This is a genomic window from Pseudoalteromonas sp. AS71, assembly GCF_038900275.1.
Lineage (GTDB): Bacteria > Pseudomonadota > Gammaproteobacteria > Enterobacterales > Alteromonadaceae > Pseudoalteromonas.
This window is the reverse complement of record NZ_JBBMQZ010000029.1, coordinates 1-53,217: the sequence shown is the minus strand read 5'-3', so window position 1 is coordinate 53,217 and position 53,217 is coordinate 1. Positions and strand designations below refer to the sequence as shown.

43 protein-coding genes and 2 tRNA genes are annotated in these 53,217 nt (G+C 38.5%); 13 read left to right on the top strand and 32 right to left on the bottom strand.

What is annotated here, in order from left to right; translation table 11 throughout:
• The 12 genes from WNY98_RS18360 to WNY98_RS18305 form a co-directional block, all read right to left on the bottom strand.
• Nucleotides 1-72 (bottom strand) — tRNA-Lys (locus WNY98_RS18360).
• 216 nt (nt 73-288) lie between these two features.
• Nucleotides 289-1,035, bottom strand: coding sequence for a tol-pal system protein YbgF (gene ybgF, locus WNY98_RS18355; RefSeq protein WP_076923802.1), 747 nt, complete (start codon nt 1,033-1,035; stop codon nt 289-291).
• 13 nt (nt 1,036-1,048) lie between these two features.
• Nucleotides 1,049-1,591 (bottom strand): peptidoglycan-associated lipoprotein Pal, encoded by a 543-nt coding sequence (gene pal, locus WNY98_RS18350; protein WP_024597677.1) that lies wholly within the window; start codon nt 1,589-1,591, stop codon nt 1,049-1,051.
• 34 nt (nt 1,592-1,625) lie between these two features.
• Nucleotides 1,626-2,984, bottom strand: a complete 1,359-nt coding sequence (gene tolB, locus WNY98_RS18345; protein ID WP_342878605.1) for a Tol-Pal system beta propeller repeat protein TolB — start codon at nt 2,982-2,984, stop codon at nt 1,626-1,628.
• A 9-nt stretch (nt 2,985-2,993) separates the two neighbouring features.
• Complete coding sequence (gene tolA, locus WNY98_RS18340; protein WP_076923801.1) at nt 2,994-3,920, bottom strand: cell envelope integrity protein TolA; 927 nt, start codon at nt 3,918-3,920, stop codon at nt 2,994-2,996.
• Between the two features lie 4 nt (nt 3,921-3,924).
• Entirely contained in the window at nt 3,925-4,353 is a 429-nt protein-coding gene (gene tolR, locus WNY98_RS18335) for a protein TolR (RefSeq protein WP_007580386.1), read from the bottom strand.
• Entirely contained in the window at nt 4,340-5,044 is a 705-nt protein-coding gene (tolQ, locus tag WNY98_RS18330) for a protein TolQ (protein WP_007580384.1), read from the bottom strand. The genes tolR and tolQ overlap by 14 nt, the downstream gene beginning before the upstream one ends.
• 977 nt (nt 5,045-6,021) lie before the next feature.
• Nucleotides 6,022-7,029: a Holliday junction branch migration DNA helicase RuvB gene (ruvB, locus tag WNY98_RS18325; RefSeq protein WP_007580382.1), complete on the bottom strand. Its 1,008-nt coding sequence runs from the start codon at nt 7,027-7,029 to the stop codon at nt 6,022-6,024.
• 7 nt (nt 7,030-7,036) lie between these two features.
• Nucleotides 7,037-7,654, bottom strand: a complete 618-nt coding sequence (gene ruvA, locus WNY98_RS18320) for a Holliday junction branch migration protein RuvA (RefSeq protein ID WP_002960647.1) — start codon at nt 7,652-7,654, stop codon at nt 7,037-7,039.
• 2 nt (nt 7,655-7,656) lie between these two features.
• Complete coding sequence (gene ruvC / locus WNY98_RS18315) at nt 7,657-8,181, bottom strand: crossover junction endodeoxyribonuclease RuvC (protein WP_002960649.1); 525 nt, start codon at nt 8,179-8,181, stop codon at nt 7,657-7,659.
• 144 nt (nt 8,182-8,325) lie between these two features.
• The gene (locus tag WNY98_RS18310; protein WP_342878604.1) at nt 8,326-10,827 is read right to left on the bottom strand and encodes an FtsX-like permease family protein; all 2,502 of its coding nucleotides are present in this window, start codon (nt 10,825-10,827) and stop codon (nt 8,326-8,328) included.
• The gene (locus WNY98_RS18305) at nt 10,817-11,530 is read right to left on the bottom strand and encodes an ABC transporter ATP-binding protein (RefSeq protein ID WP_024596837.1); all 714 of its coding nucleotides are present in this window, start codon (nt 11,528-11,530) and stop codon (nt 10,817-10,819) included. The genes WNY98_RS18310 and WNY98_RS18305 overlap by 11 nt, the downstream gene beginning before the upstream one ends.
• Here WNY98_RS18305 and WNY98_RS18300 point away from each other — a divergent pair, their 5' ends adjacent.
• The gene (locus tag WNY98_RS18300) at nt 11,531-12,154 is read left to right on the top strand and encodes an arylesterase (RefSeq protein ID WP_342878603.1); all 624 of its coding nucleotides are present in this window, start codon (nt 11,531-11,533) and stop codon (nt 12,152-12,154) included.
• Between the two features lie 111 nt (nt 12,155-12,265).
• Nucleotides 12,266-12,342 (top strand) — tRNA-Pro (locus WNY98_RS18295).
• A 434-nt stretch (nt 12,343-12,776) separates the two neighbouring features.
• On the opposite strand, the gene WNY98_RS18290 is transcribed toward WNY98_RS18295, so the two are convergent.
• On the bottom strand, nt 12,777-14,849 hold the full coding sequence (locus WNY98_RS18290) for a pentapeptide repeat-containing protein (protein WP_342878602.1): 2,073 nt from the start codon (nt 14,847-14,849) through the stop codon (nt 12,777-12,779).
• Nucleotides 14,850-15,749: 900 nt separating this feature from the next.
• Between WNY98_RS18290 and WNY98_RS18285 the strand changes: the two genes are divergently transcribed.
• The 3 genes from WNY98_RS18285 (at nt 15,750) to WNY98_RS18275 (ending at nt 20,334) form a co-directional block, all read left to right on the top strand.
• Nucleotides 15,750-17,408 (top strand): Hsp70 family protein, encoded by a 1,659-nt coding sequence (locus WNY98_RS18285; protein ID WP_342878601.1) that lies wholly within the window; start codon nt 15,750-15,752, stop codon nt 17,406-17,408.
• Nucleotides 17,409-17,483: 75 nt separating this feature from the next.
• Nucleotides 17,484-19,595, top strand: coding sequence for a CDC27 family protein (locus WNY98_RS18280; protein ID WP_342878600.1), 2,112 nt, complete (start codon nt 17,484-17,486; stop codon nt 19,593-19,595).
• Entirely contained in the window at nt 19,579-20,334 is a 756-nt protein-coding gene (locus WNY98_RS18275; protein ID WP_342878599.1) for a DUF1266 domain-containing protein, read from the top strand. The genes WNY98_RS18280 and WNY98_RS18275 overlap by 17 nt, the downstream gene beginning before the upstream one ends.
• A gap of 73 nt (nt 20,335-20,407) precedes the next feature.
• On the opposite strand, the gene WNY98_RS18270 is transcribed toward WNY98_RS18275, so the two are convergent.
• Nucleotides 20,408-20,656, bottom strand: coding sequence for a hypothetical protein (locus tag WNY98_RS18270; protein WP_342878598.1), 249 nt, complete (start codon nt 20,654-20,656; stop codon nt 20,408-20,410).
• 92 nt (nt 20,657-20,748) lie between these two features.
• Nucleotides 20,749-22,386, bottom strand: coding sequence for a cyanophycinase (locus WNY98_RS18265; protein ID WP_342878597.1), 1,638 nt, complete (start codon nt 22,384-22,386; stop codon nt 20,749-20,751).
• Nucleotides 22,387-22,647: 261 nt separating this feature from the next.
• Here WNY98_RS18265 and WNY98_RS18260 point away from each other — a divergent pair, with 261 nt between their 5' ends.
• The 3 genes from WNY98_RS18260 (at nt 22,648) to WNY98_RS18250 (ending at nt 24,646) form a co-directional block, all read left to right on the top strand.
• The gene (locus WNY98_RS18260) at nt 22,648-23,235 is read left to right on the top strand and encodes a hypothetical protein (protein ID WP_294114653.1); all 588 of its coding nucleotides are present in this window, start codon (nt 22,648-22,650) and stop codon (nt 23,233-23,235) included.
• 96 nt (nt 23,236-23,331) lie between these two features.
• Nucleotides 23,332-24,246 carry a zinc dependent phospholipase C family protein gene (locus WNY98_RS18255; protein WP_342878596.1) on the top strand — a complete coding sequence of 305 codons (915 nt, stop codon included), beginning with the start codon at nt 23,332-23,334 and terminating at the stop codon, nt 24,244-24,246.
• A 1-nt stretch (nt 24,247) separates the two neighbouring features.
• Nucleotides 24,248-24,646: a hypothetical protein gene (locus WNY98_RS18250; RefSeq protein ID WP_294114648.1), complete on the top strand. Its 399-nt coding sequence runs from the start codon at nt 24,248-24,250 to the stop codon at nt 24,644-24,646.
• Between the two features lie 26 nt (nt 24,647-24,672).
• Here WNY98_RS18250 and WNY98_RS18245 read toward each other — a convergent pair whose 3' ends face one another.
• Nucleotides 24,673-25,866, bottom strand: a complete 1,194-nt coding sequence (locus tag WNY98_RS18245; protein WP_342878595.1) for an MFS transporter — start codon at nt 25,864-25,866, stop codon at nt 24,673-24,675.
• 103 nt (nt 25,867-25,969) lie between these two features.
• Here WNY98_RS18245 and WNY98_RS18240 point away from each other — a divergent pair, with 103 nt between their 5' ends.
• Nucleotides 25,970-26,872 carry an AraC family transcriptional regulator gene (locus WNY98_RS18240; protein ID WP_342878594.1) on the top strand — a complete coding sequence of 301 codons (903 nt, stop codon included), beginning with the start codon at nt 25,970-25,972 and terminating at the stop codon, nt 26,870-26,872.
• 6 nt (nt 26,873-26,878) lie between these two features.
• On the opposite strand, the gene WNY98_RS18235 is transcribed toward WNY98_RS18240, so the two are convergent.
• Nucleotides 26,879-29,740: a UvrD-helicase domain-containing protein gene (locus tag WNY98_RS18235; protein ID WP_342878593.1), complete on the bottom strand. Its 2,862-nt coding sequence runs from the start codon at nt 29,738-29,740 to the stop codon at nt 26,879-26,881.
• Between the two features lie 282 nt (nt 29,741-30,022).
• Here WNY98_RS18235 and WNY98_RS18230 point away from each other — a divergent pair, with 282 nt between their 5' ends.
• The 3 genes from WNY98_RS18230 (at nt 30,023) to WNY98_RS18220 (ending at nt 32,362) form a co-directional block, all read left to right on the top strand.
• Entirely contained in the window at nt 30,023-30,760 is a 738-nt protein-coding gene (locus WNY98_RS18230; protein ID WP_165722347.1) for a hypothetical protein, read from the top strand.
• Nucleotides 30,761-30,874: 114 nt separating this feature from the next.
• Nucleotides 30,875-31,798 carry a M14 family metallocarboxypeptidase gene (locus WNY98_RS18225; protein WP_342878592.1) on the top strand — a complete coding sequence of 308 codons (924 nt, stop codon included), beginning with the start codon at nt 30,875-30,877 and terminating at the stop codon, nt 31,796-31,798.
• Between the two features lie 144 nt (nt 31,799-31,942).
• Nucleotides 31,943-32,362: a hypothetical protein gene (locus WNY98_RS18220; RefSeq protein WP_024600461.1), complete on the top strand. Its 420-nt coding sequence runs from the start codon at nt 31,943-31,945 to the stop codon at nt 32,360-32,362.
• A gap of 26 nt (nt 32,363-32,388) precedes the next feature.
• Here the strand turns inward: WNY98_RS18220 and ccoG are convergent, their stop codons facing one another.
• The 10 genes from ccoG to WNY98_RS18170 form a co-directional block, all read right to left on the bottom strand.
• Nucleotides 32,389-33,771: a cytochrome c oxidase accessory protein CcoG gene (ccoG, locus tag WNY98_RS18215; RefSeq protein WP_342878591.1), complete on the bottom strand. Its 1,383-nt coding sequence runs from the start codon at nt 33,769-33,771 to the stop codon at nt 32,389-32,391.
• Between the two features lie 145 nt (nt 33,772-33,916).
• Nucleotides 33,917-35,335, bottom strand: a complete 1,419-nt coding sequence (locus WNY98_RS18210; RefSeq protein ID WP_342878590.1) for a sigma 54-interacting transcriptional regulator — start codon at nt 35,333-35,335, stop codon at nt 33,917-33,919.
• Nucleotides 35,336-35,428: 93 nt separating this feature from the next.
• Complete coding sequence (locus tag WNY98_RS18205; protein WP_342878589.1) at nt 35,429-36,733, bottom strand: AarF/ABC1/UbiB kinase family protein; 1,305 nt, start codon at nt 36,731-36,733, stop codon at nt 35,429-35,431.
• Between the two features lie 68 nt (nt 36,734-36,801).
• Nucleotides 36,802-37,356, bottom strand: coding sequence for a DUF1439 domain-containing protein (locus tag WNY98_RS18200; protein ID WP_002960677.1), 555 nt, complete (start codon nt 37,354-37,356; stop codon nt 36,802-36,804).
• 366 nt (nt 37,357-37,722) lie between these two features.
• Nucleotides 37,723-40,404 (bottom strand): DUF349 domain-containing protein, encoded by a 2,682-nt coding sequence (locus WNY98_RS18195; RefSeq protein WP_342878588.1) that lies wholly within the window; start codon nt 40,402-40,404, stop codon nt 37,723-37,725.
• Nucleotides 40,394-40,675, bottom strand: a complete 282-nt coding sequence (locus tag WNY98_RS18190) for a DUF1315 family protein (RefSeq protein ID WP_007378333.1) — start codon at nt 40,673-40,675, stop codon at nt 40,394-40,396. The genes WNY98_RS18195 and WNY98_RS18190 overlap by 11 nt, the downstream gene beginning before the upstream one ends.
• A 1-nt stretch (nt 40,676) precedes the next feature.
• Entirely contained in the window at nt 40,677-41,003 is a 327-nt protein-coding gene (locus tag WNY98_RS18185; protein ID WP_007580349.1) for a hypothetical protein, read from the bottom strand.
• A gap of 139 nt (nt 41,004-41,142) precedes the next feature.
• Nucleotides 41,143-42,645 carry an alanine/glycine:cation symporter family protein gene (locus tag WNY98_RS18180; protein WP_342878587.1) on the bottom strand — a complete coding sequence of 501 codons (1,503 nt, stop codon included), beginning with the start codon at nt 42,643-42,645 and terminating at the stop codon, nt 41,143-41,145.
• A 380-nt stretch (nt 42,646-43,025) separates the two neighbouring features.
• Nucleotides 43,026-44,153: a M14-type cytosolic carboxypeptidase gene (locus WNY98_RS18175; protein ID WP_342878586.1), complete on the bottom strand. Its 1,128-nt coding sequence runs from the start codon at nt 44,151-44,153 to the stop codon at nt 43,026-43,028.
• 183 nt (nt 44,154-44,336) lie between these two features.
• Nucleotides 44,337-45,779 carry a glyceraldehyde-3-phosphate dehydrogenase gene (locus WNY98_RS18170; protein ID WP_024600455.1) on the bottom strand — a complete coding sequence of 481 codons (1,443 nt, stop codon included), beginning with the start codon at nt 45,777-45,779 and terminating at the stop codon, nt 44,337-44,339.
• A gap of 174 nt (nt 45,780-45,953) precedes the next feature.
• Between WNY98_RS18170 and WNY98_RS18165 the strand changes: the two genes are divergently transcribed.
• The gene (locus WNY98_RS18165; RefSeq protein WP_342878585.1) at nt 45,954-46,754 is read left to right on the top strand and encodes a DUF2989 domain-containing protein; all 801 of its coding nucleotides are present in this window, start codon (nt 45,954-45,956) and stop codon (nt 46,752-46,754) included.
• Nucleotides 46,755-46,840: 86 nt separating this feature from the next.
• Here WNY98_RS18165 and ihfA read toward each other — a convergent pair whose 3' ends face one another.
• From ihfA to WNY98_RS18140, 5 genes are all read right to left on the bottom strand, one after another.
• Nucleotides 46,841-47,140, bottom strand: a complete 300-nt coding sequence (gene ihfA, locus WNY98_RS18160; RefSeq protein WP_002960690.1) for an integration host factor subunit alpha — start codon at nt 47,138-47,140, stop codon at nt 46,841-46,843.
• A 2-nt stretch (nt 47,141-47,142) separates the two neighbouring features.
• Nucleotides 47,143-49,530 (bottom strand): phenylalanine--tRNA ligase subunit beta, encoded by a 2,388-nt coding sequence (gene pheT, locus WNY98_RS18155; RefSeq protein WP_007580344.1) that lies wholly within the window; start codon nt 49,528-49,530, stop codon nt 47,143-47,145.
• A gap of 15 nt (nt 49,531-49,545) precedes the next feature.
• Complete coding sequence (gene pheS, locus WNY98_RS18150; protein WP_002960692.1) at nt 49,546-50,526, bottom strand: phenylalanine--tRNA ligase subunit alpha; 981 nt, start codon at nt 50,524-50,526, stop codon at nt 49,546-49,548.
• A gap of 345 nt (nt 50,527-50,871) precedes the next feature.
• On the bottom strand, nt 50,872-51,582 hold the full coding sequence (hda, locus tag WNY98_RS18145) for a DnaA regulatory inactivator Hda (protein ID WP_024600452.1): 711 nt from the start codon (nt 51,580-51,582) through the stop codon (nt 50,872-50,874).
• Nucleotides 51,582-52,637 carry a DUF2066 domain-containing protein gene (locus WNY98_RS18140; protein WP_010554011.1) on the bottom strand — a complete coding sequence of 352 codons (1,056 nt, stop codon included), beginning with the start codon at nt 52,635-52,637 and terminating at the stop codon, nt 51,582-51,584. The genes hda and WNY98_RS18140 overlap by 1 nt, the downstream gene beginning before the upstream one ends.
• Nucleotides 52,638-53,217 lie beyond the last annotated feature (580 nt).

Here is a 53,217-nt window from a genome sequence, read left to right as displayed (position 1 = left end):
GGGTTATGATGGATTTGAACCATCGACCAATTGATTAAAAGTCAACTGCTCTACCAACTGAGCTAATAACCCGCTCTTTTTGTCGCATTTCGAGTGGGGTAACCATTCGTTTGCTGCGGGCGCTTATAATACTTATTTATAAAATGAGTGCAACCGAAATTGTCTCTTTTTTTAAGTTTTTATGTCTAGATGCACAAAATTAAACCGTTTGTGCTCAAACTACATGCAAATCCAAGATTCTTCGAGAGTTTCCATGTAGTTTGCTCGCCTTAACTAAAAATTTAGTCGCTAGTTACCTAAACGATCAGTCGCTAGTTTTGCAGCGGTTGTACTTGGGTATTGATTGATAAGATCACTCAATATTTTTTGTGCTTGCTCCGCCGAACCTTGATCTTGTAAAAGTGTACCTAACTTTAGCATTGCATCTGGACGTTTGTTAGAATTTGGAAATTCGTTAACAACGACTTTAAAGTGCTCTACCGCTTTTACACCATCATTCTTAATTGTAAGCAACTGCCCTAACCAATAATGCGCATTAGATGCATATACAGAGTTTGGGTACGTAGTTAAAAACGTTTGAAATTCAGGGATCGCTTGATCGTAGCGTTTATCTTTCATTATTAACGCAACAGCGCGCTCATACGCTTCGTTTTCAGATAAGTCACTGCTATAGGTCTGTGCGTCGTTTGGCTGTGCCTGATCGGCTACCGGAGCTGCTGGCTGTGTATAAGCTTGGCTCACGCGGTTTTCGATTTCTTGGTACAACTCACGCTGACGCTGCAGTACTTTTTCAAGCTTGTAGCTTTGCTCTTCTGTTACACCTCGAATTTGGCTTACTTCGTCTTGTAATAAGTTGAGCTGTTGTTGTAACTCTACTTGCAAAAAGTTACGCGACTGCATCATATTTTCAAGTGACGCTAATCGCTTCTCAATACTTGATTGTGAACTCGCAGCTTCTGAAACAGGAGCGGGAGCAGCCATTAACTGGGTGCTCCCGCTCAATATCATGGCTGCCAAAATAATTTTCGGCTTCATAATATCTCTTATCTTAGTAAACTAGTACCGCACGGCGGTTTTTAGCGAAAGCTGATTCAGTGCGAGACTTAACCATTGGCTTCTCTTCACCGTAGCTTACCACTGACATTTGGCTAGCTGAAACACCTAAGCTTAATAAGTATTTTTCAACTGCTTGGCCACGGTGCTCACCTAGTGCAATATTGTACTCTGGAGTACCGCGTTCATCTGCGTGGCCTTCAATTAGTACTTTAACTGATGAGTTTTGAACTAAAAACTCAGCATGTGCACGAAGTAAATCAGCGTATTTGCCTTCAACTGTCGCTTTATCAAAATCAAAGTAGATTACTTGCTCTTGGCGAAGTGCTTCGTACTTTTGACGAAGTTGCTCTTCTGCTTGTTGCTCAGGAGAGATTGTAGCTACTTCAACTGTATCAGTGTTAGTTGATTGCTCAACAACGCCTTGATTTGATTGGTTTGCAGCACCTTCATCAATATCTGAAGATGAGCTACAAGCTGCTAATGTCATTACTGGCACAGCAATTAGCAGGCCTTTAAGTATTTTGTTAAGTTGCATTGAGTAGATTCCTATTTTGAGTAAACCAGTAATATTACTGTAAGTATGGCGACCAAGCTGGTGCCTTTACTTGTCCGTCTAGCACAGGTAACCGTGCTTTAAAGCGGCCGTCCATCGATACTAGCGCAAGTACCTGTTTATTATTATGAAGCGTGCTATATATAATCATCGAACCGTTTGGCGCTATGCTCGGTGATTCATCTAGGCGTGTTCTCGTTAATACTTGGAACGCACCTGTAGCCAGCTCTTTCTTAGCAAGATGGTACTGCCCGTTGGTACGGTTAACCATCACTAATTCTTTTCCATCTGGTGTTATAGAACCAGCAAGATTCATATCACCATCAAAGGTGAGTCGTTGTGACCTACCTGTTTTTAAATTTAACTTATAAATCTGAGCATTACCACCCCTTTCAGATGTAAACACAATATCTTGACCATTAGGATGCCAAGATGGTTCAGTATCTATGCTACGGTGATTTGTTAAGCGTGTTTCTTTACGTGTAGCCAGGTCAAGCAAGTAAACTTCTGTTGCACCCGTCTTGTCCTTAGAAAGTACTAATAATAGCTTTTTGCCATCTGGCGAAAACTGCGGTGCGCCATTAATACCTCGGTAGCTTGCGATTATTTCGCGCTTACCCGTGTAAATATCTTGAATATAAATTTGGCTTTGACGGTTTTCAAACGTTACATACGCTAGCTTAGTACCATCTGGTGACCACGCTGGCGACATTAATGGCTCTTTTGAGCGAAGCAATACTTGCTCATTAAATCCATCATAGTCTGCAACAACTAATTGGTAAGGCTTTTCATCATTATCGCGCACTATTACATAAGCAATTTTAGTCAAAAATGCGCCTTTCTCACCAGTCAGTTTTTCATATATAACGTCACTGATTCGATGAGAGTAACGGCGAAAACCGCTTTCACCAATAACACTTTCACGCGCTTCTAAAATATGATCTTGGCTTTTGATTAACTTACCATTACTCATCATTTGTGTGTTGCCACCAGTAATTTGGCCACGAATCACGTCAACTAACTCATAACGCACTAAGTAACGCCCATCAGTTTGCTGCTCAACTTCGCCCACTAATACGGCCTCCACACCTTTATTAACCCAAGATGCGTAATCAATTTCGCTATCTTTGCTCGGCTGTTGTGGCATTTGCGCTACATCTACAGGTTTAAATTTACCACTGCGCATTAAATCGGCAGCAATAACACTGCTTAACTTTTCAGGGATTGGACCAACACCTTGGTATTTAAAAGGCACTATAGCAATAGGCCTTGCACCATCTACACCCTCAGTTATTACAATTTCAAGCGCTGCATTAGCAACACCCACAAACCCAAACAGTAAAACTAAACAGGCTATTTTTATTTTGTTGAACATATCATTCCTTTAAAACTCTGGCTTGATTGTTAAATTAATATTCTTAAGTTGTTCGAATACGTCTTTATCTTTAGATACCGGTAATGTGTCAGCCATGCGCACTGCTCTTAATGCAGCTTCACACACTAACTTATCGCCACCTAATGATTTAACTTGCGTTACTAAACCATTAAAGCCTAAACGAATATTGACTCGGCACTGTTGGTTTTTCATTTTTTCATCAATCAATAAGTTTTGTTGAATACGCGCCATAATTAATGCACGGTACTTATCAACTTCGCTCACCACTTGTTGCTGACGTATTTTACTACGAGCAGCCTGCTCTTTTGCAAGTTGCTCTTGTAGCATTTGCTCTTGCATCGCTTGCTGGCGTTTACGTTCTGCCTCGGCTGCACGCTCTTTTGCCTCGATTTCACGTTTTTTACGTTCAGCTTCTGCTTTTTTAAGTGCGTCTTCTTCGGTTTTACGTTTATCAGCAGCAGCTTTAGCTGCACTTTCAGCTTCTTGCTTTTGTTTTTCAGCTTGCTTAGCTTTAGCGCGCTCTTTTTGCTCAATAGCACGTGCTTTTTTAGCTTGTGCTTGAGCCTCGGCTGTTTCTTTTTCTTTAGCTTTGCGTTCTTGCTCTAGCTTTTTAATATGCCTAGATTCAGATTCGCGTTGCTCACGTGCATTTGCCGCCCTGCGTTCTAAATCGCGAATACGTTTGTCTTCAGCACTTTTTTTATCTTTTTCTTTCTTTTGAAGCTCAGCAATTTTTTGCTCAACTTGCTTTTGATCAACTGTAACAGCCGATACCGCATTATCTGGGGTGGGTATAGCCGAATTAAGCGTTACTTCCATTACCTTAGGCGCGGGTGGGTGAATGTTTGCAGACGCATACAAAAAACCACCTATGCCTAAATGAAGTACTATCGATTTTACTACTGAACTATTCATACAGCTACTTCCCCTCAAAGGATTCAGTCATTAATCCTACTGATGGTACGCCTGCATTTTTCAAAAAATCCATTAGTAATAATACTTCTTGATACGACACCTTACCAGAACCTTTAATCATTACTGGTACGTCAGGGTTTTTCATTAATTGTAATTTTATAACCGCAGCAACATCAAGTGCTTCCATAGGCTCTTCAGGATCAGTACCTACGCTCACATAATATTTACCCTCTGCATCAATTGAAGCAATAATGGGCGGAGTATCTTTAGTATCAACTAAATCAGACTCTTCCATTTTAGGTAAATCAACTTTTACACCATGTGTAATAAGCGGTGCTGTAGCCATAAATATAATAAGTAGTACCAACATTACATCAATGTAAGGTACTACATTAATTTCTGCGACCGGGCGGCGCTTTTTACGCTGATACATTCGCTTGTGCCTCTATTTGTGTAGCTGCTTGACGGTGTAAAATATTAGCAAACTCTTCCATAAAGTTAATATAGTGAGACTCAAGCTTTTCAACACTGTTTGAAAAGCGGTTATAAGCAATAACGGCCGGAATTGCCGCAAATAAACCCATAGCAGTCGCAATAAGTGCCTCTGCAATACCTGGAGCTACCATTTGTAATGTAGCTTGTTTCACTTCACCAAGTGCAATAAAGGCATTCATAATACCCCACACTGTACCAAACAAACCGATGTACGGACTTATAGAACCTACTGTTGCTAAAAACGATAAGCTAGATTCAATTTTTTCAATTTCACGAGAAAGTGCAACACGCATTGAACGGTGCGTACCCTCCATAACAATACTCGCACTTTGAAATGTATTCTTTTTATGGCGAGCAAACTCTTTAAAGCCTGAAGTGAATAGTGCTTCGATACCTTGAGACTGACCGCTGCGTGATGATATTTCGTTATACAATTTGCTTAAATCAATACCAGACCAAAACTTTTGCTCAAATTTCTTAGCATTTGATAGTGCATCTGATATTGCTTTTTTACGCTGAAATATAATTGTCCACGACATTACAGACATGGCAACTAGCCCTAACATTACTAATTGAACAAGCAAACTTGCTTCTAAAATTAGGTCTAAAAAATTAAGCCCTGATCCCACGTTAAACTCCTAAGTAATTTCAAAATACGGCAAATTGATTAATTTGTATAAATATGACCGCTTACAAGGTCAAAAGTTGCATCTAGTGTATCTAGTCCATTTCAAGCTGACAACGGTATTGCTATGAATAGGCAACAAAAAACGTTAAAAAAACAGCTTTAGTTGGCATTTCCCTCTGCCTCAGTATTTTATTTAATCTTTTAACTAAACTTGCTGACTACAAATATGCGTAAATATATAGGTAAAACGTCATAAAATGCGCCGTTTATTCAAAATAAGAGCATAAACACTCAAAACTTATGAGCATGACCTTCACGTAATAGTAAAACTAATACCGAGTCACAACGGAACTCATTACTTAAGTTATAAATTTCATTAACTTATAAATTTAACGATTAATTAACGCACAAGATTCAAACAACAATAAAATTCACCGAATTAGTTTTTCTAATCTGAAAATACAAATTTTCTAGTTTGAACAAAAAAGTAAACTTACGTATTATTCTCCCATACCGAACTAGCGCACTGAATGAGATAGCTTCATTAAGCCAAGTTCTTAGTAATAGGATATTTTATCGTATTACATTGTTTTACTCTTTCTGGATAAAACCAAATTAAGTAAAACGTAGTTCCCTGGATTACTTCCTTCAACTTGTTGTTTGCCCGCATTTTTTGCGGGCTTTTTTTTGCCTGCAATTTGGAGCGCTACATACTTTATTTATAAACTAATAATTGCCCTGCCTATTTTACAATAAGTAATTCGGTTACTAGTTTGAATGGTACGCAGGATAGCTTCGCGAGTCTTAACGCCCTGTGAATTAACAGTTAACTATAAAGCATATAGGTATTTTGAAATAACATTTGCAACAGTGTGTTGAGGTTTTGGGTAAAATACCTGCCGGATAAATATGTCAAAGCAAGGGATAACAAGTCAGTTACCTGCTGCGCAATAAACCACAGCAAGTAATGTGTATAGGCTAGTCTTTTTTAGGAAGTAAACCGAAATGATGGTATGCGCTATCAGAGACTATTCGCCCGCGTGGGGTTCGCTGAATAAATCCTTGCTGGATCAAAAATGGTTCTATCACATCTTCAATTGTTTCACGCTCTTCACCAATAGCAGCCGCTACATTGTCGAGCCCGACAGGGCCGCCCATAAATTTTTCAATTATGGCGAGTAAATATTTGCGATCCATATAGTCAAAACCACTTTTATCTACGTCAATCATGTCAAGCGCTTGCTTAGCTACTTCGGCGTTTACTGTACCGTCAGATTTTACCTGTGTGTAATCACGTACACGGCGCAATAAGCGGTTAGCTATACGTGGTGTACCGCGCGAACGCTGTGCAATTTCGGTTGCGCCATCGTCACACATTTCTAAACCTAGATAATGTGCAGAGCGCCCTACTATGTGCGACAAATCTTCTACAGAATAAAACTCTAATCGCTGCACAATACCAAAACGGTCACGTAGTGGCGATGTAAGCGAGCCTGCTCGGGTGGTTGCTCCAATAAGTGTAAATGCAGGTAGGTCTAATTTAATAGAACGCGCAGCTGGGCCTTCACCAATCATTATATCAAGCTGGTAGTCTTCCATTGCGGGGTAGAGTATTTCTTCAACTTGCGGGCTGAGTCTGTGTATTTCATCAATAAACAGTACATCGCCTTCCTCTAAATTTGTGAGCAGCGCAGCTAAATCGCCTGCTTTTTCAAGTACAGGGCCTGATGTTGTTTTAATACTTACGTGTAATTCGTTGGCGACAATATTTGCAAGCGTGGTTTTACCAAGCCCTGGTGGGCCAAATATTAATAAATGATCGAGCGCTTCACCACGGGTACGAGCAGCTTCAATAAAAATTTCCATTTGCTGCTTAACATGAGGCTGGCCCCTGTAGTCAGCTAAAAGTTTTGGCCTTATAGCACGATCTATAGAGTCTTCATTTGTTTTTTCAGTCGCATCAATTAAGCGATCCGCTTCAATCATGGGTTACTCACAACATAGATTTTAAAGATTCTCTAATAAGAACCTCAGTAGACATATCGGGTTTGCTTATCGATTTTACTGCTTTTTGAGCTTGTGGCAATTTATAACCTAATGCAAGCAGTGCTGATACGGCATCATCGGCTGCGTTATTAGCTATTGTCGCATCGCTCATTGGCTCTATTACTGCGCTGTCGCTAAATGGCGTAAATAAATCATTACCCCAATCTTTTAGTCTGTCTTTCATTTCGAGTACTAAACGCTCGGCTGTTTTTTTACCGACACCCGGTAATTTAACTAGCGACGTTGAGTCTTCGTTATTTACACAACTTACAAATTGCTTTGCAGACATACCCGATAAAATAGCTAAGCCAAGTTTTGGCCCTACGCCATTTGCTTTTAATAGCTCTCTAAACAAGGCACGTTCAACTTTATTATTAAAACCAAATAACAGTTGAGCATCTTCACGCACTACAAAGTGAGTGTAAACAATCGCGTTTTCACCAATCTTTGGTAAATCGTAAAAACAGGTCATTGGCATTTGTACTTCGTAACCTACACCACTTACTTCGAGTAATATCTCTGGTGGCTGTTTTTCGACTAAAATACCATTTAAGCGGCCTATCATAGTTATTTCCTTAGACGTCCTCTAACGGTTTTGCTTGCGCTACCCGCTAGTTTAATTAAATTTTGTTCTGAGTGAGCGTGGCAAATCGCAATAGCGAGTGCATCAGCTGCATCGGCTTGTGGCGTGCCAGGCAACTTTAAAATATTTTTTACCATGTGTTGCACTTGTGTTTTATCAGCGCCGCCGTTACCTACTACTGCTTGCTTAATTTGTCTAGCTGAGTATTCAAATACGGGTAAGTCGGCCATTGCTGCACCCACAATCGCAGCGCCTCTAGCTTGGCCTAGTTTTAGAGCTGAATCAGGATTATGCGCCATAAATACTTTTTCAATGGCAAATGTTTCTGGCGAAAATTGCTCAATAAGTTGTGTAATGCCTTGGTAGATCATTTTAAGTCTAACCGGAAAAGGATGATCGGCTAACTTAATACAGCCACTGCCTAAGTATGTAAATTTAGAACCTTGGTGGGCAACAACGCCATATCCGGTCAAACGTGAACCAGGATCAATCCCTAAAATAATGGCCAAACTGCATTCTCATTATTGTTATTTTTAAATTACGCTAATAATGCCAGAGCACTGTATAAATTACCAGTACAAAGAAAACAAAAATGCCCACGTGTTAGGTGGGCATTTAATACTTAATCCAATACGTGTTAAGTTAGTTTAAGCTTACCCAAGGGCGCGCACTAACCCTTGGGTGTTTTGTTTAAGTGTTCGGGCAATCATTAAATAACCTAAACCCGCTACAAATACACCGCCAGCTACCGGCCCAATAATCCATATGTGCGGGTGTAGCTTACCGGCTAAATCAAACATTTGTTGTTGCACAATTAAAAGCGCTATATCACTAAAAAATGCAGCAACTAAACCAGCTAGACCGCCTAGTAACAAAAACTCATAAAGGGTCGCATTTTTAATTAATCGGCTTTTAGCGCCAAGCGTTCTGAGTATTACTATTTCCTGCATACGCTCACCTAAACTAGCTTGAACTTGCGATATAAGTACAAGCGCGCCACACAGCACAACAATTGCAAGTACAAAGCCAATGGCGAGTGATACTTGCGAAATAGTTGTTTGTATTTGCTTAACAAAGTTATCAATGTCAATTGCTGTAATAGTAGGGTAAGTACGCAATAACTGGCTAAAATCACGCTTTTGCTCTGGGTTTATACGAACCGACGAAATATACGTTGCAGGAAAATCTGCAAGTACATCTGGGCTTAAAATAATAAAAAAGTTAGGTTTAAGCGTGGCCCAATTTACTTTTCGCACACTGGTGATTTTAGCGTCGAACGACTGCGAACCAATTAAGAATGTAAGCGTATCGCCTATCTCAACATCTAAACGCTCAAGCATCGACTCCTCTACTGAGGCTTCAGCCATCGCATTTTCACCAAACCACGTGCCTTGTGTTACTTCATTTTGGTCAGGCACATCTTTAAGCCATGTAAGGTTTAGCTCACGGCCAATACCTGCACGGGCTTCTTCGTCTTTTTTCTCATTGTCTTGCAGCGATACAGAACGTGCTACCAACTCGCCGTTTACCGCATTTACGCGCCCACGAATAGTTGGATAAAACTCTGATACCTGAATATCTTTTTGAGCTAAATATTCATTAATTGGCTCAAGTTCATTTTGCGTAATATTCACTAAAAACGCATTAGGTGCATCGCTTGGTAACTGCGATTGCCAATCAGATATCATGTCGTTTTTAAGTACCACTAAAAACAGCAGTAATTTAATCGCTAACGAAAAACTAATTAACTGTACCGCGTTCACATTTGCACGCTTTTGAATAGACGCAATTGCAAGCGACCAACTGTTACCTGGCTTTAACCCTAGTTTTCGACCACCACCAAATATTAATTTAGATACTAAAAACAGCACACCAATTAGCGCAAGTGTTGAGATAAACAAAATAAGCGTTATTTTTATGTTGTTACTAAATAACCACATTAATAAAAACACGGTTAGCGCACTCATACCTAAATGCACACGGCTCACTGCCAATTTGTCACCTAAGTTACGGCGCAGCACTCTAAGCGGTGGAATATCAAATAAATCAAACAACGGCTTAATAGAAAACATAACGGCACAAATTACGCCAGTGCTAATAGCCACCAGCCAAGGTTTAAAACCACCTAAAGGTAGCTCTGTGCCCATACTTTTTGATAAGTAACTTGTTGCTATTTCTTGCAAGCCGTAACCAATTAACAATCCAATACTTACCGCCATTGCACACACAAGCAATAAATGAAGCATGTATATTTTACGGATCATTGAGCGGCTACCGCCTAGTGTTTTCATCATCGCTACTGGGTCGTATTGGCGTTCACAATAACGTTTTGCTGAAACAGCAATAGCCACTGCTGCCAAAATAATACCCAATAGGCCAGCAAGTAATAAAAAGCTCTCTGCGCGGTTTAAACTGTTTGAAATGGGTGATTGGCGGTCTTTAACGCCATACCATTGTTGGTTTTCTTTTATTTGTGGTTTAAGCCACTCGTAAAAGCTATTTATATCAGCCTCACTACCGGCATAAAGTTGACGGTAATAAACACGACTACCCGGCTGCACAACTTCAGTTTTTGCCACATCGTCAATATTAATAAGTACACGACGGCTGCTTGAAAACACATTAAATGGCGCGTCTGGCTCTTCTACAATAACTTTTGAAACATTGAATAATGCAGCGCCAAGCTCTACTTGCGCGCCTATATCAATATTTAAACTGTAAAATACAGATTCACTTAGCCACACATTACCCGGCGTTGGTCCGCTATTAGCAACCTTAGTTTCACCTGTAAGGGTATCTTTAACTTTTAACTGCCCTTTTAGCGGGTACGCATTAGATGCCGCTTTTACTGAGCTAAACTGCATTTCATCATTAGCAAACAACATAGTGTCGAAGTACACCATCTGCGCCGTTTTTAAATTTTGGCTCTGTGCTTGAGTAATAAAAGCGGTGTTGAGAACATGATCGCTTGCAAGTACACGGTCTGCTGCAATAAAAGCACTGCTTTTTTGCGCAATACTTTGCCCTATTCGCTCAGTAACCATCGACAATGTAAGCACGGTTAAAACTGCAAGCGCGATAGCCGCACTTATAACAGTGAGCTCACCACGACGAAATTCTCGCGAAAATAACTTAAGCGCTAACTTAACCCACATCAGCAACGTCCTCTACTTGGCTTTTTACCAGTAAACCCGCTTCTATTTGAATAATGTGCTCACATTTTTGTGCAAGCCCTTCATCGTGAGTAACCAAAATAAGCGTAGTACCGTGCTGAGTATTTAAATCAAATAATAACGACTCAATCATTTTACCATTTTTACTATCTAAGTTAGCCGAAGGCTCATCAGCAAACAGTATTTTAGGTGTACCAATAAATGCTCGCGCAATAGCAACACGCTGTTGCTCACCGCCAGAAAGTTGCGACGGGTAATGATCAATTCGATGGCTCAAACCTACTTTTTCAAGCAAAGCAATTGCTTGCTCTTTCGCATCACTCTCGCCAGCAAGCTCTGCTGGTAGCATAACGTTTTCAAGTGCCGTTAAGCTTTGTACTAACATGAACGATTGAAACACAAACCCAATTTTAGCGGCGCGCAGTGCAGCGCGCTCTTCTTCATCTAAATTGTGTAATGGTTCACCATCTAAAAATATTTCACCGCTGCTGGCGGTGTCCAGCCCTGCCAATAAACTGAGTAACGTAGATTTACCAGATCCCGATGTGCCAACAATAGCAACAGACTCGCCATGCTTGACATTAAAGCTGATGTCGCTGAGGATGGGCAGCTCACCTTCAAAGGTAGAGACTACTTTAGACAAACCATTAACCTGAATTATATTTAATTGAGAAAGCGCTGACATATGACTCATTCAATCCTTCGTTTAGTATTCATTTTATTTTTAGTTATCAAACCGCTGAGCGCAGCAGCCAACAACACGATTTTAATACTCGGTGACAGTTTAAGCGCAGCCTACGGACTTCAACAAGAAGAGGGCTGGGTAAAATTGTTACAAGATAAATACGATGACGAACAAGCCGACATTGAACTTATCAACGCCAGTATTAGTGGCGAAACATCTGGTGGAGCCCTACGCCGTTTAGATGCATTGCTTGAGCAATACGAACCCACTCATGTACTAATAGAGCTTGGCGCTAACGACGGTTTACGTGGTTTTCCAGTCAAAAAAATGCAAACTAACTTAACGTCTCTTGTTCAAAAAAGCCAAGCAGCTAATGCGATGACCGCCTTAATGGAGATTTACATTCCCCCTAATTACGGTCCGCGTTACAGCAAAATGTTTACAGACACTTTTACACATGTTAGCGAAGAAACCAATGCGCATTTAATGAACTTTTTTATGCTAGATATTGCCAGCCAACCTGAGCTGATGCAAAACGATAGTTTACACCCTAACAAAAAAGCTCAGCCATTAATACGAGATGAGATGTATGACTCGATCAAAAAGTGGTTAAATAAAGACTAGCCAATTAATACACCGCAAGAGTGCTATTTTAGGCCTCTTGCGTAATAAACACCCAAACAAACAATCGCTTATTGATTTTTAAAAAAATACACGTACTATTGCATACAAAGTCGGTATGTGGCGCAGCTTGGTAGCGCACTGTCATGGGGTGGCAGGGGTCGAGAGTTCGAATCTCTCCATACCGACCAATTAATTCCTCTTCATTTCAAACTGTTATAAATTAAACTCTCTTCTTTATCGCACTTAGTGCCAACAACCGTCAACATCAGATCGCACATTTATCGCACCATACTTGTCTTAAGTTATTTTCTCTTTTTTTGATCTGATTGGGTGTTGTTTGGGGGGGATATATAGGAATACAGCTAATGGCACCCTAAATAGTTCAATTTTTACTAACTCATAAAATTAGATTAAATAGCATTTCAATTTGCCGAAAGTGTCTGAGCAGATATTGATGCCGCTCGTATTCTGCGGCATTTGTGAAAACGAAAATATTTACAGGGACTCTTACTACAAACTTAATATTTTTTAAGAGTAAAAAAAGAGGACCCCTACATTCAGCCATTAGGATATGAAATTTGAAAAATCAATTCAATATTTTAATGACCCACTAATTTACAATTTAAGATGTCTCATTGAGCTTTTCATTTCTATACTTTCTAAAAATTGCTACATTCAGTTGACTATTAATTATATTTGCGCCGACTAGACTAGCTTGAGTTAAATCACAGCCCGTCAATTCGGCACCTTCTAGATCTGCATTTGTAAAGTCACAGCCAGTAAAATCGGCATTTGTTAAATTTGCGTTATTGAATTTAGCTTCAACGAAAACTGAATTATTAAAGTCAGCATTGTTCAGGCGAGCTTTGTTAAATTTTGCTCTTGAGAATAAACAAGCGTGGAGTTTGGCGTTCGTTAAACATGCCCCTGTTAAATCGGCCTCATCCAAGTTCGCATTACTCAAGTCGGCATTTGTAAAGCTTGCATTCTTCATACTGACATTCACTTTATGGTTTTTGGCTGAAGTTATAGTCATCAATTTTGCGTTATTTAACTTGGTATAATTCAAATTTGCGTTATCAAGAGAAGCACCATTTAAAATAACTTCTTGTAAATTTGCACCTTGTAAGTTTGCACCTTGTAAGTTTACACCTTGCAAATTAGCTGCCTGAAGATTAACTGTTTCTAAGTTAGCATCTTTCAAATTTACTTCCCGAAGATCGGCTCCATGAAGATTGGCTCCTTCTAAATTAGTATTATTAAGTGAGGCGTTCCTCAAATCACTCTGCTCTAAAGATGCATACTTTAAGTCTAGCTTATCTAATTGATTACTTTGTAAAAGCTTGAACCCCGTTAACAAATACCCATTCTTTTCATTAAAATATAAACCGACTTTATATTGATTCACAGTTTTAATAAACTTAACCATATTATCAGTTTTATGAAACGGGTCCCCTTTATCTACTAAGATGCCAAGTTCAATTCCATAAACAATTAGAAACTCCCGAATACTTAAATGAGAGAATCTAAACTCACCGTATGAGTTACGGTTAAGAAGTGAGTTTGTCCCAATATCAATGTGATCAATGCCTTCTATAACTCTATCGGCAGAATCATCTAGTAAAATAATATGTGAGTCGAAGCTACATAAAAGCTTAAGATGTTTCAAAGCAACTGTATGGGTATTATGACGATGCATCGTTTCAGCCAACCAAATACAGGCTTTGAGTAAATCCTCTTTATTAATATTTTTATTAAGGTGTTTTCTTAATTTAATAACTTCACGGTTGAGCCATGTATCTACTAAACCTTTATACAATTCATACTCTGTCGCACCTTGTCTATGGCTTTCTAATAAAGTCTCTATATGTGAAAGCAAAAACGGGCGAAACTGGAGCGACCCAATGGTCCTTATTGATTGTTTAGCATCGAGTAGTTTGGGGTTAGAAAAGTGATTAAATAGATACTTTAAACGTTTTGGATAACGCTTCTTCAAGTATGCATCAACCTGTTCATCAGTAAACAAGGAAAGGTAAACTAAAGGGCAATCATAATTATTAAATGATATTTTTCCCATTGTATTGAAAGCAGAATCTGCAGTCTCAGGGAAGAACTGTGTACGACATGTTATTATTACTCGATAAAAGCAACTAGTAGCCTCTAGCAATTTTGTTAGTCTATCAATTGTGCCCCCTTGCTTACACTGAGTATCTTCATCCAGTGAGTCTAGTAATAAAACAGTTTGGCTTTTGTTTTCTACCTTGTCGATATCACTTAATGTAGAGGCACCTAATTTCAGTAATTTACATTGATAATTTCTTGGCCAAAAAGCCATTAAATGGCTAAGTTTTACCATCATCAACAAAGATGTTTTCCCCATTCCTGCGTCGGCAAGAATAAACATCTGACTAGCGCCATCTTTACTTACTATATCCCTATTAAAAAATTTATTTATAGTCTCAAAAATTCCAGCTCTAATTGATGATATTGTTTCATCTTCAAGTTCATCCGCAGGATTAACCTGCTGGCAATCAGGTTGAATATAAAACTTAGCTAACTCCTCACAATTACCAAATATATCGTTGATCTTAACTAACTCTGCACTTCGTTTATCAACATTATTTTTTAATACTTTAGTTAAGGCTTTGATTAATTTTGTAGCCACTTTTGTAGAGATAAAGCTAGTTGTTTCCATACGCCACCAACGGTTACTAATAATGAAAGTTGAATAAATTTATAAGTAAGAAGCTTTATCGATTTTGCTACGAATATGCTTCAACAAGTTTATCGAGTGTCATCTACTTCTAAATATTTGTATTTTTTCCTCGCAGATTTCTACCATAGCCGCCAGCTAATTACTAGTCACAGCATTGAATCTAAAAGCATTTTATTTATAAAAACAGGGATAATGGGGTCGCGTCTTGCCTTTTACCACTTCCAGTTTGAATGACAGTTTATGGGACTTTCTGGCCACTCGGCAACATAAACGCGGTAAGTCGTGTTGTTGCTAGCCAATTCATCATGATGGCGTGGCTTCGCCACTTATCCAACCTACGTCAAAAGGCAGGTTGGTTAAGCCGAGGGCGCCACCCAACAGAGTTTCAGATTCACGCCTTGAAGGCCTGCTATTGACACAAAGCAGTCAGGGAAACTAGTCCAAATAGTTCTAAGCTTTATTTCCAAAGTTTCATATTTTTTTGTTTAATTTCAATCTAAGCACCCTGTAACATTATGCTATCCAATATCTTTTAACTGTTCTTAAACTAAGATTTAATGCTGTTTGAAAGTAAGTTACTCTTTAATATTTAATAAACTTACTTCACTAACAGTAAATCTGCACAGTTTCTTAAGTTCTTAAGTAATACCTAGAATGTGGCTGTTCTTCAATTAAGTTTTCCTTATACATTAAATAAACACCCGCTCGTTGACATTTTGAATAAAATAAAGTTAAGCGTATAATTTTCAATCAGATATTAATAATAGGTTTTTAATTAAACTGTATAATGGCATCGATGCAAAACTAAGTTGAATTTAAGGCTCTGTATTAAGTAACTTAGCATAGCGATGATTTAAGTCATTCAGTAAGGGAAATAAAATGAAAATAGGGATAGATCTCGGTACAACTCATAGCGTAGTGGGAATATGGCAAGATAACGCGGTTAAGTTAATTCCAGATATGGAGGGTAATGTGCTCGTTCCTTCAATTGTTGGCTTATCGGAAGACAATTATATTCTTGTAGGTCAAGCAGCGAGGGATAGACTAGCAACCCACCCCGCACACACAATTTGTGAATTTAAACGTTTTATGGGCACTGATAAAACCTTTTCATTGGGCGAGCAAGATTATAGCGCAACTGAACTATCAGCCATTTTATTAAAAAGCCTTAAAGAGCAAGCCGAACATTATTTACAAGAGCCTATTACTGAGGCCGTTATTTCGGTACCTGCCTATTTTAACAATAAACAACGCCAAGCAACGCAACAAGCGGCTTTACTTGCAGGCCTTAAAGTTGAGCGATTACTTAATGAACCCACAGCCGCAGCACTCGCTTATGGGCTCGATAATAAAGACTGTGAGCAAACTTACTTAGTACTGGACCTTGGTGGCGGTACATTTGATGTGTCGGTTATTGAGGTGTTTAACGACATATTTGAAATACACGCCTCATCGGGTGATAACTACTTAGGCGGTAACGACTTTACGAACGTTATTGAAGAAGATCTTTATAAGAAAAACGATTTGTACAAAGGTTTTTTCTCAGATAGTGAACTACGTAATATTTGGTCGTTGTGCGAGCGTTTAAAGTGCCAATTAACTAACGAGTCAACAGCCAGCTTTAATTTCGAATATAAAGAAAAAACGTACTCATATACCCTCACTCAGGAAAATTATCGTACATTGTGTAGCGAGTTAATTGAGCGAATTAAGTTTCCTATTAACCGTGCGATGTCTGACGCTGACTTGACACTTGAAGACGTTGATGGACTTATTCTTGTTGGCGGCGCTACGCGTATGCCTATTTTTCAACAGCAAATTAGCCGTGTGTTTTCACGTATACCGCAAACTCAATATAACCCTGACCATGCTATCGCTACTGGTGCTGCAATTCAGGCAGGTATGAGCGCACGTGCTAAAGAATTGAAAGACGTAATAATGACTGATGTTTGCCCATTCACTTTAGGCGTGGAGGTAAACAACAAACATGGTCAGTCTGAGTTTTTGCCTATTATAGAACGTAACGCGACGATTCCTGTAAGCGAAACTCGTTCTGTTTATTCAGCTCACCCTGAACAAGAAAAAGTACTCATTAAAATTTATCAGGGTGAACATTATCTCCCTAAAGATAATGTGTTTTTAGGCGATTTAGAAATAAACCTTGAGCCGTTAAATATAATACAAGAGTTATATTTAACATATACCTACGATCTTAATGGTGTACTTGAGGTTGAAGTGACTAGTGTTGCAAGTGACAAAAAATATCGCACTTATGTAGGCGAAAATGAAGAAAGCTTAAGTGAAAGTGAGTTACGTGAACGTTTTTCACGACTTAACGCACTTAAGGTTTTGCCTAAAGACAAACTTGTAAATACTGCATTTAAAGCAAAGCTAGAGCGTTTATTCCAAGAAAATCTAGGCGATAAAAGGCGAGAGATTGGCGAGGCGATTGGTCAATTTATGGAAGTGTTAGAAACACACGATAACCACAAAATAGAGCGTATGATCGAAAATATAAAGCGCTATCTTAGCTATTAAAGTTAGTTATTAAAGTTAACTAATAAAAAATAGTTTCAGTTAAAAAATTACATGCATTAAATAAAGAGTGAAGTAATGAACCATTGGAAAATATTAGGCATTGAAGCCACAACAGATAAACGCCTTATTAAACTCGCTTATACAGAGATTCTAAAAAAAACATCGCCAACAGAGTTTCCCGAAGAGTTTAAAGATTTACGAAAAGCATATGAGTTAGCTATTAAAGAGGCTAAACGACCTGCTAAAAATGAAGACACAGCACCCAATCAAGTATTTGAAGATGAGCACGAAAAAAAAGGCGTTGTTGACGAGTCATTTTTTGATGAAGAAGAGCCCTCTCCCGCACCTACAGAAGTTGAAATAGTTAAGCCTCAACCTATCGAGTTAAATTGTGTTCGCTCTATTTCAGAGCTGCAAGCAGCACTCAATGAATTATATTGTAATGTGTTATCTCGCAGCGATGTTGAACAATGGAAGTTATTATTTTCGTCGCCATTATTTTGGGATGTCGATCAAAGTCAGCAAGTCTCATTTACTTTAATTGATTTCTTTTCAGAGAATTACTTTTTATCTGCCACGGTATTTAAATTTTTAGATGAGAGTATGAAAATCTCTAGTGAGTTAGTAACCAATAAAAATAATCACTACCGTGAACTTGCTATTGCACTGCATCATTATATTCAGAGCCTACCACTGCGAATCGATGCCCTATCTAACATTGATCACAATATTAGCTTTGAACAACTGCAGCAGCATCTTCAGTTACGTAACTTAATAGAAGAGCAATGTATATATTCTAAGCTTACAGCTGAGCAGCTAATTACGCTTATGCAGCGAATCAATTTGGCATTTTATAATGACGAATCACTTTATCTTTATGTTGCTAACTATTTATGGACATTGGGTGCATACACAGAAATTAGTAAGTTACTTGCCTCATTGCCAGAGCCTACAGATGCAAGCATAGATCAGCTGCGAGATTTACAAGCACACGCAGAATTTAAGCTTAAAAACTATGATATAGCACTCACTATTTATCTTGCGCAGCGAGAACTTATGAAAAGTTTTTATGCGATGAATATGACTAAAGAGATTGGTCTGTGTTATTTGCACCTTAAAAATTATGAAAAAGCATATACGTATTTAAACTCTTATTTTTATACTAGCCCTGAGGATATAGACCTTCGCTCTGCTTTGATTATCGCCCGTCGATACTACATAAATGATCTTAAAAAAAATGAGGAAAGTAACGCTCTTAAAATAGCGACGTTACAATTTGAAAATGGTCGCTACCAAGATGCCTTAATAACGACTCAAACATACCCTCTAATTTTTCAAGCTGATTGCAATTATTTACAGGCTTTATGCCTTGCTAAGCTAGAACGCTTAGATGAAGCATTTGACGTTTTTATCGCCTTTATGAATCTACATTTACAAAAACAGATAGATCCTTGGCCACTACTGGTTGATTTATTTATATATTGCCCAGACTCAATTGATTTCAATTTGATAATGGAGACTATCGCAAAAAAAATACAACCATCTCCTAACAAGTTTTATAAAACCCCTCGCGTGCTAGGCTCTGTACAAGAGAATATATACTCACAATTAGAACTCAAAACATTAGATCTTCCAGCGACTGATCATGATGGAAAACCCAATAAACCCATGGGTTACGCCCTCTATGCTGATTTAGACTATAAACAGCAATATGCTTGGGCAATGCTACATGCGTTAATGGCTAAATTGGCAAACTTCGAAGATAAAGCGATTGTGAAGCAAATAAAACAAGCCGCTATTTATGCGATTAAGCAAGCTATGCCAAAAATCACACACCAACCAAGTTGGAGCTTAAAGTTTATTCACATAGCTTTTGATATAGATGATTTTGATACCTGTATTAAGCTCGCAAACATCACGATTAGCGAGTTTTCTAATTTACCTCAAACCTACTATTACAAAGGGCGATCGCTAGCTACCTTAGATCAATATGATGCAGCAATACCTATATTAATATTAGCCGCAGATAAATACGGACATCAGAGGCTTGGGATATACTCACTTGAATTTGCAGTGGAGTGTTGTGAAAAGCTCGTTGAACATGGACAACCAATGCATCCTAATTACAATGATATATGCCTAAAACTGCAAACAACAAAGGAGATTGTAGATGCACAATCAAAGTGAAGTACCTTGTGTAATTACGGATGATGCGACCTTAAGTCCAGAACAAAAATTATGGCTTATTAGCCTCTCAGGCCACCTTTCAATGCAAAATGGCTATTCATTGAATACCTTAAAGCATCACAATAAAAACTACACTGACGAGTCAGTTGCTAACGGTAATTTAAGTATTTTAGATAATGCTTATGGCGTTACAACAAAAGAAGAATTAATTGAAACTTTAAATGTTTTTTATAACACATCAAATAGCCAAGTTTTCATGAGTTGTATGGCTGAACTCACCAGAAATGATTTATTAGCAAGATACTACATTGAGAATAAATCTACTGCCTATCAAAATACGCCTATAGGTATTATGTCGGACTGCGCAGGAATACATAAATTCTCACTGGCTCGTTGTGGTATTAGAGCTTTTGATATTGGCCGCTATGCTTTTTTATGTCGTTGTGGTGTTAGCGTTAATTTTTTAACCGAAGAAGAAGCATGGCATTACCTTAAGCCTATTGGAAAACTGGCACAAACCTTATTTATTAGCTGGCAAGAATATGCAACTAGTTATGTAGTTGGTCGGTGTATATGGCAAAAGATTACAACTCAAGAAACGTACAGCGAGCCAAACCCTGACTTTAATTTTAGTCATGATTTATTTGAAAAAATAAATGATACGGCTGCTACATTACAAAGTATATTAGCTGATGACGAGCACCCATGGTGCCAACTAGATTGGGAAATGTACTTTTAATTTCAATATTTTGATTTTATAAATACTTACTGAATAACGCATTTTACAGTGTCGTTATTCAGTAAAGTTAATATTAGTGCTTGCGTCCTACACCATTACGTACCATGTCTTGCCCTGTTTGGAATACGTCTTCTGTAATCATGCGTGCTAAAAGTAGCTTTTGATTACCGTCAAACACAGCAACAAAACGGCTGCCATCTTTGTTATTAGTAGCCATACCAACACCGGCAACACCTTTTAAACCAAAGCCACCGTTTTCGACATCTATTAAAAAGCTTTCTAGTGCGGCTAAAGTATCAATTACGTCATTTTCATTATTCATTTTAAAACTCTTTTAGTAAGGCTTTTAAATCATTATGGTGGCTATTTTATAGAGAAGAGCCAAAAACTTAAACCCTTGGCTCAGGTTAGTCACTAAATCGACTTTATAACTAACTCTAAATTGCTCACCGCACAACCAAACTCTTTTGCATTAACGCGATGATACTGTGTGTCACTCGTTGCTGTAAGGCTAATTATAAACTCATCTTGTTGAGCTACCGCACTTTGCTCTTTGCTTAGGCACATAGCTTGAGTAAGTGAGCGAAGCTTTGAATTTGTTAAAATTGAGCTAAAACGCTGCACAGGCAGTGGAGGTATTTTTATAGTCGGTAACGCTTGCTCTATGGTGCGCTCGCTTAGAGTAAACGTGTTATTGGTAATATCAATTACGCTACTAGCAGGCCAGTACGAATAACGATAGTTATTACTATCAGCTAGAGGCTTACCTTGCTCAGTTAAGTGCACAACACCACTTTTACCTATTACGGTCATTAAACTACCTTGTGGCGATTTAATAACAACCAAAGCTGTATTTTCATCAATACCAAAGCCATGTTGAATCTCTGTTTTAGTATTTTTTACTTCATTTTTATTTAACGCCGCTGCGAGTCTAAATGTACGGTTTTGTTCGCTAAACTGAGTATCTAGTACACCAAAATTAAAGCTAGCAAGTCCACCAGCATTAGCGTTAGTTTCACTTCTACGAAGGGCCTCAAGGCTTGTCGTATTTGTAAGCATGCCCGTTACTTTACTCTGGATTGCAGCGCCCGCTCCTTCCCCTACGATTACTGGGCGAGTTTGCAATGCTTGCGTCCACGGATATGGATTATTGTTTTGATCAAACAATACCTTGTGAGTTAAGGCTGCATTACCGCTATTAAACATCACACCGGTACTCTTTTTAATAAGTGATACAAGTGTGTCAGTGCCACTTTTGCATAAAGCGTATTCGGCCTTTGTGTACTCTGGATAAATTGCTTCCCGGTTATACACATTCATTAATGTATTTCTGAGAGCGGGTAATTCATCGCACGAGTTACTCGTAATCGCTTTAGCAAGTGCTGGGGTTAGTGCTAACCATTGAGTGCTTATATTTGATTGTGCTAAAAGGCTCTGCGCTACATCTGCCGACTCATAAGGGTCGCGGCTCGATGCCGTAATAGCAAGCATAGTGGGTTTTGCGTTATTAACTTTTAAACTGCCCGACACAAATTGTAAAACATTATTAGTCGCGACCTCAATATTAAAATCGGTATTTACTTGCTCTTTTAAGCGCTCATCGTTTTTATTAAGTAGCGGCACTTCTAGCATATCTAATGCAAAATTGTATTCTTGCTGAGTCAAGCTTTCTAATTGCTGGTTATTTATATCGCGCCATAGCCAGAGTAAATCAGTTTTTGAGACGCTATTTGACGATTTACTTTGTATGGCTTTAAGTGTTTTTAATACAGCCGTTTTTGCCTCAATGTTATTATTAGGCCAGTGCTGCGTGATTTTTTTTATTTGAGAGTCGTTAACCGTATATAAATTATGTGACTTACCATCTATAGCTGTCTCTTTTTGGCAATTATTAAACTTTGCGCTTGTACAGATAGTTAGCTCTGAGCCCACTAAAATTAAAGTTTGGCTTTGCTCTTGAGCCACTGCATTTATTGAAAAACCAGCACCAAGCAACGCCACTAACATACCTAGTAATTTAGGCTGTCGGTTACGTAAAAATGCACATATCATAATGTAAACTCTAATATAAATTATAAAACTAATGTGTTGCAGTTTAACAGCTAGCCACTTGAGCCTAAATATATTTTTAAAAGTGTTAAATAATTCAAGCCTCTGAAAAGCGAGAGCGTTAATAATTTATTAAATTAAGTTGTTTAGTTTGCATGCTTGCCTTTATAAATATTTACTAAACAAATTTAAACCGAGCATTTATTGATCAAGCCCATTGTTTAAATTACGGTGGTGCATTGTTTTATATAACCGGGGTGAAATATGGACTTTTCTAATGAAGAGATAAATTTTTTAGCTGAGTTATTCAAACCAAATACAAAGCAGCGCGCTCCCCGTAATCATATGCTTACGATGAAAAGCTCTGTACCCGCGAGTATTGCTCACCTTTTCAGCCATGCTAATTTAACTTTGCTTGCTGAAGTTGCTAATTACCAACTTTGGTTTCCCTTGCAATTAAAAATTGATGAGTTAGGTGTAATTAACCCTACTTTAAGCGCACCAGAAGTAATTGATACAAAGGGCACTCAACGTAGTTGGCGTTGGAGTGAGCTAAATATTAAAAGCCAAGGCTTTAATATCGAATCGATTTCCAGTACGGGCATATTTTTAAAGCCATTAAAAAATGGAAAAAACTTAAAAAAATTACAGCACATGAGCTTTACCTTACCCAACAAAGAAAATGTATCAATAGATGTAGAACCTGTTAGGCAAAGTAGCCTAGGGATTGCAGCAAAAATAACTCAGATTCATAGCGGGCAAGAGCAATTACGCGCCTATTTATTTGAAGAACATAAACGCCAATATGCTAAGCTGTACGAAGGTGGACAACTAATAGAACAGTTAATTTAGTCTCTTTTAAACACTCACATGCACTTCACTTGGCTTTATTTAACCCCCTCTCAATGTTAATCTGTACCCCTATTAATAAATCATAAGGATATGACAATGCCTGGTGCTTTTGCGCACATCACTGCCGTTAATATTGCAACGCAAACCAAATCACTCGCTAAAATGGATATGCCTAAAAAGGCAAAACTTATTTTAAGCCAACGCCAAGCATATCTCGAACTAGGTTGTGTAGCCCCTGATTATCCTTACTTAGCTGTAGCGCAGCCTAGCCAAAATGCATGGGCCGACCTAATGCATTACGAGCACTCAGGCGATTTACTTAAAGCCATGATTGAATACTGTAAAACACTTGAAGATGAAGCATTTGAAAAGTGCTTTGCTTGGTTATGCGGTTATATGGCACATGTAGCTGCAGATATAACGGTACATCCGATTGTAGAGTTAAAAGTTGGCCCCTATGAGCAAAACCAAACAGCGCATCGTACCTGTGAAATGAATCAAGATGCGTTTATTTGGCAACGTTTAAATTTAGGTGAGTTAGGTTATGCTGACCGCGTGCAGCTAAATATTGGATCTTGTACTAACAAAGACGATAGCTTTGATACCGATATTGCACAAATTTGGCAACATGCTTTATTAACAGTCCACCCACACTACGCCGCACAACACGCGCCTAACTTTAATTCGTGGCATAACGGTTTTCAGCTTGTAGTAAATAATGTTGAAGAAAGCTATCGGTTATTTGCCTGTGCACGCCATGTTGCAGCTGATTTAGGTTTGTTTTATCCTCGCCCAAACGAAGTAGACTTCACTTTTATCGAACAACTAAAAACACCGCACAAGCCAATGCATTACAACGATATTTTTGACTTTGCTGTTAGCAACATTCAGCACTATATAACCATTATTGCCAATGCCGTATTTTTAGATACTGATTACAATGAAATTAAAAACTGGAACCTAGATACAGGCTACGATGAGCACAACACAATGACGGTATGGAGCAAATAGCATGAAACACTTACTCTGCATAAGCTTAATTGTATTACTTAGCGGTTGTTACACTTCAAAAAATAACAATCCAGAAATAATGGCCGATTTAGCCTCGCAATTAAAAGATATTGCTACAGCTGTAGACGGCACTTTAAAGTTTAGTGAAACCCCCTATTCAACAACTGATGAGTTATTAAAAGCTGCCGTTAATAACGATTTAAGCAAACTTACGCCCTTTAACGAGTACACGTTTATTGTGGACGTACAAGGTGATAACGCCGTATTACTTTTATGTGATGCTGACACTGCTTTAATTGAAGATGTAGGCTGTACCGCACAATCGGATATACAGCATTGGCAGGCTAAAAAAGCGCAAAAATGCGAGGTTACTGTAAATGCTCAGCAATTTTGTAACTGAGCATTTAAATAATAACAGTAACTAACTTAAGGTCTAGTTAGTTGCTGATCACCTTTTGGAGATACGTGCGTTAGCCTTTCACTTGTAAATATCATTAATAACGAAAAAGTTAATAACATAAATGGCAAAACAATAAACGAAAGTGTTGAAGCCATATACCCCATAAGTGGAGGCATAAATGTACTGCCTAAGTACGCAACCGCCATTGATAAACTTATAACTGCCTGCGAAGCATGCTTACCAAACCGAGTTGGCGTTAAATGTATAGTATTTGGGTATACCGGCGCGCATCCTAAGCCGATTAAAATAAGGCCCAATTTAGCTGATATAACACCAAGAGGTAATATTAATAGCAGTGCACCTAAAAACATTAAGCATACACCTGTACGTATCATTCGTTTTTCAGCGACCTTATCCGCAATAAAACCACAGGTAAACCGCCCAAATGTTATCCCTAAATAATACAGTGCGGTATAAAATGCCGCGTTACTAATAGACACATTATGCTCTGCTATTAAAAAGCTTGCAGCCCAAAGGCCGGTACCTGTTTCTAGAGCGCAATAACAAAAAAATAATAGTAGCTGTAATTTAACGCCTTTAATTTTGAGTGCTTGTGAGTTAGATAAGTGCGCTGTCTTTAAGGGCTCAGCTTGCATTTTGGGCTGTTCAACTTCTTGTGCTTTATTCCACTGCGGTAAAGCTAAAAATAACACAATTACTAATGCAATTTGAACACACGCAATAACGCTATACCCATTGCGCCAACCCTCTTGCTGCATTAAATAAAACGACATGATAAACGGCCCAGCGCTTGCGCCTACCCCCCAGAACGAATGTAAAAAGTTCATGTGCTTTGCTTTGTAATGCGTTGCCACGTAATTATTGAGTGCGGAATCTACAGCACCACCTCCGAGCCCTAATGGAATAGCGAGTATTAATAGCAACCAAATACTATTTGCGATCGAAAAACCAAAAAGTGCTACTGCCGTAAATAACACACTGATAGCAACCACTTTACCAGTGCCTAATAGGTTAATTAAGCGCGTTGTTAACAGGCTCGATATAACAGTACCTATACTCACAACAATGGCTACAACACCTGCAAATTCGGTGCTGCTATTTAAACTATTGCTGATGCTAGGCCACGATGGCCCAATTAAAGAATCCGGTAAGCCTAAACTAATAAAGGCTAAGTAAATAAGAATAAGTAGTAATGGCATAAGTTGATTTCTGTTAAAAAGATTAAACCGAACAATACTATTTTAAATTAATCTAAAATAGCCATATACTGGCCATTAATATAACAATACTGCCAAGTTGGATATGCAAAACTACAATATACAAACCGACGAACACGGAAAAGAGCTTAACCTACATGGTGATGAAGGCTTTGCGTGCGGTTTTTATGATGAGTTATTTTCAGAGTTTATTGGTGGCTATGTACCGTGGCATTGGCATGATGAGCTAGAGCTTGTGTATGTTGTAAAAGGCAGTACGCTAGTTGAGTGTGTTGAACAAAGCATTACGTTAAATGAAGGTGATGCCGTATTTATAAACGCAGGTTGTCTGCACAAATTAACTGATGTAGGTAAACCAGACTGCCATATTTTAAACTTTGTACTTAGCCCTACTCTTATAGGTGGCTCTTTGTATAGCAAAGTATATAAACGTTTTGTAGCGAGTATTATTAATAATGAAAGCTTGCCTATGTTCGCCTTTTTAGCGAAGAATAATGATCATACCCCCCTTATCAGTACATTAAATTTAGCATTTGATGCATGTCGAAATAAAACCCCAACCTATGAGTTACAAACAATTAGCTACTTAATGCACTTTTGGGCCTTATTTTGTGAGCTTCAACCCACTGTTATTAGCAAGCAGCCTGTTAGCGATTTTAGTGAGCGCAGATTGCACTTGTTTTTGTCGTACGTGCATACGCATTACCAACAAAATATGTCAGTTAAAAACATAAGCAAAGCTGGTAATGTAAGTGAAAGCGAGTGTTTTAGAGTATTTAAAAAAGCACTCAAAACAACGCCTAATGGATACGTATTAAATTACCGCTTACAACAAGCTGCCATACACTTAGTTGAAACGAATAGCAGCATTACCGAAATAGCACATACTGTAGGTTTTAACTGCCCCGCCTACTTTACTAAACGATTTAAAATCCAATTTAACAAAACACCAAAACAGTTTAGGAATGCAAACAAAGTAGAAGCATAGTAAAACTTATGGGGCCTGCCCTATATCAACTTTTCGAGTATTATTACACTTATCTTCTTTTAAAGAAAAACCACTGCATCCTAAAAATTCACCGTGCTTAGATTTGCGTTTACGCATTTCGCGACCACACTTTTCACAAATTGGGTGCTGCGTTTTACACTGTGCATTCACACATTGTGAGTGCGTGCTTTTATCAACCGATGGGCCACTACAGCTTTTACACACTCGTAATTTAGTTTCGCAAATTTGCGTATTAGTACAACTATAATAATCACCATATTGACCCGTTTTTGGCACAATTAAACCGTCGCTGCACGTACTACACTCTCTTTGCTTTAGTTGCGACTTATTAAATAACGTTGAAGCGATTTGAATGGGATAATTGTCATTTACTAATTCTTTTACAAACGCTGAGCATGCATAAGGGTCTGCAATTAAATACGCTTTATGTTTAGCGCGTGTAATACCTACATAAAGCAAACGCCTTTCCTCTGAGTGAGTGAATTCATCTTGCTCTGGTAATAGCGCCTCCACCAGCACATTATTTTGGTTATCGCTAGGAAACCCTAATTTATCTTGTTCAAAACCAATAATAATACAGTAATCGGCTTCAAGCCCTTTGGCACTGTGCAATGTCCAAAAATAAAGAGTGTTTGTATGCTTTTTATCTTTTAAATGCTGCTGCACGCTATTTAACATGTATCTATATCGACTAAGTATGGCAATGCTCGCTGATGCATCGTTTTTTTGAATCGTGCTTATAGTCTGCTGTACTTTTATTTCTATCGATTTAGTGCCTTGGTATAAATCGTCTAATAAAATAACTTGTGGTGTGGTTACTTGTGTATGTGTGCTGATCTGCTTTTTATATTGCTCAGGGTTTTGCATTACAAAGCGCCCAGCTACATCGCTAATGCTATTATTATATCTGAATGTTTTTTGCAGCATAGTGAGAGAGTGGCTACCCACTAACTCATTAAAGCGCGTAGTAAGCGCTAAATTACCACCCGAGAACCGATAAATTGCTTGCCAGTCGTCACCAACAGCAGTAAAGCGTATTCCTTTGGCATGTTTTAATATGGCACTTAAAAAAGCCATACGCGCGCTTGATATATCTTGAAACTCATCAACTAAAATGTGGCTCCATGGAATATTAAAATCTCCGCTTACTATCGCCTTTGTTGCTTGAATAATCATATCGTCAAAATCAATGGCACTTTGCGCGTTTAATTCATTTATATAAGCATCATGAATTTGCACTAACAAGTTTGCATATTGCTGGTAATTTTTAATACCACTTTGCTTAATGCGCTGTTCTATTTGCTTATTACTTAGTTGCTCGACTCGAATAGCTTGTAAACATTTTATGTACTTATCAATCCCTTGCTGTAACTGCCCTGAGTTATTTAAAGTATGAAATATTTCATCGTTACTTAAAGGTGTTAATTCAACATTATGCTGCTTTAGTTGCTTTGCGAGGGTTGGCTCTAGCTTTCCTTCTACCCAGTTGTAATGAAAGGTCTCGAGTAAGGTGGTGCCATTTTGTTTATGCAGTTTGCGCTTAAATGCAACTTGCTCGTTATAGTGTTTTTTATCTATATCGGCACGTGTATTCCCTTGCCTATCAATGCCAAAGTGCTCTAGGTAAATATCATATTGAGGTATATAAAAATCAGGCTTATATTGCCCACTTAGCTCTGCGCCTTGGCTATAGTGATAATTCACCTCATAACTATGCGGTACACAATTCAAATGTAGCCAGTTTGAAATTAACACCTCCTGATAACTTTTTACTTTATGACCCGCAAGGCTACGGTATTCGTTATCGCGTACGTACCGCTCGTACTGTGCATTATCTTTAAAGCTAAATATATCAACCGGCTCATGGAGTAAATCTATAAATGCTTTTAAAAACTGTGGCTCGGTTTGTATTTTTTTACTTACCCATCCAGTTAACCAACTATTTAATTGAACTGGGTCAGTTGCAAATTTTGACAACTCGATTGGCTTTTTAGCACTTTGTAATAATTTAAGCCCAAGCGCATGAAACGTTAAAATAGTGGGTTCTTTGGTATGCAATTTTGCATGCGTGGCGCGTTTAATAAAACGCTCTTTAAGCTCATTTGCTGCTGTTTTATTATAGGCCAGCACCAAAATTTGCTCAGGCTTGGCAATATTGCAGGCTATTAAATTTAAAGACTTTGCTACCATCACAGATGTTTTACCTGTGCCTGCTGCCGCTAATATTAAATTTTTATCGTTATCGCGTATTACTGCTAAGCGCTGCTCTGTTGTTAATGGATTTGACTCTACTTGATTAAAAAAGTCATTTTTAAGAGTTAGTTGTTTTTTTTCATATTTATGGCGCAACTGTGCAATTGCATCGTGAGTATTGGGTGTGGTGCTCAGTATATTTAAAAATTTAATACTACTTGGCGATAAGTGTTGTTGCCACACACTTGTACTTTTAGCGTACTGCTTGGTAAGCAAAAACACATCATTATTAAGTGTTTTTATGGAACTATCACGTAAAAACTCATCTAAAGCATAGCGCTTTAGCGAAATCTTTGCGTTATTTACCTTTTGCTCAAGCAGAGCTGAAAACCGCGTGTTAAGGGCTGTGTTTAAAGCGTTCGCTTGTGCTTTGTTTAAAAAACTAATTGATGCATTGCTACTGTCGCACAAATTAATTTTGGCGCTAAATAAACGGTTTTTAAGTATTGAGTAATTATAAAAGTCTTTAATTAAAAATGTCCGGGCGGAAGCACTTCTAAAATGAACAACAAGATGCTCTTGCTCAATAGTTACGTGTTTAATACGGGTAAAAAAACGGCCTAGCCAACTTGGGGTAGCAATATACTGCGCCATAATACTCAATATGAAGATATGCTTTACCTGATTGTAACATACTCTTTTATAATACATTTAGCGCTAATTCGATGCTTACTTAGCAAACAATTTAATTAGTAAGTTAGTTTTTAAAATTTAGCGTTTAATGATTTATTTACAACCGTTAACAAATTTAAACATTTACAGATAGCGTGTTGTGTAACAATGCACACATACAAACTTATACTTCATATAATTGTTAGGTATATCCCTAATTAAACAATTATTTACAGCCTAATTTAGTGGTTTAAAGGAGCTAACATGCTTAAAAAATGCATTACCACAACGGCTTTAATTTTAGCACTATGCGCTTGCACGTCAGAAACAGAGTCGGATTTAGTAAAAACAAAAGGTATTTGGGCAGGTTTTGAACTGGTTTCTGACGGTAACCGCACGCGTGTTAACGCAGAACTAAATGCAGGCGACGCTAATGGCTCTAACATTGTTTTAAGCGATAGCGACTCATTACAAGCTGTTGTTAATAGCACCGCTATTGTACTTACAAAAGATACCGACTTTTTAGACGTTGATTACCAAGCATATATAAATGCCACTGACGACAACCAACAGTTTGATATAAAATTTAAACGGGACGATGGCATAAATGCTAATTCGAGCGTTGAGTTGCCTTTAAATTTTATTATTTTAACCCCAAGTAACGATCAAAATTTTGATATTAATAGTCCCCTTACAGTCCAGTTAGATGGCACTGATCCTAATAGTACTAGCCAAGTAGAACTGAGCAGTAGCTGTACTAACAATAATAATGAAACACTTTTACAATCAACACTTTTTGCGCTTAACACTTCTTACCTTGAAATAGATTTGCAAAGTTTGCAAATGTTTAGCAGCTCGCAAGTAGATCAAAGTAAAACGTGTGATTTAACGATTAGTGTAAAACGCGATCGATTCGGTAGTATTTCGGGTGAATACGCAAACCAAAGTTATATTAAATCCCAGCAATCGCGCGCTATAAAAAATATGACATTAACGTTTTAATTTGCACGCTAATTTACTCAGCGTTAAGCTACACCTTTATTAAGTAACTCTACCAATTGTAATTGCCCTCCTTATTTATAGGGGAGTTAATAAAAATTGATATAAAGGTTTATTATGACTAACAGCACATACCCCATTGGCACACCTGGCAAAAAATGGAATAACAACGATAAAGCCCTGTGGTTAGCACGCCAAAACATTAAACGCAGTTACCAAAACGAAGTCGTAACGCTAATTAATGACCTTAAAAACACCTTAGATATAGAGCAATACGGCGAGCTTAATTACGCCGCTGGCACTTACCCATTATATATATTAAAAACGCCTAACTTTAATACTAATAAACCAACTGTTTTAATCACCGGTGGTGTGCATGGCTACGAGACCAGTGGCGTACATGGCGCACTTAGGTTTGCTAAAACATCGGCTATGCAACACTCAGAGCAGTTTAATATTATTGTTGCGCCCTGCATTAGCCCTTGGGGGTATGAAACAATAAACCGTTGGAACCCAGATGCTATTGATCCTAACCGCTCATTTTATGAGGGCAGCCCAGCTCAAGAGTCAGCAGCTATTATGGCGTTTGTAAAATCATTAGGTACTGACTTAATCGCTCATATTGATTTACACGAAACAACAAATAGCGATAACAGTGAATTTAGACCCGCACTCGCTGCGCGTGAAGGCACTACAAATACTAACTGGAACATACCTGACGGGTTTTATTTAGTTGCAGATACCAAAAAGCCTAAGCCGGAGTTTCAAAAGACCATTATAGAAAGCGTTGCAAAGGTGACCCATATTGCACCGAGCGATGAAAATAACCAACTAATCGGCGTACCTCAAGAGCAATTTGGTGTAATTAACTATGCAGCTCGAGAGCTAGGTTTATGTATGGGCTTTACTGATGCACCCTATGTAACCACTACCGAAGTGTACCCAGATAGCCCAACGGCCACCGATGAAGAATGTATTTTGGCACAAGTCGCGGTTATAACTAGCGCGCTAAATTACATTACAACCTCTACAAAAGATTAACCACTATTAAAGAGCGGGTACTCATTAAATTAAGTCCCCGCCCAACCAAGAAACAATCTGATAACAAAAAATAACCCAAAAGAACTGGTTTTATTGAATTTAAAGGTATAAGGTTAGCCTTCCCTCAAATTCAAGGAGTATACATTGGGGTTTAAAAACAAATATGGACAGGTAAGCCTTTACACTGAAAATAACGTTGTTATCGCTCACTTTGCGGGATACATCACCTCAGGGCTTCTTCGTGCGTTTAAAATTGAACTATGCGAAAAAATAAAATCACTCAACAATCAGCCTTGGGCCTATATTAGTGATTCTTTTGATGTTTTAGCTGCAACGCCTGAGGCAGAAAAAGAGATGATAGATATTAGCCATTTAATGAAAGCAAATAACTGCCTGAGTAGTGCGTTTGTACTCACTTCAGCTATCGCTATAAATCAAATGAAACGCATTTTAGAGTGCGCAAAAAGAAACGTTAATTTTAGTGAGTGCCTATTTACCGATTTAGATAGCGCTAAACAGTTTATTTCTCACAACTTAAAAAGTAAGCAAGGCCAACTGATATAAAAATTGTTGATCTTGCTTTATCAATCTTAGTTTTTGTAAAACTGACTGTCTTTGGTTATCGTAATGCTGGCGTTTTCTTGCGCTGTTACAACAAATTGTAACTTACTCACTTTACGTTCAATATCGTAACCATCGGCTGTTACAGTAACGGGGACTCTTTTCATCGCACCCGGTTGTACAAGCGTAGATTTCGGACTTGAGAGCGTTGCCCCAGGCAAACCCTCTATGGCAATACTGTAATGCAGTGCTTGCTGCGTTTTATTAATAATAGTAAGTGTGTAAGGGTTTTCTACTAGGCCCTCGTAGTTCACTCTATAAAGCGCATTCCTATCGCGTAGTACTGAGGCTTCTATTGGTGTACGTTGCAGCATCCATGCAAACATAGATATTATTAACAAAGCCGTTAATGCGCCATACCCTACTAGCTTTAACCTAAATGGATTGGTTTTTTTACCTTCCATTTGTTTCTCACTGGCGTATTTAATTAAGCCTTTCTCGTAACCAAATTTCTCCATGGTATCGTCGCAGGCATCAATACATAAGCCACAATTTATACATTCATATTGCAATCCATTTCGAATATCTATTCCTGCAGGGCATACCTCTACACACAAGTTACAGTCTACACAGTCACCTAAGTTAAGCTCTTTGGGGTCAGCTTTGCGTTTACGTGGTCCTCGGCTTTCACCTCGCTTGTTATCATATGTAACAAGCAACGTATCTTTATCAAACATAACAGCCTGAAAACGAGAATAAGGGCAAGCAATTGTGCACATTTTTTCGCGTAAAAACCCCGCATTGCCATAAGTACAAAAAGCGAATAAAAACACCCAAAAGCTCGTTATACCTGACCACTCAAACGTAAGCATTTCCACATACAAACTTTTTGCCGGAATAAAATACGCCATAAACGAAGTTGCGGTTAAAACGGAAATAACAATCCACGCACTGTGCTTAGTTATTTTTTTTCGCCAAGTACTTAGCGTCCACTGTGATTTATCTAATTTAATTCGCTGATTTCGAGTGCCTTCTATGCGTTGCTCTACCCACGAAAACATGAGCATCCATATTGTTTGCGGGCATGTATAACCGCACCAAACCCGACCAAGCCAATTAGTTACAAAAAATAATGCAAAAGCCCCCACCATAAATAGCAGGGCTAAAATCATAAAATCTTGAGGAAGGAGTGTTAAACCAAAAATAGTAAAGGTTTGCGTTGCCACATCAAGCAGCACAGCTTGTTGACCGTTATATTGAATCCACGGTATTGCAATAAAAGTTAGCATTAACAGCCAACCTAAATTACGGCGTATGCGCTGAAAAAATCCTTTTTGCTCGCGGATATAAATTGGCCCCTCGGTGTTATAGGGCTTAATGATCATGTCTTCTTCTTTAATATCAAACTTCATAGTACTTGCTTCATAATGACGGGTATTAAGCAAGTATTAGCAACTTTCAGACCAAGCTGAAACTTTAATTACTTCATTGATATTAAAGAAATTATTTTAAAAAACAAAAACCGAGCTCGCGATATAAAGCGCATATCGCGATATATCACGATTTTTTAGTGATTCCCAGCTTTCGCATTTTTGAGCGTAGTGTACTCTCAGGTAAGCCCAACTTAACTGCCGCCCCTTTATCGCCCGATATTTGCCAGTGCGATAACGCAAGAACAGAGGTTATATGCTGTTTTTGCGCTTCATCAAGCGTAAGTGAAGGGTTAATAACTACTTCACCACCCGCTTGCAAAGGCTGACTTAGCTGTAGTACAGCCTGGTTAGATAAAATAGCTTCGCGTTCCAGTACATTTTGCAGCTCTCTAATGTTGCCTGGCCAATCGTAGGCTTGCAGTTGTGTAATTGCTTTTTTACTTAGCCCCTTTAAATGTTTACCCAGTCGTTTATTTAGCTGCGCAATTAAATTAGCGCATAAATAAGGAATATCCTCTTTTCGATCTTTAAGGGCGGGTACTTTTATAGGAAATACATTGAGCCGATAAAACAAATCAATTCTAAACGTGCCTTTTTGTACCATTTCCCACAGGTCGTGATTAGTCGCTGCAATTACTCTAATATTTACTTTTAGCGTATTGCTGCCACCTACACGTTCAAACTCTTGTTCTTGCAGGACTCTAAGCAGTTTACTTTGCGCCTCAAGTGGAAGCTCTGCTATTTCATCTAAAAACAAGGTGCCTTTATCAGCAAGTTCAAAACGCCCTTTACGGCGTTCATTTGCACCTGTAAACGCGCCTTTTTCATGGCCAAAAAGTTCCGATTCTAGCAAACTTGGGGTAAATGCGGCGCAATTTACTTTTATAAAGGCTTGTTCGCTACGCTTGCTTAGTCGATACAAATTACGGGCTACTAATTCTTTACCCGTGCCATTTTCGCCAAGTATAAGAACTGTGCTGTCGGTTTCACTTACCAATTTTATTTGATCTAACATGGTTTGAAATATATGACTTTGTCCAACTAGCCCTGAGTCTTGCCAATCTTCGTTAAGTTCTGCAATTAAGTAGTTGTTTTCATCTTTTAGCTGCTCACTTAAATGCTTTACTTGCTCAAGTGCCTCTTGCAGTGCATTTTGTGTTTGCTGTTGCAGTGATATATCGCGAAATACCGCTACAGCACCAATTAACTCATCATTTTTATAAACCGGTGTTGAGGTGTACTCCACTGCAAATGAGCTACCGTCTTTACGCCAAAAAACTTCATTTTTAACTTCACGACGTTTGCCGTCAAACATGGTGCAGTAAATTTGGCATTCATCTGCGGGATAAGGTGTGCCATCAGCATGAGTATGGTGATGATATTGGTGTATTTTTTTACCTAATATCTCCTCAGCCCGCCAGCCGGTCATGCGCTCAGCGGCAGGATTAACAAACACCGCATTACCCGATAGGTCAAAACCGTATATGCCCTCACCTACTGCGTTTAGCAATAATTTAGGATCGTTTAAAAATTGTTTTATCATAAATGCACCTCGCGAAATATCGCGAGCATTATGGCAATTTTACACACTAAGTGCACTCATTACTTAAAATGCACTCACGTGCCCATTAAAACGCTATAAATAGTGCTGAAATAGCGTTTTCACATCTATTTTTGCACCTAGCCTTGCGGCTATTAAATAAAGCCCTGCAAGTTTTCGGTGAATAAATAGGGCATCAACGGGCGGTGTGTGCCATTGCTGAGATTGTGCACTAAGAGCAAGCCCTGCATTTTTAATTTTGAGCGCCAGTTCGCTGTTTTTAAAATCAAATTCCCCTTCTGCTCTTAGTGGCTCGCACGCCATTAAGAATAAATCAATGACGTTGTTTTTATACTCATCAACCAAGTCATTTTTAAAATAACCAATATGTGAAGCCGCTTTAAGTACACCTTCTCTGTTGTTTTCACTACCCGCTTTAAATAAAGCTAAATACGCTAAGCTAAGCTCTGTTGATATTTCTCGCGTTGCGCCAAAATCAAATAAAACAATTTTTTGTGTATCAAGCTGATAATGAAAGTTGGCAAAGTTAGGGTCGGTTTGAATTAATTTAAATTCAAACATTTCTTTAAAAAACAGATCAATAAGTTGCTCTGCAACAAAGCTTTTTTGACTATCAGGTAGCTGTGTAATGCTCTCAATGGGCTCTGCTTTTATATATTCCATAGTTAGCACTTGTTGTGTGCTGTGCTCTGGATATACGTTGGGTACTTTAAAATGGGGATTAGTTGCTAATGCATTTTTATAACGTATTAAGTACTGAGCCTCCCGCTTATAATCAGCCTCGGCTAATAACTGCGCTTTAGCCTCACTAATAAGTGGTTTAATATTAAGATCTTTTGGCAATAATCGAGAAATCGTTAATAAAGAAATAACATTATCGACATCACTTACTACACTTTTTGCAATACCAGGATATTGAATTTTAACAGCCAGTTGCTCACCATTCTCCTTGTAAGCTAAATGAACTTGCCCTATAGAAGCCGCTGCAAAAGGTCTTAATTCAATATGAGAAAAACGCGCTAGCCACTCATCCCCCCATTGCTCTTTTAACACTTCAACAAGCTGCTTATGAGGCATTGGATTCGCGTCTGAGCGCAGTAAAGCAAGTAACTGAGACAATTCAGGACTAAGTAAATCACCGGCATCCATTGAAAGCAATTGCCCGAGCTTCATTGCGGCGCCACGTAAATGAGATAGCTGTATAGCTAGTTTTTCAATGTTTTTAGGTTGTAGCAGTAAGCTTTTATTGTCCCAACCTTTACCTGTTAGCGCGCTCTTAGCGCCATCAACTAACATGTTGGTAGCAACACCTGTGGCAAGTGAGCCTAATTTTGCAAAGCGAGAAAGCCTAGAAGTGGGAACAGTACGAGGAGCCGCCATAATATTAAAACCTAATTAGCCTGAAAGTCAGGCTAATTAATACGTATATTATAAGTAGGTAGATCTACTTATAGACGAGGTACTAGCTTAATTGCACCTTCAACCACTTTCATATCAAGTGGAAGCTTACTAAGTAGCATCATTTTAGGGTCATCCATATTTAGAGTATAAACAGGGTTAACCGCTAAAAAAGCATTAATCACATCCATTGCTTGGCTATCAAGTGCACCTAAATTACCTTTGAAACCACCGGCATCAACACTGGAATCAAGTAATTTAATATTGCGTAAAAACACCGCTTTTTTCTCACTGTCGTAAAATGGGCTACCTTCAATTTGTAGCTTTAAACGCACTGGGTATTTAAGTGCGAATGCATTAATTTCAGCGCTTGAATCAGCACCAAGAACAACAACGTCGCGGTTATCAGGCCCAATATTTACACTTAAGTCGTTTACATCAAACTGAACCGGCAAACCCATTAAGCTTACTTTTTCACTTAACTTTGGTAATTGCTTACCCAGTACAGACTCAACCTCAGAGTTAGTAAATGAATATACTGATATGCCTTGCGTGGTATTACAGGCGGTTAAAAATAACGCTGCAATAATAACTAAAATTCTCATGAGAACCCTTTTGTTTATAAATTAGTGGTACATAAAAAAGCCGCTATTAAAGCGGCTTATTAAAATAGAAACCAACATATATTGCGCTGGTTCTAGGGCGTGTTGACCTTTGTGGATTGAAATTTGTTCAATCTAGGGTCGATTTAATCGCGGCGTGAGGTTTGTAACCTAGCGGGCTAAGTCAAAACCGAGCAACAAAGAGTTACTCGTCCCTAGAAAGAACCCAAAGGGCAGCGCATGTTTGGCATTTATGCTGCGTTATCGCCTATTTATGGGGAATAACCACACTACATAGACTCTGCCTTGCCTAAATACCAAACAGTCTGCTGCAAATTCAACCACGAAAGATCAACACGCCCTAGTGTATTAAGCTGCAAGTGTCGCTTTAAGTCGCGTTAGTGTGTCAGGTTCAACTGAACCAGCACTGAGCGCTAATAACTGTTTTAAATAATAGTTTAAATCAGCATGTTCGCCACGATGTTTGTCATCTAACATGGCTACTTGTTCTGCCATTCTAAGTGACTTATCGGTTGAACTTACGTTTGCTAGTATTTCCATGCGCGTAATAAGTTGATCTGTATTTAATGCTGTTTTAAGCGGTGCTTGGTACTGACTTGGTAACGCTTCATTGTTTTCAAGTGCTGTAATTAACGCATCTAGATTAGCTTGCTCTGATTTGCTTGTAAGCAATGCAAGTTTATCGTCAATAGCTGCTAGCAACTTACTAACCTTTGGCGCTAACGATCTAAATTGCATGTACCCTTTCACTTTTGTTTCTAGGTCGTGCAACTGTGCTCTTTGATTTACGTCACTAAGTGCTGCTTCAAGCTCAGCGAGTTCTGCAACTGCTTGCTTATCTGACTCGTTTTGCTCAAGTTTTTGCTGCTCAAATTCACTACTACGTTTAGTAAATGTTTCATCGTTGAATTGACGAAATTTTTGCCATAACGCATTTTCAGCTTTTAAACCTGCAAAACCAATTGTTTGCCATTGCTGCTGCATTTGCTTCAACTCTTGGCATGCAGCGGCTAAATCATCGCTTTGTGATAATTGCTGCGCTTTTTCTACTAACTCATTTTTAAGTGCAGCATTACTTTTATGAAATGCGTTTAATAAAGCCAGTACTTGTTGTTGCTCGCTTTTATAACGTTCGTTTAGTGTACGGTATGTTTTAGGGTCAACTTTACCCACACTGCGCCACGCTTTGTTTAAACGATTGTATTGGCTTTCATATTGCTTCCAATCAAAGTCATCCTCAGCCGTAGGTTGTAAATGAAGCGCGTGCATGTCGCTAATAATACTTTCGCGTTGTGCTTTTGATGCTTCGCGTTGTACTTCTTGCTCTGCAAAGTAACTACGACAAGGTGCAAATAACAACTCGATTTTTTCATCAAACTGTACGCCTTGTTGCTTTTCTTCGTCTGTATCTAAACGACCTAACTCATTCCAACGCTTGCGTAGCACTTTTACTTGCTCTGCGCGTTGTTGTGGGTCAGTACACTCTTCACTTACTAATGCACTTACTTCTTCTAATAAAGCTTCACGCTTTGGTGCTGCTGCGTATTTTTGCCAATCTTTAGCATCTGCAAGTTGCGCTTCAAGCTCCGCTTTTATATTTACAAGCGGCTGTTGATATTGCTCAGTGAGTGTATTAAATAACTCTTCAAACCCTTTAAACACGCCAAAGGCAACATTAAAACGGCCTTCCTCAATTAGGCGTTTAACATCACGAGCTTTGCGTTTTGCTTGGCTTTGGTTTTTTTCAAGTGGCTTAACTAGCTCATTCATTGGTGATAAAAATTGCTTTTTATGCGCATTTAACTGCGTTTTAAAGGTACTTTGCAGTGCACCATCTAAAATATTTAAATGACTACGCGCTGCTTTAAAACCATTATTAAATTCAGTTAGAGTTGCATCGTATTGTGCTAAATCTTCTGCTGGCTTAATTTCGCATAATGCTGCAAAAGCGAGTTTGTACTCTTTAATAGCAATTGTTAGCTCAGGTAACTTAGCAACTTGAGTAAATAGTTTTTCTAACTTGCTTACAGCCAGTTTAGATTGTGCATTATTAGCTAATTCTGTTTCGCTAATAGCTTGCTTAGCTTGCGCTACTTTTGCATCAAGCCAATCTTGTTGAATTTGCTCTGGTGTTTCAAGGCCTAGCTGTAAGGCGTTTTCAATTTCTTCAGTTAAAGCTTCAAGCGTTGCAAGTGCTAGCAATTGGCGCTGCTGTAGCGCTAATTTCTGCTGCTCTTTATCATGTACCGCCTTTAGCTGTTCAATGTGTGCATCTAACTTAGTTGTGATTGAAATATATTTTTCGTCAAGAAGCTTAACGCGTTCATCACTCAGCCATTTTAGCTCAAGTGCTTGCCACTGGACCATTAATTCGCCGGCTTGTGGATTTACAACACCAAAATCTGTTTTTTCGCGTAATGCATTTAACTTAGCTAAAATAACACGTGTTGCACTTTCAACCTGCAGTGGCATTTCAATTGCTAAACGCTCATTTTCAATATACGTTTCAAGTGCTGCTTTTGCACCACCCTTTGCATGCTTTACTAATGGCTTAATTAATTGATGGGTAATAACAAGTTCAACTAATTGAGCTTGTAGCTCTTCGCTACCTTCTTTAAATGCTTTTTCTACTAGTTTTGCATTTGCTAGACGTTTCAATAACTTAACGCGCACTTGCAGTTCTTTCTCTGCAAATGCTAACTTTTCGAGTGTTTTAACGGGTGCAAAACGCTCTATGTATTCACTTTTAATTTGCGGTGTTAGTGCACTTTCGCTATTTAAAACAGCATTAGATATTTGTAGTTCTGCTATATCTTTTAATGCTTGATCTTGTTTATACGCTTTCCACCAAAGTGGTAAATCGTTTACTTTTTGCAACGCTTTACGGCGTATTTCAGCTGAGCTATCTTCAAGTGCTAACGTGTTTAATATGGTTGCATCACGTTCAATATCTAATTTTTCGATAGCATCAAGACGAACTTGTTGCTTAGGGTGTTTCCATTTCGGTGTAAAAAGGTGCTTAAAGATCATGTTCACTAAACCTAGCTATTTCGTTGTCTGATTTAAATTCTTTTTGTAGTTGAGCTTTTGTCTTTTGGATCATTTCACCATTAGCACCAATCGTAAATTGCTCGTTTGATTGAGCCACTTTTGCTTGATACAACATAACCAACTGCACTGTTTGTTGCTTTTGCTCGTCTGATAAAACAGTTCCGTCTGGCCATTTGCCAGTAGACGCACCGTATTGCAAGCGTTCGAATAATTCGGGAGTAATATTTTGTACAAGATTGTCGATATTCATGTCATTTTTTCTTTTTTAGAGTCACTAAAACAATACGGTTAATAAGATACCAAATACACCCTACGCCAATTGCCGCAGTATAAGCATACCACTGAAGCGTTTTTTCTTGCGGTTGTAAAAAGTACAAACAGAAAAAACCACCTAAAAATAAGATAAGCGCTAAAAAGGAGTGATTTATAAACATCTGCTTTTTTTTAATTCGCTGTTCGCGCTGAAGTTGTAAAACTTGCTCGTCGTTTAGCTCTGCAATATTGCTTTCGCAATGCGGACATTGCTTATGTTTATCTGAAATTGATTTTGCACATTTTGGGCAACGAATGATCGCCATACTTCTCTCCATACTACGCATAAAAAAAGCGCCTTTCGGCGCCTTTATTGTACTTGTTTTATTTCTCGTTGTCTTTTTTGAATTCAAACCAATAACTGATTTAGAGACGATAATCTAACAAGTTACTCATTAAGTTTAGTTACTCAGTGTCTTTTGACTGTTTCCCTAAACGTTTTTCCCAGAAAGTGGCATTTTTAATACCTAGTTTGACAGGGTCAAATGTGATTTTTCCACCTTTTTTCTTCTGATCTTCGTAATCGCTCAAACATAGTAAAGCAGGCTTAGCTACAAAGAAAATAGCTAAGATACCCAATATGTTAATCCAGGCCATTAAACCAACGCCAATATCTCCAATAGTCCAGATATAACCTGAATTATTAACCATACCGTATGCAACCATAAACATAATCACGAACTTCACGAGGACAAGTGGGATATTGCCTTTAAAATAACGATTTAAGTAAGCAATATTAGTTTCTGCAATAAAGTAATAAGCGAGTATTGTGGTAAAGGCAAAGAAGAATAATGCAATACCGACAAATGCTTGTCCAAAGCTGCCAAATACACTAAATAAAGCCATTTGAGTAAAGGCTGCTGAACCGACCTCAGTCGCTGCATCAACATTTTGTACAATGAACTGCCCTGCTGGTAACTCACCCACAACATTGTATTGCTGCGTTATTAAAATCATGAGTGCTGTTGCAGTACATACAAAAATGGTATCAACATAAACAGAGAAAGCTTGCACTAAACCCTGTTGAGCAGGGTGATCAACCTCTGCTGCTGCTGCTGCATGAGGCCCACTACCTTGCCCTGCTTCATTAGAATATATACCACGCTTAACGCCCCAACCAATAGCAGCACCAAAACCGGCCTGCGCAGTAAATGCATCACTAATAATTAAATAGAATATATCGCCTACTTTATCTAAATTTAAAAATACCACGATTAATGCCAGTACTATGTAACCAAGCGCCATAAATGGCACTACTATTTGCGTAAAGTTCGCAATACGTTTTATACCGCCAAAAATAATAAACGCTAAAACAATAAGGATTATTGCCAAAGCGACTAACTTAAAGCTACCTACATCACCAAAACTAGTCGAGACCATATTGCCATCGCCAAATACTTGGGTAAACGCATTACCTACCGCATTCGCTTGTACACCAGGCAGAAAAATACCACATGCAATAATTGCCGAAACAGCAAATAAGACAGCCAACCATTTTTGTCCTAAACAACGGTCAAAATAATAGGCTGGGCCACCACGATATTGCCCGTCTTCTTCTGTTTTATAAATTTGGCCTAAAGTAGATTCTGCGTAAGCAGTACTTGCACCTAGAAAAGCAACAACCCACATCCAAAAAATAGCACCTGGCCCACCAAAACCGATAGCTGCTGCCACACCTGCGATATTACCAACGCCTACGCGTCCAGACAACGATACTGCAAGGGCTTGAAAAGATGAAATACCTTTATCAGACGTGTTAGGACTAAATAATAACTTACACATTTCTTTAAAATGTCTAACTTGAGCAAATCTAGTTAGTACTGAATAAAACAAGCCTGCGCCTAGGCATAAATAGATGAGTGCATTACTCCAAACAACATCATTAACAGCGCTTACAAAAGCTTCCATGGATATCCTCTATAGTTATATTTATTATTTTTTAATTACGAGACTCTGTTTTAGCTACTACGCTACATAAGCTTTACGAAATAAGATTTCACCTCTTCCGCCCCGACTCATGATTTAATTAATATTAACTTAAGTACCCCAAGGTTGTTAACACTTAATTTTCAAAATATATAATTACACACTTGGCAAAAGGCACTACATCTGTAGTATTTAAATGAAAGTAGATTGATTTGTACCGATACGGTGATGATAAGCAGCGAAGAAGCGTTGAAAACGTTTTAAGAATAAAGCTGCTATATGATTATTATTTTTTTATACAAAGGGTTTTATTAAAAGCAAAAAGGGTATCAAAACTATTGATACCCTTTTAGATAAGCGTTTTATCTTAAATCATCAACAACATTAACAATAGCCGCTAATGTATCTTGACCAAATTGATAAGAACGACGGTCTGACCAGCCATAGTCTGGATCAGGTAAATCGTTGTTGTCTTTAAATGGCATTTCAATTGTGTACGTTAATGCTTTGAATTCTTCAGCAGTAGCTGATGAACCTACCGTAAGGTTAGCTTGACCTGGCTCATCTTTTGGATAGCCATGCTCATCTTGAAACTCTGGAGTAATAGTTAAAAGCGCAGCTTTAAAGCTATCTTCAAGGCCTTTAAGACGAGCATCGTAACTTGGAATACCTTCACTGCCTGCCACAAAGTTATAAGGTATAGCTTCATCACCGTGTATGTCTAAGTGCATATCTAAGCCAGCTTCGCGCATTTTATTAAGCACTAAGTAAACCTCAGGGCTATTTTCCATACTTGGTGTTTGCCATTCACGGTTTAAGTTAACGCCTTTAGCATTAGTACGAAGATGTCCGCGTGCGCTGCCATCTGGATTCATATTTGGCACAACGTAAAACACTGCTTTTGATAGAAGCGCAGCTGCATGTGGATCCTCGTCATCAAGAAGTTTGTGCAGTAGACCTTCAACATACCACTCTGCCATTGTTTCACCTGGATGTTGACGTGCTGTGATCCAGATGTTTTTCTTATCTTCACTTGGCTCACCAATTTTAAGCACACTCATATCGCGGCCATCGAGTGTTTCACCAAGCGTTATTAATTGGCAAGCACCTTGGCTTTGTGCCCAAGACAATAAATCTAAATGGCGGTCGTAACTGTATGGTGCAAAGTAAGCAAAATAAACACTGCCGCACTCTGGTTCAATTTCAAAGCTTAATGTGCCATTTTCATAGCTTGATGGTACGCGAAACCATGTTTGACGGTCATATGATGCAACAGCTTGATACCCTTCCCAACCATCTGGGTAAGCTGATTTATCAAGCTCATTAATATTTAACTTATGCAATTGGTAAGGTGTTGTTTCAAGACGAAAGTGAAACCACTGATAAAATTCAGACTGGTGATCTTTATTAATTTCTAATTGAATATTTAAAGGATCGGTGGATTCAATAACTTTGATATTACCACTGTCGAAATTGCTGCTGATTTTCATGGAAAAACCTTTAGGTTGAATAAGTTTATCTGTTTATTAATTCACAGAACTGACATTATTTTGTAAATAGTAAAATGAATGTGCATTTTCTTAATTAAAGCCTATCACAAGGCATACGCTTTAAAAATAATACACGACCAAAAAAGCCAGCAACATGCTGGCTTTTAAGTCACTGCAAATAAATTAGCGAGGTAAGCTTGGGAATGACACTTCGGCCATATCGCGCATACAACGAACTACTTGGCAGCTGTAACCAAACTCATTGTCGTACCATACATATAAAACGATACGGTTATCTTCAACAATCGTTGCTTGTGAATCAACAACACCTGCGTAACGGCTACCTACTAAATCGGTAGATACAATTTCCGTTGATGCGGTGTAATCAATTTGGTCACGTAAGTCTGAATGAAGTGCAGTATCGCGTAAAAATGCGTTTAGCTCTTCAACTGATGTGCTTGTTGCTAAGTTAAGATTTAAAATAGCTAGCGACACATTAGGTGTAGGTACGCGGATTGCGTTACCTGTTAATTTGCCTTCAAGCTCTGGTAATGCTTTTGAAACCGCTTTTGCAGCCCCTGTTTCAGTAATTACCATGTTAAGTGCTGCGGCACGGCCACGGCGCTCTGCTTTGTGGTAGTTATCAATAAGGTTTTGATCGTTCGTGTACGAGTGTACAGTTTCAACATGACCATTATTAATACCAAACTTATCGTTTAGTGCTTTAAGCGTTGGTGTAATTGCATTAGTTGTACAGCTTGCTGCACAAACGATTTTATCTTCAGGTAAAATATCTTTGTTATTAACACCATATACGATGTTTTTGATATTACCTTTTGCAGGAGCTGTTAATAATACTTTTGCAGCGCCCTTACACTCTAGATGCTGGCCAAGGCCCGCTTCGTCTTTCCAAATACCGGTGTTATCAACAATTAATGCATCGTCGATACCGTATTGAGTGTAATCAATTTCGCTAGGAGAGTTAGCGTAAATAACTTGAATGTAGCTACCGTTAGCTTTAATTGCATTACGCTCTTTATCAATAGTGATTGAACCATTGAAAGGACCGTGAATTGAATCACGACGCAGTAAGCTTGCGCGCTTTTCAAGATCCCCATCTTTACCGCCACGCACAACAATAGCGCGCAAACGTAAATCTGCATATGGACCTGATTTTTCAATTAATAAACGCGCTAGTAAACGACCAATACGACCAAAACCATACAATACAACATCGCGTGGTTCTTTCGCTGGTAAGTCAGCTATTTCTGCAAGTTCATCTTTTACAAATTCTTCTACTGAGCGGCCTTTAGCTGCTTCTGTGAACAAATAGCTATATGCAAGTTTACCAATATCAATACGCGCAGAGTTTAATTCCATTTTGCTGATAGCTTCTAAAAATGGAAAGCTTTCGCGCAAACGTAATTTAGTGCCTTCAAACTGAGCAACGGTTTTATGAGATTTGATAATATCAATAGTACTGGCATTTACGAGAGGACGGCCATATACAGCGATTTCGATACCACGATTACGGTAAAGTTTACCAATGATTGGTTGCATGCTTTCTGCATAATCTTGGCGCTCTTGCCAACTATTTGTGTATTCTAACTCGTGAGATGAGGTCATTTTATTTACCTAAGTTTATCATTTTGAACGGATAGCCTTTAAAAATGCACTATATTTTGAGAGTAATGCACTTCAGGCAGGGCTATTCTAATTTAATCTGAAGTTATTCTCTACTGTTAGGCGTTAAATGATTGCGTTAGAATAGCAAGGTGGATATTCATTTGGGGTTAAGGGATGTTTAAAAAAGCAAGTGTACTATTGGGTTTGCTAACGTTGACAGGGTGTGAAGAACCGTTGACACTCGCACAAGTGTGCAAAGAAACACCTGGCTTTTGTAGCGACTTAAACAAAGACAGCCACTGCAAGGATGAGCGTTCTGATGTGATTATCAAACGTTACATAGAATACAAAGACCCTACTGATGAAAATAAATACCAATTACTCAAGGACTTTGAATCCTATAACCAATGTATAACTGTGGCCGCTAAAATTGAACATATTAAGTTAAAAGCTAAAAAAACGTCACGTATTGACGGTCAATTAACGAGCATTAAAGAAATGACTCGCTTATATCAAGATACCCAAAATACAAACCATCCAGGTTTGCTCTACTACCAATGGTCACGAAATAATAACCAAAGTGCACTGACTAAATTATTAGCGATAGAAAATGACAAAAGTGTAACGCAAAGTGCCGAAATGCAATTTTTTCTAGCATCGTACTATATTAAATTTGATGATGAAAAAACCATCGATTTGCTTTATAAAACTTTAGAACTCAATAAAAAAGGCAACGTACCGAATCCTGAAGTGTATACATCACTTATTAGTCTTTTTTATAAACATGATAAATTTAAACATGCATATATATTTTCTAAAGTAGCGCAAATGTCGGGGATAGAAAATATTGACGTGTTTGAAATTGAGCAGCAATTAATAACGAATGGTAAAAGCTTAGACAGCCTAGATGTACTTGCAGAGCAAACATTTCAGCAAATAATGGCAGGTGATTTTGTATCTCCTCGAGAGTTTTAAAAAAGTTTTCTAACGGTACAACTAAATAACTCCGCTAGAGCGGAGTTATTTTAGACAATAAAAAAGGCAGCTTACGCTGCCTTTTTTTATTTTGCTTTGCTTGTGCCCACTTCTACGCGGGTTTTAAGCTTTTGACCTGGTCGAAAAGTCACCACGCGACGTGCCGAAATAGGAATATCTTCGCCTGTTTTCGGATTGCGGCCTGGTCTTTCTTTTTTGTCTCGAAGATCAAAGTTACCAAATCCAGAGAGCTTAACCTGCTCGCCTTTTTCTAGCGCTGAGCGGATTTCTTCAAAAAACGCTTCAACTAAATCTTTGGCATCTTTTTTATTGATCCCGAGCTTTTCAAATAGGTGTTCAGCTATGTCGGCTTTAGTAAGCGCCATATCTAGTCCCTCAACGATGCATTAAACTGTTCGGCCAATTCGGCCACCACGTTATCAACTACTAGATTGATATCTTTCTCTTCGAGTGTTCTATCAACCGCTTGCAGTGTTAGAGCAATCGCCAAACTCTTATAATTTGGCTCAATACCTTTGCCCTTATACACATCGAATAAGTTTAGGTCAACCAATTGATTTCCGCCAACTTTTTCGATCACGCTTAAAATGTCGCCAGATTTAACGCTGTCTGCCACTAAAATCGCGATGTCGCGGCGATTTGAAGGGAATTTAGACACCCCTTCTGCTTGCGGTAAATTTCTTTTTTCTATTGCTGACATTTCAATTTCAAAAACAAAAGTTGCATTGTTGATATCTAACGACTTTTGAGCTTGAGGATGTAAAGCACCAAAAAAACCAACCTTTTTGCCATCAACATATATTACAGCTGATTGACCAGGATGAAGTCCATCTGACTGCTCGGCTTTAATTTCAAAGCGAGTAACGTCATTAGTAATTGCAAGTAAGGCTTCAACATCACCTTTTAAATCGTAAAAATCAACGTTACGTTTTTCTTCAACCCAATGTTCACCATTTACAAGACCCGTAATAACACCGCCAATAACCGGTACTTGGTAAACACCATTTTCTGCACTTTCGTCGCTTATAAATTTAAGACCATGTTCGAATAAACGAATACGAGGCTGTTGGCGATTTTGGTTATACGCTACAGACGCTAATAAACCCGGCATTAAACTTACACGCATTGCTGACATTTCAATTGAAATAGGATGCGGTAATACCATTGCTTTACACTCTGGGTGTAAAATAGCTTGTGCTTTAGGGTCTACAAAGCTGTACGTAATTGCTTCTTGATAACCACGAGTCACTAACGTATTGCGGAACTTGCTAAGCGCAATAGTTGCTTCGTTATGTGTCGTCATTTTAAGTTTTGCAGTTGGTGCAACATTTGGAATGCTGTTGTAACCGTAAACACGTGCTACTTCTTCAATTAAATCTTCTTCGATGCGAATATCAAAACGGTAGCTTGGTACGTCCGCACTCCAGCTTTCATTTTCTACTTTAACATCAAGACCTAAACGCGTAAGAATATCTGTTACTTTAGCATCTTCAATATGATGACCAATAACACGGTCTAAACGTGCACGACGAAGACGTACTTCAGTCACTTTTGGTAGTTTATCAGCCGCAACAGCTTCAACTACTGGACCTGCTTGACCACCCACAATTTCAAGAAGAAGTGCTGTTGCACGTTCCATTGCATCGTGTTGTAGAGCAAAATCAACACCGCGTTCATAACGGTGTGAAGCATCAGTGTGTAAACCGTAGCTACGTGCTTGCCCTGCAATTGCTACAGGATTAAAAAATGCGCTTTCAAGTAATATATCAGATGTTTTATCTGTAACACCTGATTGCTCACCACCAAAAATACCTGCAATTGCAAGTGCTTTATTATGATCGGCTATCACAAGTGTTGTGTCGTTTAATTTAGCGGTGTTACCGTCTAATAAAACAAGTTCTTCACCTGCGTTTGCACTACGAACCTTAATACCACCTTCAATCGCATTTAAATCAAACGCGTGCATTGGATGACCAAGTTCAAGTAATACATAGTTTGTAACATCAACTACTGGGTCGATTGAACGTACGCCACTACGACGTAATTTTTCAACCATCCAAAGTGGTGTTTCTGCGTCAAGGTTAATGCCTTTTATCACACGACCAAGGTAACGAGGACATGCATCTTCGTTAACTAGCTCAATTGATACTTTGTCATCAATTGTTGGCGTAACCGCTGGGATATCTAATACATTTACGTCAATGCTATTTAAAACACCTACTTCACGAGCAAGGCCTTTAATACCTAAACAATCACCACGATTTGGTGTTAAGTCAACATCTATAATATTGTCATCAAGACCTAGGTAGTCACGTAAATCAGTGCCTACTGGTGCATCGCTTGGCAATTCCATAATGCCGTCGCCTTCTTCGCTAATACCTAGCTCAACAAAAGCACATAGCATTCCGTTTGAAGGTTGGCCGCGTAGTTTGGCTTTTTTAATTTTAAAGTCACCAGGAAGTACAGCGCCCACAGTTGCGACAGCAACTTTAATACCTAAACGACAATTTGGTGCACCACAAACGATATCAAGTAGCTCATCACCACCGACGTTAATTTTGGTAACACGCAGTTTATCTGCATCAGGGTGTTGACCACATTCAACAACTTCACCAACAACTACGCCATTAAATTTGGCAGCAGCAGGCTCAACACCATCAACTTCTAGACCAGCCATTGAAAGCTGTTCCGAAAGAGCTTGCGTATCAATAGCAGGATTAACCCACTCTCTTAACCACTTTTCACTAAATTTCATTTTATTGTTTCACTCTTAACGGAACTGGTTCAGGAATTTTAAGTCATTTTCGAAAAATGCACGCAAATCGTTTACGCCATAGCGCAACATAGTTAAACGCTCTACACCCATGCCAAAGGCAAAGCCGGTGTATTTTTCTGGGTCAATGCCCACAGACTTAAGTACATTTGGATGTACCATGCCGCAGCCTAGTACTTCTAACCACTTACCGTCTTTACCCATAACATCTACTTCAGCCGAAGGTTCTGTAAATGGGAAGAATGAAGGACGGAAACGAATTTCCATATCTTCTTCAAAAAAGTTACGTAAAAAATCATGCAAAATACCTTTTAGCTCAGTAAAGCTAACATCGGTATCAACCATTAAACCTTCAACCTGATGGAACATAGGTGTATGTGTTTGGTCGTAATCGTTACGGTATACGCGTCCAGGTGAAATAATGCGCAGTGGCGGCTGCTCAGTTTCCATAGTACGAATTTGCACGCCACTTGTCTGTGTACGTAGAACTAATTTAGGATTGAAATAAAAGGTATCGTGATCTGCACGTGCTGGGTGGTGCTCTGGAATATTTAGCGCATCAAAGTTATGAAAATCGTCTTCGATTTCTGGACCAGATTTAACTTCAAAACCTAACTCACCGAAAAAGCTTTCTATGCGCTCAATAGTGCGCGTAACTGGGTGTAAACCGCCAGTAGGCATAACACGCCCTGGTAGAGTTACATCTATAGTTTCAGCAGCTAGTTTTTCTTCAAGTGCTTTACTTGCTAGCAATTCACGCTTTTCGTTGATAGCAGCTTGTACATCTTGTTTAGCTTGGTTTATAACTTGGCCTGCTTCTTTACGTTCTTCAGGTGCTATTTTACCTAACGTTTTAAGTAAGCTAGTGATTTCGCCTTTTTTACCAAGGTAATTAACCCTGATATCTTCTAACTGCGCTATTTCACTGGCACTGGCTACCGCCTCAAGTGCTTGCGCTAATATGTTTTCTAAGTTCATTCGATACCTGATCTTTCACAGAAGGTGATTGCTTAAGAGCGTGTTGGCCTTTCAAGATTGCTTTACAACAGTGTGGTTGGTTATTAAATAAGGTTAAGCATTGGGCTGTAGTTTCCTACATAAATCATGCAATAACGCTAAATAAAGACCAAACACATGCAGTTTGAAGTGTTTATCTCGGAGGCTACTCTCTTTGTTGTTCGGGTTTCGCATATAAATACTATGCTAAAGTCCTCACGACGTGATTAAAGCACTCTTAAGTTAAACAAATTCCAATCAGGAAAGGTAAACACGCTCTGATAATAGCTTATGATAACTGAAAGAAGGGTCTAGATTCTAGACCTACTACAGCTTTAACGTTGATTTTATAAAAGGAATAGTTAATTTTCGCTGTGCTGCCATAGATGCATGATCTAATTTGTCGAGTACATCTAATAAAGCACGCATATCACGGCTTAAACGGGTTAGTAAAAAGCGTGCACACTCATCACTTAATTCAAGACCGCGCATATGAGCGCGCTTAACAAGTGCTTGTGCTTTATCGTCATCACTCATAGAACGAATTTGAAAGGTTGTCCCCCACGTTAAACGAGACTCTAAGTCAGGCAGCGAGATATTGAGCATGCTAGGAAGTAAATCGGCAGTTACTACTAACATTTTTCCGGGTTCGTTAAACCGGTTAAAAAAGTTAAATAGTGCTTTTTCCCATGCATCATTCCCTGCAACTAAATGCACGTCATCAATACATAGAACATCAAGCGCTTCTAAACCGTCTAATACCATAGGTCCAAAGTCAACTACTTCGCGCATAGACAGCAGCATATTAGATAGGCCACGCTCTTGTGCTTTAATACAGGTTGCATACAAAAGGTGAGACTTACCCGAATCACCTAACCCACATAAATAAGTATACTGAAACTTTTTAGCTAACTTCGAAAAGCTATCTTTTAAATGGTTAACCTCTAACGAATCTTCCCCACCAAAGTACGATGCAAATGTTTCGTCATCCGGCAAGGTAACCGGTAATGCCATTTGCATCGGCTCAGAAGTTAGCATTATGGCGTTATCCATTGATACTCTAAGCTATTTTTATCAACAACATGATAAAAAGCGCGTGGATCCTCATAATCTTTAAATGAGGAGTCTAGCCCTAACCCTTTTTTAAGATCGCTTAGGTTACCAGTGTGGTTTAGTTTAAATTCTACAAATTCTGGTGTTTTACGAACAATTTTAACTTGCGTAACAACGCTTAAGTTCAATAATCTTTGTTTTGCTAATTCAACATCAACAAAACTTTGCGTGCCTTTTAATGTTAGCGTGGCTGCGGCTTGTTCATAATAAGCATTTGGATCAATAGCGTACTCGCTTGCAAGGCCTCGAGCTAAGGTATCAATCATTTGACTCACTATTTGCTGCTTATCGCCCGTTAATCTATTTGAATCAAATTGATCATCATTAGTAAAACGCCAATCTAAAATCCAATTTTCGCTATCTGCTTCTTTATACATTCTTGCTGTAATACTTCGCTCAGCACTGTAGCGTCTAGAGGCCTCTTCTACTGGTTCTGAAAAGTTACCCCATACCTCAGGAATACCTACTAAACGTCTATCTTGTAAGTCAAGTAATGGCACAACGACAGGTAGACCACGGCGTCCTGCTTTGTCATAAATTAACTGCTCTAATTGCGGGTAACTTTCTTGTGTTACTAATTCTCTGCGCCAATTGTCCTCAATACCTAACCATATTGCGACTAACGGGCGTTGCACTCCCCATAAAGGTAAGTTTAACTCTTTGATTAACGCATTGATCTTTCGAGCTTCAAATTTAACAACGAGTTTCAATTGTCCATTTGCTCTCTCGTCATATTCAAACTTAAGCATATAATCAGAAATATCTTTAGTGCGTTGCTGTGCTAATTTATTTTGATCCGCAGTTTCATCACCGCTTACTTTCACTAAAACATTGAGCAAAGCTTTACGACTCGCAGCTAATCGAGTGTCTCGTGTTTTGTCATCCACTTTTAAAATATCTTGATATAGATCAGTTACTTCAACTGCCGACGCAGAAAAACAAAATAAAATGGATATGGCGCTAATTAATAATCTATACACAGGCTGTTAGTTCTTGGTTTTAAACTGATTTGATCCTAAATCAAAGACAGTGACAAAGCAAAATTAAATTTGTTATCTAAGGAAATGAAAGTAATTAGCTTTTATAGAAAGTAAAAAAGATTAAATATATTTAACTTTACTACACTTTTAAAACGCGAACCTTTCGGGTTTAGTTTGATCATTAAGGTATTAATGCAATTACTCGATGATGTTACGGCTTGGAATATTCGTTATTCGCTCACATTTCATTTTTCTGCAGACATAAAAAAGCCCGACTATTTCTAGTCGGCTCTCTACAATTTGAGGTCGGTACGCTACGAAGTAGAATGCCGTAGTGCCCAGAGCGGTAAAGTGTCACATAAAATATGTACACTATTATTGGATCGGGAGTCGCTACGCTCGCCCGCCCTACGCGATGGATGTTGATGTGAGTGTCTATTAATTGTGCGTATTTTACTTTTCTGCAGACGTAAAAAAGCCCGATTCTTTCGAATCGGGCTTTTTACAATTTGAAGCCTGGTAATGTCCTACTTTCACATAGCAAATGCTACACTATCATCGGCGCTGTTTCGTTTCACTA

Bases quoted from the DNA above. Each gene is read 5' to 3' on its own strand.
- ybgF (WP_076923802.1), bottom strand. From the start codon at position 1,035: ATGAAGCCGAAAATTATTTTGGCAGCCATGATATTGAGCGGGAGCACC.
- pal (WP_024597677.1), bottom strand. From the start codon at position 1,591: ATGCAACTTAACAAAATACTTAAAGGCCTGCTAATTGCTGTGCCAGTA.
- tolB (WP_342878605.1), bottom strand. From the start codon at position 2,984: ATGTTCAACAAAATAAAAATAGCCTGTTTAGTTTTACTGTTTGGGTTT.
- tolA (WP_076923801.1), bottom strand. From the start codon at position 3,920: ATGAATAGTTCAGTAGTAAAATCGATAGTACTTCATTTAGGCATAGGT.
- tolR (WP_007580386.1), bottom strand. From the start codon at position 4,353: ATGTATCAGCGTAAAAAGCGCCGCCCGGTCGCAGAAATTAATGTAGTA.
- ruvB (WP_007580382.1), bottom strand. From the start codon at position 7,029: ATGATTGAAGCGGATCGCTTAATTGATGCGACTGAAAAAACAAATGAA.
- ruvA (WP_002960647.1), bottom strand. From the start codon at position 7,654: ATGATAGGCCGCTTAAATGGTATTTTAGTCGAAAAACAGCCACCAGAG.
- WNY98_RS18310 (WP_342878604.1), bottom strand. From the start codon at position 10,827: ATGTGGGTTAAGTTAGCGCTTAAGTTATTTTCGCGAGAATTTCGTCGT.
- WNY98_RS18305 (WP_024596837.1), bottom strand. From the start codon at position 11,530: ATGTCAGCGCTTTCTCAATTAAATATAATTCAGGTTAATGGTTTGTCT.
- WNY98_RS18300 (WP_342878603.1), top strand. From the start codon at position 11,531: ATGACTCATTCAATCCTTCGTTTAGTATTCATTTTATTTTTAGTTATC.
- WNY98_RS18290 (WP_342878602.1), bottom strand. From the start codon at position 14,849: ATGGAAACAACTAGCTTTATCTCTACAAAAGTGGCTACAAAATTAATC.
- WNY98_RS18285 (WP_342878601.1), top strand. From the start codon at position 15,750: ATGAAAATAGGGATAGATCTCGGTACAACTCATAGCGTAGTGGGAATA.
- WNY98_RS18280 (WP_342878600.1), top strand. From the start codon at position 17,484: ATGAACCATTGGAAAATATTAGGCATTGAAGCCACAACAGATAAACGC.
- WNY98_RS18275 (WP_342878599.1), top strand. From the start codon at position 19,579: ATGCACAATCAAAGTGAAGTACCTTGTGTAATTACGGATGATGCGACC.
- WNY98_RS18270 (WP_342878598.1), bottom strand. From the start codon at position 20,656: ATGAATAATGAAAATGACGTAATTGATACTTTAGCCGCACTAGAAAGC.
- WNY98_RS18265 (WP_342878597.1), bottom strand. From the start codon at position 22,386: ATGATATGTGCATTTTTACGTAACCGACAGCCTAAATTACTAGGTATG.
- WNY98_RS18260 (WP_294114653.1), top strand. From the start codon at position 22,648: ATGGACTTTTCTAATGAAGAGATAAATTTTTTAGCTGAGTTATTCAAA.
- WNY98_RS18255 (WP_342878596.1), top strand. From the start codon at position 23,332: ATGCCTGGTGCTTTTGCGCACATCACTGCCGTTAATATTGCAACGCAA.
- WNY98_RS18250 (WP_294114648.1), top strand. From the start codon at position 24,248: ATGAAACACTTACTCTGCATAAGCTTAATTGTATTACTTAGCGGTTGT.
- WNY98_RS18245 (WP_342878595.1), bottom strand. From the start codon at position 25,866: ATGCCATTACTACTTATTCTTATTTACTTAGCCTTTATTAGTTTAGGC.
- WNY98_RS18240 (WP_342878594.1), top strand. From the start codon at position 25,970: ATGCAAAACTACAATATACAAACCGACGAACACGGAAAAGAGCTTAAC.
- WNY98_RS18235 (WP_342878593.1), bottom strand. From the start codon at position 29,740: ATGGCGCAGTATATTGCTACCCCAAGTTGGCTAGGCCGTTTTTTTACC.
- WNY98_RS18230 (WP_165722347.1), top strand. From the start codon at position 30,023: ATGCTTAAAAAATGCATTACCACAACGGCTTTAATTTTAGCACTATGC.
- WNY98_RS18225 (WP_342878592.1), top strand. From the start codon at position 30,875: ATGACTAACAGCACATACCCCATTGGCACACCTGGCAAAAAATGGAAT.
- ccoG (WP_342878591.1), bottom strand. From the start codon at position 33,771: ATGAAGTTTGATATTAAAGAAGAAGACATGATCATTAAGCCCTATAAC.
- WNY98_RS18210 (WP_342878590.1), bottom strand. From the start codon at position 35,335: ATGATAAAACAATTTTTAAACGATCCTAAATTATTGCTAAACGCAGTA.
- WNY98_RS18205 (WP_342878589.1), bottom strand. From the start codon at position 36,733: ATGGCGGCTCCTCGTACTGTTCCCACTTCTAGGCTTTCTCGCTTTGCA.
- WNY98_RS18200 (WP_002960677.1), bottom strand. From the start codon at position 37,356: ATGAGAATTTTAGTTATTATTGCAGCGTTATTTTTAACCGCCTGTAAT.
- WNY98_RS18195 (WP_342878588.1), bottom strand. From the start codon at position 40,404: ATGATCTTTAAGCACCTTTTTACACCGAAATGGAAACACCCTAAGCAA.
- WNY98_RS18190 (WP_007378333.1), bottom strand. From the start codon at position 40,675: ATGAATATCGACAATCTTGTACAAAATATTACTCCCGAATTATTCGAA.
- WNY98_RS18185 (WP_007580349.1), bottom strand. From the start codon at position 41,003: ATGGCGATCATTCGTTGCCCAAAATGTGCAAAATCAATTTCAGATAAA.
- WNY98_RS18180 (WP_342878587.1), bottom strand. From the start codon at position 42,645: ATGGAAGCTTTTGTAAGCGCTGTTAATGATGTTGTTTGGAGTAATGCA.
- WNY98_RS18175 (WP_342878586.1), bottom strand. From the start codon at position 44,153: ATGAAAATCAGCAGCAATTTCGACAGTGGTAATATCAAAGTTATTGAA.
- WNY98_RS18170 (WP_024600455.1), bottom strand. From the start codon at position 45,779: ATGACCTCATCTCACGAGTTAGAATACACAAATAGTTGGCAAGAGCGC.
- WNY98_RS18165 (WP_342878585.1), top strand. From the start codon at position 45,954: ATGTTTAAAAAAGCAAGTGTACTATTGGGTTTGCTAACGTTGACAGGG.
- ihfA (WP_002960690.1), bottom strand. From the start codon at position 47,140: ATGGCGCTTACTAAAGCCGACATAGCTGAACACCTATTTGAAAAGCTC.
- pheT (WP_007580344.1), bottom strand. From the start codon at position 49,530: ATGAAATTTAGTGAAAAGTGGTTAAGAGAGTGGGTTAATCCTGCTATT.
- pheS (WP_002960692.1), bottom strand. From the start codon at position 50,526: ATGAACTTAGAAAACATATTAGCGCAAGCACTTGAGGCGGTAGCCAGT.
- hda (WP_024600452.1), bottom strand. From the start codon at position 51,582: ATGCTAACTTCTGAGCCGATGCAAATGGCATTACCGGTTACCTTGCCG.